Here is a 56,215-nt window from a genome sequence, read left to right as displayed (position 1 = left end):
GCGGTGACCCCGATCGAGGACGACGACAAGCGGATCGTCGGCCTGGTCAGCGCGGGCATCAAGGTCGAGGCGATCAGCCGGCGGGTGTCGGACCAGGTCACGGCCCTCTTCGGCGTCGCGGCCGGCGCCCTCGCCCTCGGCGCGGTCGGCACGTACGTCATCAACGCCCGGCTGCGCCGCCACACCCACGGCATGAACGCGGCCGAGCTCAGCCGTATGCACGACTACCACCAGGCGGCCCTGCACGCGGTCCGCGAGGGCCTGCTGATGCTGGACGGCCAGTACCGGGTGGCGCTGATCAACGACGGCGGCCGGGAGCTGCTGGGCGTGGGCGGGGACGTCGTGGGCGCCTCGGTCGCGGACCTCGGTCTGCCGGCTCCCCTGACGGGCACGCTGCTGTCCTCCGAGCCGCGGGTGGACGAGGTGCACCTGACGGCGGACCGGGTGCTGGTGGTGAACACGTCCCCGGTGTCGGGCGGAGAGCGGCGCGGCACGGTGGTGACGCTGCGGGACGTCACCGAACTCCAGTCGCTGATGGGCGAGCTGGACTCGGAACGGGGTTTCACCCAGGCCCTGCGCTCGCAGGCCCACGAGGCGGCGAACCGTCTCCACACGGTGGTCTCGCTCATCGAACTGGGCCGCGCGGAGGAGGCCGTCGACTTCGCGACCGCCGAACTGGAACTGGCCCAGGCCCTGACCGACCAGGTGGTGGCGGCGGTGAGCGAGCCGGTGCTGGCGGCCCTGCTCCTGGGCAAGACGGCCCAGGCGAACGAACGGGGCGTGGAGCTGGTGGTGTCGCGGGAGAGCGGCCTGGACGACGGGCTCCTGCCGGAGTCCCTGCCCGCCCGGGACCTGGTCACCATTCTCGGCAACCTCATCGACAACGCGGTGGACGCGGCGCAGGGCAGTGCGCGGGCGCGGGTGACGGTGACGGCGTCGACGGACGGCTCCTCCGGCGGCGCCGACGACGGCGGTGAACTGGTCCTGCGGGTGGCGGACACGGGGTCGGGAGTCGATCCCGCGTACGCCTCGCAGGTCTTCGAGCGGGGCTTCACGACCAAGCCGGCGGGCCCCGGCGGCCGGGGCCTCGGCCTGGCCCTGGTACGGCAGGCCGTACACCGCCACGAGGGCACGCTGTCGGTCGCGGAGGCCGAGGGGGGCGGGGCGGAGTTCACGGTGCGGTTGCCACTGCGGTCGGCGGCCGCGCCAGTGTCGGGAGGCAGTGCGTGACGAGTGACGAGCCGATTCGCGTCCTGGTCGTCGAGGACGACCCCGTGGCCGCCGACGCGCATGTGATGTACGTCGGGCGGGTGCCGGGGTTCGTCGCGGTCGGGAAGGCGCACACGGGCGCGGAGGCGCGGCGCCTGCTCGACCGCACGCCGGTCGACCTGCTGCTGCTCGACCTGCACCTGCCGGACGGGCACGGACTGCAGCTGGCGCGTTCGCTGCGGGCGGCGGGCTACCACGCGGACGTGATAGCGGTGACGTCGGCGCGGGACCTGACGGTGGTGCGGGAGGGCGTGTCGCTGGGCGTCGTCCAGTACGTCCTGAAACCGTTCACTTTCGCGACGCTGCGGGACCGGTTGGTGCGCTACGCGGAGTTCCGGGGAGCGGCCGGGGAGGCGAGCGGCCAGGACGAGGTCGACCGGGCGCTGGCCACGTTGCGGGCCCCGGGTCCTGCGGCCCTGCCGAAGGGGCTGAGCGGGCCGACGCTGGAGCGGGTCGTGGGCGCCGTGCGGGAGGCCGGGGAGGGACTGACCGCGGCGGGGGTGGCCGAGGCGGTGGGCATCTCGCGGATCACCGCACGGCGGTACCTGGAGCACCTGGTGGAGGCCGGGACGGCGGAACGCAGGCCGTTGTACGGGCAGGTGGGCCGACCCGAACTGGTCTACCGGTGGGTGTCCGGGAGCGGGACGGCGAGGTGAGGGTCACTCACCGGCACTGCCGAACGGCACCGCGCACCGCACGACGTACACCCCCAGGCCCGCCACGGCCCCCAGCATCTCCGTCCGCTTGGCCCGCGCCGCGGCGGCGACCACGGCGGCGACGACGGCGAGGGTCACGTTCAGCAGGTTGTCCCGGAACCCGATCCGCGCCTTCTGCGCGTCCTTGACGCTCTGGTACTCGCGGGCGGCGACTGCGCACGCCCCTGCCGCAACCGATCACGCGGCCCTCACTCCGCCCGACTTACCGACCGGTCACGACCGTGCGTTCCTACAATCAGTGACTATGGCCGAACAGCCCGTAGTCACCGCGGGTCGCTCCCCCTACGGTGTCCCCCGTGCCCCGACCCCCGTCCCACACCCACCAGCCCGGACCCCCCTTCGACGCCCGCGCCGCCCGCAAGCTCCGCTCGGCGCTCGGCATGACCCCCCAGCACGTGGCCCACAACCTGCGCACGTCCTACGGCCTCCCCTACGTCACACAGGACCTCGTGGCCGCCTGGGAACGGGGGACGGAAACCCCGACCCATTCCGAACTCACCGCCCTCGCGGGCGCGCTGTGGTGCTCCCCCGCCGACCTGATCGGCCGGCCCCGCACGCTGCGTGAACACCGCATCGCCCGCGGCCTGGCGCCGGAGGACGTGGCCCGTACCGTCGGCCACGAGTTCCTGGCGTACGTCCGCATGGAGGAGAGCGGCCAGTGGCGCGGCACCGACCGCCAGACCGCCGCCCTCGCCGAACTCCTCGGGCTCACGCTCCCCGACCTGATCACCGTCACCGGCCGGGAGGCCGGGCTCGCCGACCTCCTCCGCAGCGCGGCGAGCACCCGCTGGCAGGCGTACGTCAAGCCCGTCGGCAGGATCGTGCCCCTGGACCGGCGCCTGCTGGAGGCCGTCCTCCAGGAACTGCACCAGAGCTACCAGGGGCACATGGTCGCCACCCTGCGCTGGGGCGACGGCAGCGCGGCCGGTGAGGCGGGCGACACCGGCCGGGACTTCCTCGACCGGATCGTCGAGCACTTCTGGACGACCGTCGGGACACGCACGTCCTGAGGACGTGCGCCGCCGTGACCGCCGCCGCAGCGTGGACCAGAGGTCTAGAAGACGGACTCCGCCTCGTCCATCCGGTCCTTCGGCACCGTCTTCAGCTCGGTCACCGCCTCCGCCAGCGGCACCATCACGATGTCCGTCCCGCGCAGCGCCGTCATCCTGCCGAACTCGCCCCGGTGCGCCGCCTCCACCGCGTGCCAGCCGAAGCGGGTGGCGAGGACGCGGTCGTACGCGGTCGGGGTGCCGCCGCGCTGGACGTGGCCGAGGATGACCGGGCGGGCCTCCTTGCCGAGCCGCTTCTCCAGCTCGTAGGCGAGCGCCGTACCGATGCCCTGGAAGCGCTCGTGGCCGAACTTGTCGATCGCGCCCTTGCCGTAGTCCATGGAGCCGTCGGCGGGGTGAGCGCCCTCGGCCACGCAGATCACGGCGAACTTCTTGCCGCGGGCGAAGCGCTCCTCGACCATCTTCACCAGGTCGGCCGGGTCGAAGGGGCGCTCGGGCAGGCAGATGCCGTGCGCGCCGGCCGCCATGCCGGACTCCAGCGCGATCCAGCCCGCGTGCCGGCCCATGACCTCGACGACCATCACGCGCTGGTGGGACTCGGCCGTCGTCTTCAGGCGGTCCATGGCCTCCGTGGCGACGCCGACCGCCGTGTCGAAACCGAAGGTGCGGTCCGTCGAGGAGATGTCGTTGTCGATCGTCTTCGGGACGCCCACCACCGGCAGGCCCGCGTCGCTCAGCATCCGCGCCGCCGTCAGCGTGCCCTCGCCGCCGATCGGGATGAGCGCGTCGATGCCGAAGTCGTGGATCATGTCGCCGGCGCTCTCGCAGGCCTCCCGCAGACGGTCCCGCTCCAGCCGCGACGAGCCGAGGATCGTGCCGCCGAGGGCCAGGATGCCGCTGACCGCGTTCAGGTCGAGGGTGCGGTAGCGGCCGTCCAGCAGTCCTGCGTAGCCGTCCTCGAAGCCGATGACCTCGTCGTCGTAGTTGTCGACCGCTCGGTGCACGACCGACCGGATCACTGCGTTCAGCCCGGGGCAGTCGCCACCTGCGGTGAGAACTCCGATACGCATCGTGCTGTGTCTCCTGCTCGCTGTTGACACCGGTGAGGCACTCCGATTCTTTCATGCCGCCGAGGAGGCTGTCGCTTGACGGGCGCCTTATCCCCGGGCGGGGGTATTGTCAAGAGGGTTCTGCTCACCTTGGTGGGCGATTTTTGTGCACCCGGCGGGCACCCGCGACAGACACCACGACGGACATGACAGTCAGCACGAAGAGCAGGAACGGAGAGCACGCGTGACGCGCAGCGTGTACGTGACCGGGATCGACCGCGGCGACGGCCGCCAGGTCGTCGAGCTGGGGGTCATGGAACTGCTGACCCGGCAGGTCGACCGGGTGGGCGTCTTCCGCCCCCTCGTCCACGACGGGCCGGATCGCCTGTTCGAGCTGCTGCGTGCCCGGTACCGGCTGTCCCAGGACCCGGCGACCGTCTACGGCATGGACTACCACGAGGCGTCCGCCCTCCAGGCGGAGCGGGGGGCGGACGAGCTGGTCTCCACCCTCGTCGACCGGTTCCACCTGGTGGCCCGCGACTACGACGTCGTCCTCGTGCTCGGCACCGACTACGCCGACACCCAGTTCCCGGACGAGCTGTCCCTCAACGCGCGCCTGGCCAACGAGTTCGGCGCCTCCGTGATCCCCGTCGTCGGCGGCCGCAAGCAGACCGCGGAGTCCGTGCTCGCCGAGACCCGCAACGCCTACCGGGCCTACGAGGGGCTGGGCTGCGACGTCCTCGCCATGGTCGCCAACCGGGTCGCCCGCGAGGACCGGGAGAAGATCGCCGAGCAGCTCGCCACCCGGCTGCCCGTGCCCTGCTACGTCCTCCCCGACGAGCCCGCCCTGTCCGCGCCGACCGTCTCCCAGATCTCCCACGCCCTCGGCGCGAAGGTCCTCCTCGGCGACGACTCGGGGCTCGCCCGTGACGCGCTCGGCTTCGTCTTCGGCGGCGCCATGCTGCCCAACTTCCTGAACGCCCTGACCCCGGGCTGCCTGGTCGTGACCCCGGGCGACCGCGCCGACCTGGTCGTCGGCTCGCTGGCCGCGCACAGCGCCGGCACCCCGCCGATCGCCGGCGTGCTGCTCACGCTGAACGAGGTGCCGAGCGAGGAGGTCCTCACCCTCGCCGCCCGCCTCGCTCCCGGCACCCCCGTGCTGTCGGTGTCCGGCACCAGCTTCCCCACGGCCGAGCACCTGTTCTCCCTGGAGGGCAAGCTGAACGCGGCCACTCCACGCAAGGCCGAGACCGCCCTCGGTCTCTTCGAGCGGCACGTCGACACCGCCGAGCTGCTGAAGCGGGTCTCCGCGCCGAGCAGCGACCGCCTCACCCCGATGATGTTCGAGCACCAGCTGCTGGAGCAGGCCCGATCCGAGAAGCGCCGGGTGGTGCTCCCGGAGGGGACGGAGGAGCGGGTGCTGCACGCCGCCGAGGTGCTGCTGCGCCGTGGCGTCTGCGACCTCACCCTCCTCGGGCCGGTGGACCAGATCCGCAAGAAGGCCGCCGACCTCGGCATCGACCTCGCCGACGCCCAGCTCATCGACCCCGCCACCAGCGAGCTGCGCGACTCCTTCGCCGAGCTGTACGCCGGCTTCCGCGCCCACAAGGGCGTGACGGTCGAGCTGGCGTACGACGTGGTCTCCGACGTCAACTACTTCGGCACGCTCATGGTCCAGGAGGGGCTCGCCGACGGCATGGTCTCCGGGTCCGTGCACTCCACGGCCGCGACCATCCGGCCCGCCTTCGAGATCATCAAGACCAAGCCGGACGCCGACATCGTCTCGTCCGTCTTCTTCATGTGCCTGGCCGACAAGGTCCTCGTCTACGGCGACTGCGCCGTGAACCCCGACCCGAACGCCGAGCAGCTCGCCGACATCGCCATCCAGTCGGCGGCGACCGCCGCCCGGTTCGGCGTGGAGCCGCGGATCGCGATGCTGTCGTACTCCACGGGCACGTCGGGTTCCGGCGCCGACGTCGACAAGGTCCGGGAGGCGACCGAGCTGGTGCGCTCGCGCCGTCCCGACCTCGCGATCGAGGGGCCGATCCAGTACGACGCCGCCGTGGAGCCGTCGGTGGCGGCGACCAAGCTGCCGGGCTCCGAAGTGGCGGGCCAGGCCAGCGTGTTGATCTTCCCGGACCTGAACACCGGCAACAACACCTACAAGGCCGTGCAGCGTTCGGCCGGCGCGATCGCGGTCGGCCCGGTGCTCCAGGGCCTGCGCAAGCCGGTCAACGACCTGTCGAGGGGAGCCCTCGTGCAGGACATCGTCAACACCGTCGCCATCACGGCGATCCAGGCCCAGAACCCCAGCGAGAAGGCAGCCCAGCAGTGACCTCCCCCACCCGTGTCCTCGTCCTCAACTCCGGCTCCTCGTCGGTGAAGTACCAGCTGCTGGACATGCGGGACAGCAGTCGGCTGGCGGTGGGTCTGGTCGAGCGCATCGGCGAGCAGACCTCACGGCTGAAGCACACCTGCCTCACCTCCGGCGAGACCCGGGAGCAGAGCGGGCCGATCGCCGACCACGACGCCGCCCTCAAGGCCGTCGCCGAGGAGCTGGCCCGGGACGGTCTGGGCCTGGACTCCCCGGAGCTGGCCGCGGTCGGTCACCGGGTGGTGCACGGCGGGATGTTCTTCACCGAGCCCACGGTGATCGACGACACCGTGCTCACCGAAATCGAGCGGCTGATCCCGGTCGCCCCGCTGCACAACCCGGCCAACCTCACCGGCATCCGCACGGCGCGGGCGCTGCGCCCCGACCTGCCGCAGGTGGCGGTCTTCGACACGGCGTTCCACACGACCATGCCGGAGTCGGCCGCGCGCTACGCGATCGACCCGAAGATCGCCGACCGGTACCGCATCCGCCGCTACGGCTTCCACGGCACCTCGCACGCGTACGTCTCCCGTGAGACCGCGCGGCTGCTGGGCAAGGACCCGTCGCAGGTCAACGTCATCGTGCTGCACCTCGGCAACGGCGCCTCGGCCTCGGCGGTCGCGCAGGGCCGGTGCGTGGAGACCTCCATGGGGCTGACGCCTTTGGAGGGGCTCGTGATGGGTACGCGCTCCGGTGATCTGGATCCGGCCGTCATCTTCCATTTGCAGCGTGTTGGCGGAATGTCCATGGAAGAGATCGACACTCTTCTCAACAAGAGGAGCGGTCTGTTCGCTCTGTGCGGCGACAACGACATGCGGGAGATCCGGCGCCGGATCGACGAGGGCGACGAACAGGCGAAGCTCGCCTTCGACATCTACATTCACCGTCTGAAGAAGTACATCGGCGCCTATTACGCCGTCCTCGGCCGAGTGGACGCCATCGCGTTCACGGCGGGGGTCGGCGAGAACGCGGCGCCGGTGCGCGAGGCGGCCGTCGCGGGCCTGGAGACCCTGGGCGTCGCGGTGGACGGCGGGCTGAACGCCGTACGGAGTGACGAGGCGCGACTGATCTCGCCCGAGGACGCGCGGGTGAAGGTCGCCGTGGTGCCGACGGACGAGGAGTTGGAGATCGCGACACAGACGTACGCATTGGTCGGGCAGTAGCGGATACGCGACTCCGCCGCGTGGTGACTGAGCAGGAAAGCAACTGAGCGCCGGCCACCTCATTTGTATCTTCCGCCAGACGGAATATTCCGCAGCGAAACAAACCGATAGGATCGCCCCATGCGCCGTTCGAAAATCGTCTGTACTCTCGGCCCCGCGGTCGACTCCCACGAAATGCTCGTGTCGCTGATCGAGGCCGGTATGAACGTGGCCCGGTTCAACTTCAGCCACGGCACGCACGCCGAGCACCAGGGCCGGTACGACCGGGTCCGGGCCGCCGCCAAGGAGACCGGTCGGGCCATCGGCGTCCTCGCCGACCTCCAGGGCCCCAAGATCCGTCTCGAGACCTTCGCGGAGGGGCCGGTCGAGCTGGTGCGCGGTGACGAGTTCACCATCACCACCGAGGACGTCCCCGGCGACAAGACGATCTGCGGCACGACCTACAAGGGCCTGCCCGGCGACGTCTCGCGCGGCGACCAGGTCCTCATCAACGACGGCAACGTCGAGCTGAAGGTCCTGGACGTCGAGGGCCCGCGGGTGCGGACGATCGTCATCGAGGGCGGTGTCATCTCCGACCACAAGGGCATCAACCTGCCCGGCGCGGCCGTCAACGTGCCCGCGCTGAGCGAGAAGGACGTCGAGGACCTGCGGTTCGCGCTGCGCATGGGCGCCGACCTGGTCGCGCTGTCCTTCGTCCGGGACGCCAAGGACGTCGCCGACGTCCACCGGGTCATGGACGAGGAGGGCCGCCGTGTCCCCGTCATCGCCAAGGTGGAGAAGCCGCAGGCGGTGGAGAACATGGAGGACGTCGTGATGGCGTTCGACGGCGTGATGGTCGCCCGTGGCGACCTGGCCGTCGAGTACCCGCTCGAGAAGGTCCCCATGGTGCAGAAGCGCCTGATCGAGCTGTGCCGGCGCAACGCCAAGCCGGTGATCGTGGCGACCCAGATGATGGAGTCGATGATCACCAACTCCCGTCCGACCCGCGCCGAGGCCTCCGACGTGGCCAACGCGATCCTGGACGGCGCCGACGCGGTCATGCTGTCCGCCGAGTCGAGCGTGGGCGCCTACCCGATCGAGACCGTGAAGACGATGTCGAAGATCGTCACCGCGGCCGAGCAGGAGCTGCTCTCCAAGGGCCTCCAGCCGCTGGTGCCGGGCAAGAAGCCGCGCACGCAGGGCGGTTCGGTGGCCCGTGCCGCCTGTGAGATCGCGGACTTCCTCGGCGGTCGCGGCCTGGTCGCCTTCACCCAGTCCGGCGACACCGCCCGCCGTCTGTCCCGCTACCGCGCGACCCAGCCGATCATCGCGTTCACCACGGACGAGGGCACCCGCAACCAGCTGGCGCTCAGCTGGGGTGTGGAGTCGCACGTCGTGCCGTTCGTGAACAGCACCGACGAGATGGTCGACCTGGTGGACCAGGAGATCACCCGGCTGGGCCGCTTCGAGCAGGGCGAGACCGTCATCATCACCGCCGGGTCCCCGCCCGGCGTGCCCGGCACCACCAACATGGTCCGCGTCCACCACCTGGGCGAGGGCTCTTCCCGCGGCTGAGCCCGCGGCCCCGCGAGGGACCCGGAACGGCGCCGAGGGCGCCCCCTGCGGCAGGGGGCGCCCTCGGCGTGTGTGCGGCTCCCGAACTGGTCTGTGGCGTGTGCTACTTGGTGTTGTAGACGTGCATCCCCGGGATGTGCAGGTCACCGCCGAACTGGCCGGCCTGGACGACCTTCACCTTGGTGAAGTAGATCAGCGGGATGTTCAGCGGAGGCGGGCTCTCCGGGCTGAACGTCACCGGGATCAGACCGAACAGGTTCCCCGAGATGCTCTCGGTGTACATGATCGTGTCGCCGTTGCGGATCGTGGACGTGGTGCCCGCGCCCGCCTGGACGTGGTAAGTGACGCCGGACTGCTTGTCCTTGACCGTCTGGTGCAGGTCACCGATGTCGGTGCCGTCGGAGATGACGTACTTCAGGACCTTCTTCTTGGTCCCGTTGGCCGTCTGCACCTCGACGATGCCCTGGTAGTCGGCGCCCTTGAGCAGCAGCGAACTGGCGTCCAGGTACCAGGGGTCGTCCGCCAGCGGCACCTTGTTGTCGACACCGCTCTCCTCGTCGGTGGCGACCGGGCAGTCGTCCGCGTCGGTGGTGGCGCTCGCCGACGGGGTCGGCGAAGCCGTGTCGTCCGCCGCGTCGGAGGCCGTGTCCTCCGCCTTCTCCTCGGTGTCCCCGGCCGCGTCCTCCGCCTTCTCGGCGCCGTCCTTCACCGGGTCGGTGACGGCGTCGGTGGTGTCCTTGGAGGTGTCCGTCCCGTCCTTGCCGGAGTCGGACGAGCCGGAGCCCGAACCGGAGTCCGTCGAGGTGTCGCCGCCGGTGCCCGTGGAGGGGGACCCGGAGGCCGACGGCGACGGGCTCGCACCGGCCGTCGCCTCGGAGTCCTTGCCGTCGAAGATTCCGGTGATCGCGTCGCCGATGGTCTCCAGGACGTTCTTGTCGGTCTCCGACGGCGAGGGGCTCGCCGTGGCGGTCTCGCCGCCGGACGAGGACGCCGACTTCTCCGGCGTGGACGCCGAGGCGGACGGTGACGGCGCGGGCGCGGCCCCGTCGTCGGAACCTGAATCCGACGAAGAGTCGCCCGAGCCGTCCTTGCCGTCGTCGGAGCCGGCGGAGCCGCCCGAACCGCCGGGCGACCCGTCCTCGGAGTCGTCCTTCGCGTCGTCCTTGCCCTCGTCCGCCGAGTCGCCCGTGCTCTTCGAGGGGGACGGCGACGGCGACGCGGAGGCCTCTTCCTGGTCCTCCAGGGCCTCGACGCAGTCCTTGTACTCGTCGATGGTGAGGTTCTTGGAGGACGGCTGGTCCTCCGCGTTGGCGAGGGTCGGCGTGAACCCCATCCCCATGAGGACCGCCGTCGGCATGGCCGCCAGGGCTATCGCCTTGCCGGCCGGCATGTGGAGCCGGGTGAACAGCGGCTTCTTGGGTGCCGCATGGCGCGGCCCGGTTCTCACACGGGCAGCGTCCACATCGCTCCCGGTGGTCACCTCGTCAGCCGGCACTGTGCCTCCCGTTCGCCCCGTTGGCCGGGCTCGTTCCTGACAGATCGTTCGGCTCGTCCGCACCACCGGCGTCCTTGGTGAGGTCCGGGCCCGTGCTGTACGGGTTCACCGTGGGCTCTCCGGCCGGGGCGCCGCCCTCGGGGACCACACCCGCGGGGGTGCTTCCCGGGGCCGGGGCCGCCTCCGGCGCCGGCTCCGCCACGGGCGGCGCGCCCGGGGCCCACGACACGGCCATCGCTCCGCCGATCAGCGCAAACAGGAAGCCGATGAGGAAGCCGCCGAGGTTGGACACCGGGATGGACACCAGACCCAGCAGGATCGCCGCGACACCCGCGAAGACCCGTACGTGCTTCTGGAACCACAGACTGATGCCCAGGACGCCCAGCAGCACGCCGATGATCAGGGACCCGGCGCCCGCGGTGGTCGCCATCGCCAGTGTCAGGTGGCCGATCTGCAGGTGGGCGTACGGGAAATACGCGATGGGGAATCCGCCGAGGAGTACGAACAGACCGGCCCAGAAAGGCCTCGTGCCCCGCCATGCGCGGAACTGCTCCCTCCGGCGGGTGAACTGGCCGGTGGCGGCAGGAGTCTCGGCGCTCATGGAAAACAGCTCCCTGGTGCGGCGTTGCTGTGGTGGAGATGTGGGCCGCGAGTGAAGCCGCGGCGCTCCAGACTGGACGGGCGGGGGCGCCAGTGGCTCCCCCGCCCGTCAGAGAGTGCTTAGTAGCACTCCTTGACGCCCGTCGACAGCGACATCTTCAGGCCGCTGAGCTTGAAGGTTCCGGCGGTGGTCGCCCACGCCGTCTGCTTCACGTCGGTCAGCACGGCCGACTCGGCCTGCTGGGCGAACCCGTAGGGGTTGGCCTGCTCGCTGCCGCCCTTCATGCCCGGACCCTTGTTGAGGTCCTTGGCGGCAACACCGATGTCGATGTTCCTGAACGTGGCGTCGGCGGCCAGGTCCTCGACGTCGATGTAGAGGTTCTCCGCCTCGACCGGCGTGCCGTTGCCGCCCGCCTTCAGGGTCAGGCTGACCGACCCCAGCAGCGGGATGTTCGGGGTGACCACGGACTGGCACATGTTCGTGATCGAGGCGTTCTTGAACGCCGAGACGGCGACGGGGTGAGCCGTCTTCTTGCCGTCGAGGGTGTACCCCGAGTCCAGCGCGCCGTACTGCGAGAAGCCCGTGCCGACGAGCTTGTCGGCCGTGACCTTGAACGACTGACCGGACACGCTGAACGACGCCGCGAGCGCGCCCTGGGCCAGGGCGATGCCTATACACGCCGTGGCGGCCACGCTGGGCACCATGACCACAGCGAACCGCTTCCATCTGGTCCCGCCACGCACCTGGGACTCCATATTTCCTCCTTCTCGGACGTACATCGCCTGACTCCGGCTCGCCCCCGAAAGCGGCGGCTCGGCCGGGCAGGGATGGGAGAAGTGCTACGTCCTCGGGAAGGAGAGCGCCCGTACTCGGAGGCGCCCAATCGCGCCCGAATCACCGGCGATCACCCCCGAGCGACAACCACTGGTCGCGCCTGACACGCATCACGCACAACCTTGCTGGACAGGCTTCGCCGTGACGAAGACCCCCCTGCCCAAGAGCCGGCGCCACTGCCGTCGGCTCTGCTCGGTGGGGACCCAGGAAAATCCGTCGACCCAACCGGCTGTCGGGGTACGGGAATGGACCGAGCGTGGCCGATCGTGGTGCATTCTCGCCGCACGCACAAGGGGGTTCGTTACTCGCTAGTAACGGCCGGATAACCGAACAACGACCCATAGGTCTCGGCCGACGACGGTGGGTGGCAATCATGCCCAGGACAAAACTATTGATCGCTGGACGAAACCAGACAGTACGACGCCTCTGACTTACTGGCAGTAACAGCGGCCGCGATTACCAAGATTTGGTAAAGCGCGGCCGCAGAGGGACTGCACGGGCAGAACTTTCACTCGGGCATCACGTGCCCGGGCGTTTAGCGACTGGTCAGAAACGGGCCCCCGCCCGGCTCAGAACAGCGCGCGCGCCAGCGCCCGCCGCGCCGCCGCCACGCGGGGGTCCTCGGGCCCGACCACCTCGAACAGCTCCAGCAGCCGCAGCCGTACGGCGTCCCGCTCGTCGCCGGCCGTGCGCTGCACGGTGTCGATGAGCCGTCCGAACGCGTCCTCGACGTGACCGCCCACCAGATCGAGGTCCGCGGCGGCGATCTGCGCCTGCGCGTCCTGCGGCTTCTCGGCGGCGTCCTTGCGCACCTGCTGCGGGTCCATACCCTGCACGCGCTGGAGCAACTCGGCCTGCGCGAGGCCGAGTTTGGCCTCGGTGTTGCCCGGATCGTCGACGAGCACGTTCTGGTAGGCGCGGACGGCGCCGGCCAGGTCGCCCGCGTCCAGCGCCTGCACGGCGGCCTCGAGCAGGGCGTCGTGCGGTCCGGCCTGCGCCTCGGGGGCCGCCGTACGGCCGCCGGGCTCGGCGTCGGGGTCGACGGTCAGGCCGGTCAGGCCGAAGCGCTGCTCGGCGACGGCCACCAACTGGTCGAGGGTCTGCCGGATCTGCGCCTCGCCGGCGGCCCCCTGGAAGAGGGGGAGCGCCTGCCCGGCGACGACGGCGAACACCGCCGGGATGCCCTGCACCCCGAACTGCTGCATCAGCATCTGGTTGGCGTCGACGTCGATCTTGGCGAGCAGGAAACGGCCGTCGTACTCGACGGCGAGCCGCTCCAGGACCGGGCTCAGCTGCTTGCAGGGCTGGCACCACTCGGCCCAGAAGTCGATGACGACGGGCACCTCGGCGGAACGCTGCAGGACGTCCCGCTCGAAACCGGCCTCATCGACGTCGATGACGAGATCGGCGGGCGACACGGCCCCCGCACCGCCCTGCCGGGCGGCTTCGGCCCGCGCCTGCTCCGCCTTCGCCTTGGCCTCCTGGGCCGCCTTCACCGCGGCGAGGTCGACGACTCCGCTCATGGACATGTTCCGTGGCTGCATGCGTCTATCCTCCCCCGTTCCCGCGCGTGCGCGAAAAGCGATCCGGAAAGTGCGCCGGGTCCCCACCCCGCGCCGACCGACCGCAAGCCCGTGTACGTCCGCCACGCGCTTTCGCTACGGGTCGTAGCGTAATGCCATCGGAGGCCCCCGCGGGGCCGTACCCGGGTGATCTCCCTCACGGCGGGCGACACGGAAACCGCCGGTTATGGTCGGGGCATGCAGAGCCGCACCCCCGCCAGGCGTTCCGGACGTCCGCGCAGCGCCGCCGCGGACGCCGCGATCCTGGCCGCTACGCGGGCGGCGCTGGTGGAGCTGGGCTGGTCGAGACTCACCCTCGGAGACGTGGCGACACGCGCCGGGGTTGCGAAGACGACGCTCTACCGCCGCTGGGCCGGCAAGAACGAACTCGTCGTCGACGCGGTCGCCGAACTCTTCGACGAACTGGAACTCCCCGACCGCGGCAGTCTGGCCGCCGACATCGAGGGCGTGGTCCTGCAGTTCGCGGCGCTCCTCGCCCGCCCGGAGGCCAAGAGCGGTCTGATGGCCGTCGTCGCCGAGTCCACCCGCGACGACGCCCTGCGCGAACGCATCCGCTCCTCCATCGTCGACCCCCAGAAGGACCTGGTCCTGGAGGGCCGCGCCCGCGCCCAGGCGCGCGGTGAACTCCCCCCGGAGTCCGGCCCCGAGGAGGCCGCCCGCACGGCCGACCTCATCTTCGACGTGGTCGCGGGCGCGGTGGTCCACCGCACGCTGGTGAGCGCGGAGCCCGCGGACGAGGAGTGGGTGCGCAGTTTCACGCGGGTGCTGCTGCTGGGCCTGGCGGGAGCCTCCGCGGACCCCGCCGGAGACTGAGGGGAGCCGGAGCCGACCGGGACGTCAGCGGGCCAGGAGCACTCCGTCCGCCGGGCTCTCCACGGCGACGCCGGAGGAACGCGGCGAGGACCTCTTCCACGGGAATCGGTCACGCAGGTCATCAGGCCGATCCGGTGCGAGTGGACGAACCGCTCCGGCCGTGCCGCGTCCGGAAGCCGCGGCCAGGAATCCGGCGTCTCCTCCTCGTCGTCCCCGGCCGGCCCGTGCCGGTCCCGCAGGCCGGGTGCAGGGCCGCCGGCCGGCTCAGGGACTCATGAGCCGGCCGGCGCACGCGGACGCGGACCCGGCCCCGCCCCCGGCGGGACACGAGAGGGAACGCGTCCGTCAGGCCGCCCTTCCCGGACGTCAGAAGCCCGCGGGCTCCGTGTACACCCCCCACTCGTCCCGCAGCACCCCGCAGATCTCGCCGAGGGTCGCCTCGGCGCGAACGGCGTCCAGCATCGGCTCGATCATGTTGGCGCCGCTGCGGGCGGCGGTCAGCATGGCGTCGAGCGCGGCCCGCACCGCCGACTCGTCCCGCGCCGCCCGCCGCTCGGCGAGCACCCGGACCTGCTCCCGCTCCACCTCGTGGCTGACCCGCAGGATCTCCAGGTCACCGGTGACGGAACCGGTGTGCGCGTTGACGCCGACGACCTTCTTGTCGCCCTTCTCGAGGGCCTGCTGGTACCGGAACGCCGACTCGGCGATCTCCCCGGTGAACCAACCGTCCTCGATGCCCCGCAGGATGCCGGAGGTGACCGGCCCGATCGGGTGCCGCCCGTCGGGGTGCGCGCGCAGCCCCCGCTCCTTGATCTGCTCGAAGATCTTCTCTGCGTCGGCCTCGATGCGGTCGGTGAGCTGCTCCACGTACCAGGAACCGCCCAGCGGATCGGCGACGTTGGCGACGCCGGTCTCCTCCATCAGCACCTGCTGGGTGCGCAGCGCGATCTCCGCGGCCTGCTCGCTCGGCAGCGCCAGCGTCTCGTCCAGCGCGTTGGTGTGCAGCGAGTTGGTGCCGCCGAGCACCGCCGCGAGCGCCTCCACCGCCGTGCGCACCACGTTGTTGTAGGGCTGCTGGGCCGTCAGCGAGACGCCGGCGGTCTGGGTGTGGAAGCGCAGCCACTGCGCCTTCTCGGTCTTCGCGCCGTAGACGTCCCGCATCCACCGGGCCCAGATGCGGCGCGCGGCGCGGAACTTGGCGATCTCCTCGAAGAAGTCGACGTGCGCGTCGAAGAAGAAGGAGAGACCGGGTGCGAAGACGTCCACGTCGAGCCCGCGGCTCAACCCCAGCTCCACGTACCCGAACCCGTCCGCCAGCGTGTACGCCAGCTCCTGCGCGGCCGTCGCGCCGGCCTCGCGGATGTGGTAGCCGGAGACGGAGAGCGGCTTGTAGGCGGGAATGCCGGCCGCGCAGTACTCCATCAGGTCGCCGATGAGGCGCAGGTGCGGCTCGGGCTGGAAGAGCCACTCCTTCTGCGCGATGTACTCCTTGAAGATGTCGGTCTGGAGCGTGCCGTTCAGGACGGCCGGGTCGACACCCTGACGCTCGGCGGCGACGAGGTACATGCAGAAGACGGGCACGGCAGGGCCGCTGATCGTCATCGAGGTGGTGACGTCCCCGAGCGGGATGTCCTTGAACAGCACCTCCATGTCCGCCGCCGAGTCGATGGCGACGCCGCAGTGACCGACCTCGCCGAGCGAGCGCCGGTCGTCGGAGTCGCGCCCCATCAGCGTCGGCATGTCGAAGGCCACGGACAGGCCCCCGCCGCCGTTGGCGAGGATCATCTTGTAGCGCTCGTTGGTCTGCTCGGCGTTGCCGAAGCCCGCGAACTGCCGGATGGTCCACGTCCGCCCGCGGTAGCCGGTCGGATACAGCCCGCGCGTGAAGGGATACTCCCCCGGCCAGCCGATCCGCTCGAAGCCCTCGTACGTGTCACCGGGCCGGGGCCCGTACACCGGCTCCACGGGGTCGCCGGAGAGCGTGGTGAAGTCAGCGTCGCGCTTGCGCGCGGCGTCGTACCGGGCCTGCCAGCGTCGGCGGCCCTCCTCGATGGCGTCAGCGTCCATGCTTCGAATTTACTAGGACGTCCTAGTAAATGTCGATGGGAGACCGCCGCACGCGTGCGTACGGCGGTGCCGGGCCGCCCCCGCTACGCCTTGGCGACGGCCGTCGCGTCCTCGGAGACCTTGGCCTCCAGCTCCCGCGAGACGCTCCGCTCCACGAAGAAGGCGGCGGTGGGGACGGTGCCGGCCAGCAGCACCCACAGCTGCTTGCTCACCGGCCACTTCGCCTTGGAGCCCAGGTCGAAGGCGAAGACGAGGTACACGACGTAGAGCCAGCCGTGGGCGATGGAGACGACCCGCGTGGCGTCCGCGGCACCGTTCAGGTCCAGTCCGTACTTGCCGATCATGCACAGGCACAGCAGGACCAACAGCACACCGGTGACGTAGGCCATGACGCGGTAGCGGGTCAGCACGCTCTTCTTCATGCCGTCGAGCGTAACCACCCGTTCCGGGAGATCTTGTGCCGGGTCGGTCTTCGCCGACGCGCCGGGCCGCCCCCCTTCCCCCCGCCGGGTCACTCCTCGTCGAAGTCGTGCGCCGCGATCCGCAGGGGCCGCAGCATCGCGAAGATCTCCGCGCACTCCTCAGCGTCGTACACCCCGAGCCCGAAGTCCATCGCCATCAGGTCACGGGTGGCGGCGTCCACGACCTCGCGCCCCTTGGCGGTGATGCTGGCGAGGGTGCCCCGGCCGTCGTTGGGGTTGGGGCGCTTGGCGACCAGACCCGACTTCACCAGGCGGTCGACGGTGTTCGTCACGGACGTGGGGTGCACCATGAGCCGCTCGCCGATCTTCGACATGGTCAGCTCGCCCTCCTTGGAGAAGGTGAGCAGCACCAGCGCCTCGTACCGCGCGAACGTCAGCCCGTACGGCTTGACCACCGCGTCCACCTCGGCGAGCAGGATCTGGTGGGCGCGCATGATCGAGGTGATCGCGGCCATGGACGGCACGTTTCCCCAGCGCTGCTTCCAGAGCTCGTCGGCGCGGGCGATGGGGTCGAAGGGAAGGCTGAGCGGCTTCGGCACGGCACCAGACCCTACCCGTCGGTCATATCGTGGTCAGCCCCGTCTCGGCTTTCGGTCAGCGGGGCCCACGCCCACCGACCTCACAGAGAACACAGGGCCCACCCCGCCCCAGCGGCACCGGCCCGTCAGTAGATGCTGCGCAGCCCGAGGACGTCGCCACGCCCCAGGGTGCGGGCGCCCGTGGTGCACGCGAAGGAGTTGGTGAACATCGTCTGGCCCTCGTGGCCGGAGCCGACGTGGGCCAGGCCGAAGACGTGGCCCGCCTCGTGGGTGGCGACGCTGCGGATGTCGTACGCGTTCTTGCAGTCGCCGGTGGGGTTGTTCGTGAAGGTGTAGTCGCGGGTGTTGAAGCGGACGTCGGCCTCCTTCAGCCAGTCGGGACCGCCGGACTTCACCGAGCGGCTCCAGGAACAGGTCGTGGCGACGACCCCGGGGCTGAGGATCCCGGCGTCCCAGACGCTCACGTGGTCCCGGGCGGTACAGCGGGCCTGCTGGTCGATGTCCGCCTCGTGGTAGGTCCGCCCGTGGTACTTGGACCGCGCTCCGACCGCGTCGCCGTACCCGCAGTCGTTCCGGGTGCCGGTGATGGTCCCGATGGCGTCCTCGAAGGCGCGGCGGGCCTGCGCGACGGAGACGTTGCCCGGCAGGGCGTCGTCGCCGAGCCACCAGTCGTAGGTGCCGTACTCCTTGTGGTCGGCGACGGCGTAGGCGCTGTCGGCGCAGGCGGCGCGGGCGGCACGGGCGGCACGGGCGGCGGCCGGGGCGGCCGCCTGGTGGTGCTCCTCGGCGTGGGCGTCGGCCGCCAGGTCGTAGGAGACCGTGCCGTCGGCGGCGACCTCGAGGGTGAAGCCGTGCCGGGAGCCGTCCACGGACAGGGAGTCGACGGTGACCTTCATGCCCGGCTCCGGCACCGTGACGCCGGCGCCCTCGTGGGTGAGGAGGCGTCCCACGGCCGCGCAGTCGAGCACGGAGGCTCCGGGGGGCAGGTCGTCCACGGTGAGCGCACCGCGCCCGGACGCGCAGCCGACTCCGCCCGCACGCGTGGGCGCGTCGCCGCCGCCCGTCGCTGCCACCGACGCCGCCAATACCACCGCCGCGACGACCCTGCCCGCCAGTACCGGTCCGTGACGACCTGCCACTTCGCCTCCGCCCGAAGGTCCGCCCTCGGGGCGGAACTTGATCGATTCCCGGAGAGGTTAGCCAGCGCACGCAGGATGAAAACCATGTGAACGTCACCCGTTTGAGCGAGCGCTCAAACGGGTGTACCGTCCTATCAGAGTATTTGAGCAATCGCTCAAAAGGCGCTCCGACCTGGGGGAATCACATGGGGCTGTACATCGAGGCGCGCATCCGCGCCGATCTCGACGACCTGTGGGCACGAACGCAGCACCCGGCCCAGCACCAACGCTGGGACCTGCGCTTCAGCGAGATCGACTACCTCCCAAGAGTGGCCGGCGAACCGCAGCGCTTCCGTTACGCCACGCGTGTGCTCCCGTTCCTCACGATCGCCGGTACGGGCGTCTCCGCGGGTGAACGGGAGCGCCCCGACGGCACCCGCACCTCCGCCCTGCGCTTCGCCTCCCCGCACCCCCTCTCCCTGCTCGCCGAGGGCAGCGGCTACTGGCGCTACGTCCCCGACGGCGACGGGATCCGCTTCCTCACCGGATACGACTACCGGCCCCGCTGGGGCGCCTTCGGCGCGCTCGCCGACCGGCTCGTCCTCCGCCCGCTGATGGGGTGGGCCACGGCCTGGTCCTTCGACCGGCTGCGGCTGTGGCTGGAGCGGGGCATCACCCCCGAGCGCGCGCTGCGGAACTGGCTCGCGGAGCTCGCCGTACGCGCCCTCGTCGTCACCGCCGCCTGCACCGGGCTCGGCCTGGAGTCCCTGCTGCGGCTGCTCGGCCCGTTCGCGGCGTCGACGGCCTACCTGTGCCCGCTGCTGCTGAGCGTGCTCGTGTGCCTCGCGCTGTTCAAGGCGCCGCTCGCCTCCACCCCGGCCGCCCGCCGCTGCCTGCGCACGCCCCCGGCACGCGCGCGTGCGCCCCGCGTCCTGCGCTCCCTGGAGAACCCGCGATGACCTCCATCTTCCGCACGGTGATGGGCGCCGACTTCGACCGTCTGCACCCGCAGTTGCGGCGCCGCTTCTCGGTGGGTCTGGCGAGCGGCGAGGCGTGTACGGGGCGGGGCGTGATGGACCGCGTCTGGCACGGTCCGGCGTTCGTGAAGCCGTTCCTGGCGCTGGGCGCGACGCGCAACATCCTCGTCCCGCGCGCGGGACGCGCGGTCCCCTTCGTCATCGAGAACGTGCCGTACACCGACGCCTTCGGCCGTGAGACGGTGACCTTCGTGCGTACCTTCGACCTGCCCGGCCGTGCCCGCCGGTTCGACGCCCAGATGGTGCTCAGCCCGAAGGGCGACCGCATCCTCGACTACCTCGGCACCCACCAGCACCTCGCCACCGACCTGTACTTCCACGCCGAACCGGACGGCTCCCTGCTGATCCGCTCCGGCGAGCACCGGTTCCGGGAGGGCGTGGTGGACGCGCGCGTGCCCGAACTGATCGGGGCCACCGCGGAGGTACGGGAGTCGTACGACGACACGGCCGGCCGGTTCCGGATCCGCGTCAGCGTGGTGAACCGGTACTTCGGCCCGCTGTTCGGCTACGAGGGCTCCTTCACCGCCTCCTACACGGACGTCCGCGCCCGCGGTGTGCGCCCGGGACTGCGGCCCGTGCGCGAGGAGGCCCGAGCGTGAGCCCGGAGACCGCGAAGTCCCTGGAGACGAAGACCAAACTGCTCGAAGGCGCGCTGCGCACCCTCACCGAGCAGGGCATCGCCAAGACGTCGGCCCGTACGGTCGCGGCGACCGCCGGGGTCAACCAGGCGCTGGTCTTCTACCACTTCGGCTCGGTCGACGAACTGCTCGCGGCGGCCTGCCGGTACGGCGCGGAGCGAACGGTGGCCCGCTACCGCGCGCGCTTCGACACCGTCACCTCGCTGTCCGAGCTGCTCGCCCTCGGCCGGGAGATCCACGAACAGGAGCGGACCGGCGGCCACGTCATGCTCCTCGGCCAGCTCCTGGCCGGCGCGCAGACCCACGAGGCCCTGGGCCCGGCCACGGCCGCCGGGCTCGACCTGTGGATCGCGGAGATCCAGCAGGTCCTCGACCGGGTGCTCACCGGCACGCCGTTCGGGGAGTTCACGGACCCCGCGGGGCTGGCCCGCGCGATAGCGGCCTCGTTCGTCGGGATCGAGCTCTACGAGGGCGTCGACGGGGCGGGCGCCACGGCGGCGCTGGACGCGCTGGCCCAGCTGGGGCTCCTGGTGAGCGCCCTGGAGGAGCTCGGTCCGGTGGCCCAGCGGGCGGTGCGGCAGTACTTGCGGCGGGCCACCGCAAAGGGCTGAGGGCGCGGGAGGCGGGACCCGGAGCGCGCCCGGCCTGCCGCCGGCCCCTCCGACGGCGACCGGGGGCACCGGTCCCGGACCCGTGCACCGGCATCGCCGTCGCCGTCCCGTCGCCGTCACCTCTGCACCGGGCACCTCGCGGCCGCCTCCGCCGAGGCGGCCCGCCGCCAGGCCCGCACCACTCACGGCGTGCGTCCCGGTTCCGGCAGCGCTGGCGAAGGCCGGGAAGCGGCGAGGCGGCCCGCTGTCCACCGGAAGGTCGCTCGCTACGGCCCCGGTTGCCTACCTGGAGGGTCGCTACGGCCCCGGCTGCCTACCCGCAGGCCGCTCGCTACGGCTGTTCGCCACGGCCCGCCCGCTGCTCCCCCGGCGTCGCCAGATGACGCTCCACCGTCTCGACCTTCGACGTCAGTCCGTCGGTCACCCCCGGGCGGATGTCCGCCTTGAGGACCAGGGACACGCGCGGCGCGCGTTCCTCGACGACGGCGACGGCGCGCCTGACCACGTCCATGACCTCGTCCCACTCGCCCTCGATGGACGTGAACATGGCGTCGGTGCGGTTCGGCAGCCCGGATTCGCGGACCACGCGGACGGCCTCGGCGACGTACTCGCCGACATCCTCGCCGACGCCCAGGGGCGTGACGGAGAAGGCGACGATCACGCGCCCACGATCCCTTCCTTGCGGGCGCGGGAGGCGATGACCGCGTCCTCGGCCTCGCGGCGGAGCTTGCGCTCGGCGAAGAAGCCGCCGGCCGGCAGGACCGACAGGACGAAGTAGAGGGCCGCGGTCCCGAGCGGCCACTTCGCGCGGTTCCAGGCGTCCGCCCAGAAGATCACGTACAGGACGAACAGCACGCCGTGGACCATGCCCATCACGGGGACCGCGTTGAAGTCCGTGGTTCGCTTCAGCACCGAGCAGACGAGCAGCAGGAGGAAGGAGATGGCCTCCGGGGCGGAGACCAGGCGCAGGCGGCGGAGGGCGGAAGCTGTCTTGAGGTCCACGGGTCACCTTCGGGTGTTCGATGAGCTGGGCCGTTTGTGAACGCACGCACAAGGGTTCGTCCATTGTGGCAAACGGGCGCGACGGGGCACGGAGCGGGGGGCGTCTGTGCTCCCCTAGGGGGACGATCAGGGGTGATGTCCACCCGTGGGCTCTGTCGGCGGAGCCCCTCGGCGGCTACCTTCGCTGCGTGGCGATGTTCCGACTCCAAGGCAGCAAGGTGCTCGCCGTCGACATGACCGGGGACGCCGTGAAGGCGAAGAACGGCTCGATGGTCGCGTACGACGGTCAGATGGCCTTCAAGAAGCTCAGTGGCGGCGGTGAGGGCCTGCGCGGGATGGTGACGCGGCGGCTCACCGGCGAGCAGATGACCGTGATGGAGGTGAAAGGGCAGGGGACGTGCTGGTTCGCGGACCGCGCCTCCGAGATCAACCTCGTCAGTCTCCAGGGGGACACGCTGTACGTGGAGTCGAGCAACCTGCTCGCGACGGACGCGGGCCTGCGGACGGGCACGAGTTTCACCGGCCTGCGCGGCGCCTCCCAGGGCAACGGGCTGTTCACGACGACCGTCGAGGGCCACGGCCAGGCCGCGATCACCTCGGACGGACCGGCGGTGGTGCTCCGGGTCAGCCCGCAGTACCCCCTGACCGTGGATCCGGGCGCCTACATCGCGCACCAGGGGAACGTCAGGCAGTCCTTCCAGTCCGGTGTGACGTTCCGCACGTTCATGGGAGAGGGCGGCGGCGAGGCCTTCCAGATCCGGTTCGAGGGAGACGGCCTGGTGTACGTGCAGCCCAGCGAGCGGAACACGATCGCGGGGGACGTCTGAGATGCCCTTCCGTGAGATCAACTCGAAAATGGTCGAAGCGACCGTCCTGCCCGGTCAGCGCCTGTTCAGTCAGCGCGGCGCGATGCTCGCGTACAGGGGAGAGGTGTCCTTCACGCCCAACACGCAGGGCGGCCAGGGCGGCGTGATGTCGATGATCGGCCGGCGGCTGGCCAACGAGGACACGCCCCTGATGACGGTCGAGGGCAGCGGCACGGTGCTCTTCGGGCACGGCGGCCACCACGTCCAGGTCATCCAGCTCACCGGCGACACCCTGTACGTCGAGGCGGACCGCCTCCTCGCCTTCGAGGGCACGCTCGAGCAGGGCACGATGTTCCTGGGCTCCCAGGGCGGCGTCATGGGCATGGTCCGGGGCCAGATCAGCGGCCAGGGTCTCTTCACCACCACCCTGAAGGGCCACGGCGCGGTGGCCGTGATGGCCCACGGCGGCGTCTTCGAGATCCCGATCACCCCCCAGCGCCCGGTCCACGTGGACCCCCAGGCCTACGTCGCCCACCACGGCGACGTCCGCAACAAGCTGTCGACCGCCCTCGGGTGGCGGGACATGGTGGGCCGCGGCTCCGGTGAGGCGTTCCAGCTGGAACTCAGCGGCAGCGGTGCGGTGTACGTCCAGGCGTCGGAGGAGAAGCTGTGACCACCTACCCGGGCACCGGCCCCACCGTCTTCGACCCGATGACCCTTCCGGTCGACGACAACGTGAACGCGTACACCTTCTGCGTGGAGCTCAAGGGGAGCCAGTGGTTCCTGCAGAAGGGGAAGATGATCGCCTACTACGGCTCGATCGACTTCAACGGCATCGGGAACGGCCGGCTGGACCGGCTCGTCCGCACGTCGTTCCATTCGCCTCTGCACGCGAGCGACTGGGTCGTGGCGGAGGGCTCGGGCAAGATGCTCCTCGCCGACCGGGCCTTCGACGTGAACTCCTACGACCTGGAGAACGGCAATCTGACCATTCGCTCGGGCAATCTGCTCGCTTTTCAGCCAAGTCTGTCGCTGAAGCAGTCGATCGTCCCGGGTTTTCTCACGCTGATCGGAACCGGGAAGTTCGTGGCCGCATCTAACGGCCCGGTGGTGTTCATGGAGCCTCCCCTCCGCGTCGACCCGCAGGCGCTCGTCGGCTGGGCCGACTGCCCGTCCCCGTGCCATCACTACGACCACGGGTACATGACGGGCGTGATGGGCGGTCTACGTGCGCTGACGGGCCTGGGCGGTGCTTCCGGCGAGGAGCACCAGTTCGAGTTCGTGGGGGCCGGCACGGTGCTGCTCCAGTCGACCGAGACCCTCATGGCCGAGCAGGCCACAGGAGGGGTTCCGCACGAGCCGGGGGTACCCGGTGGCGGCGCCCCGCCGGGCGGGCACGGCGGACAGGGCGGCACACCGCGCCTTCCCGGACAGCTGGGAGACCTCCAGCGTCGCTTCGGGCTGTGAGCGGTAGTCTGCGGAGTGTGACATCGAACGCGTGCGCACCGTCACACCACCCACACTAGTTCGCCTTTCAACATTTTAGGTAGACTTCATTCATGGAGACCGAAACGGCCACGCGCTGGCTGACCGATGCGGAGCAGTGCGCCTGGCGCACCCACCTGGAGGTCAACAGGCTGTTGACGTATCAGCTCGAGAAGGACCTGCAGCCGTTCGGACTGACGATGAACGACTACGAGATTCTGGTGAACCTCTCCGAGTCGCCGGACGTCCGGATGCGGATGAGCGATCTCGCGTCCGCCACCCTCCAGTCCAAGAGTCGCCTCTCGCACCAGATCACCCGCATGGAGAACGCGCACCTCGTGCGCCGTGAGAACTGCGAGTCCGACCGCCGCGGTCTGTACGCGGTCCTCACCGAGCACGGCATGGAGACCATGAGGAAGGTGGCGCCCCATCACGTGGCGTCCGTGCGGCGGCACTTCATCGACCTTCTCTCCCCCGAGGCCCTGACCGAGCTCGACAAGGCCCTCAAGCCGATCGCGGATCACCTCCGCGGACAGCGGGGACGCCCCTAGCCGCTCAGACGATCAGTACCGCTCAGGCGACTCCTGGGCGACCGGCAGGCGAAGCTCGAACAGGGCTCCGCCTGCCGGCGTCTCCCCGACCGTGAGCGTGCCGCCGTGCCGTACGGCCACGTCACGGGCGATGGCCAGGCCCAGCCCCGCGCCGCCCTCGTCACGGCTGCGCGCGGCGTCGAGCCGGACGAACCGCTCGAAGACGCGCTCCCGGTCCGCCTCGGGGACGCCGTCGCCGTCGTCGGCGACCTCGACGACGGCCCGCTCCCCCTCCCTCCGTACGGCCACCGTGACCGCCGAACGGGCGTGCCGCTGCGCGTTGTCGAGCAGGTTGGCGAGCACCCGCCCCAGTTGCCCCCGCGATCCGGCCACTTCCACGGACTCCGCGTCCACGGTCACGCTCGCCCGGCCGGCCGCCTCCTCGCGCGCGAGCGCCGCCAGGTCAACCCGCGCGTCCGCCGGTCGCTCCCCCGCGTCCAGCCGGGCGAGCAGCAGCAGGTCGGCGGCGAGGTGCTGCAGCCGTACGGTGTCCTCGACGGCGCCCGCCACGTCCAGCAGCTCGGGGTGCGCGGCGCCCACCTCCAGCTGGGTGCGCAGGGACGCGATGGGGCTGCGCAGTTCGTGGGAGGCGTCGGCGACGAAGCGGCGCTGCCGCTCCACGGCGGTCTCCAGCGCGGTCAGCGTCTCGTTCGTCGTCCGGGCCAGCCGGGCGACCTCGTCGTGGGTGTCCGGTTCGGGGACCCGCCGGGCCAGGTCCGCCGAGGCGGTGATCGCGGCCATCTCGCGCCGGATGCCCTCCACCGGGCGCAGCGCCCGCCGGGTGACCAGCCAGGTGACGGCCGCGACGACGGCGAGCAGCAGCGGGAAGCCGATCAGCATGACGGTGAGGGCGGTCCGCACGGCGCTGCGCTCGGTCGACAGGGGGGCGCCGGCGTGGACGGTGAGGGTGCCGCGGTCCTCCGTCTCGACCGGGACGGAGGCGAAGCGGTAGTCGGCGGTCTCGCCGTCGATCGTGGCGGAGCCGTCGCTGTACGAAGGGTCCTCGCCGATCTCGCCGGGCCGGAGCGCGGAGTCCGCGGCGGAGTCGTCGTCGGCTCCGTCGTCCGCGTCGGTGTCGGTCTCGCTGTCGTCGTCCGAGGTGCCCCCGGGCGGCACCGGGGCCGCCGTGGGCGCCGCCGCCGGCCGGACCGCGTCCGTCCCCGTCCCGCTGATCCGCTGCAGGTCCTCGCCGGCCGCGACCAGTGTCCCGTCCTCGGTGACGACCTGGACGGGGCGGTCGTCGTCCAGGGAGAGCCGGTCGTAGGGCTGCCCGGCGGCCAGTTCGGCGGCGACCTCCCGTGCGGTGCGCTCCGCCTCGGCGCTCGCCCGGCCGCTCAGGGTGGACCACAGCGACAGCAGGACGGCCGTCCCGGCGGCGACCAGCGCGACGGCGACGACCAGCGTGGCACCCAGGGTGGCCCGGGAGCGGACGGAACCCAGGAGGCGTCGTCTCATCACTCCGCCTCCAGCCGGTACCCGGCCCCGCGGACCGTGCGGATGAGCCCGGCGCCCAGCTTGCGGCGCAGCGCGCTGACGTACACCTCGACGATGTTGGGGTCGCCGTCGTAGGCGAAGTCCCACACCTGGTCGAGGATCTCGGACTTGGACACCACCTCGCCGGCCCGCACCACGAGCTGCTCCAGGACGGCGAACTCCTTGGCGGTGAGCGCGGCCTCCTCCTCCGCGAGGAAGACCCGGCGGGCGGCGGTGTCGACCCTCAGCTCGCCGACGACGTGCACGGGCGAGGCCCCGGCGCCCTGTCCGCGCCGCAGCAGGGCCTTCACGCGGGCGACGAGGACGACGTAGGAGAACGGCTTGGTCAGTCGTCCGCCCCCGTGTCCAGGCCCTCCGCCTCGTCGTACTCGCCGTCCTTGGCGGTGAGCATGAGGATCGGCACGTCGTTCCCCGCGGCGCGCAGGGCGGAGCAGACGCGGTAGCCGTTCATGCCGGGCAGCATGATGTCGAGGACGAGCAGGTCGTACGGCGACTCGCTCGCCCGGTGCAGGCCTTCCCCGCCGTCGTGGACGACGTCCACGGCGTACCCCTCGGCGGTGAGGCCCTTGGCCAGGGACAGGGCGAGGCGCTTCTCGTCCTCCACGATCAGGAGGCGAGAGGGGCGGTGCGCGGAGCCTCGAGCAGGGTGGTGGGTGACCGGCGGGCGCATGCCCACCAGGGTCCCAAACCGAAGCTGAAGTGATCTTCAGGTGGCTTCAGGTTCCCCTCAGCGTCCGTTCGCGACAGTGGTTCCCGTCGCACGGAACGACGCGAACGACCTGACACGGGAGGAACCCTCATGAAGCGCAAGCTCGTCATCGCCGCCGTCGCCGCGACCGCCGTGATCGGCGGAGGCGCGGCCGTCGCCTTCGCGGACGGCGACGCGCGGGGCGGCACACAGGCCGAAGTGAGCGACACGCGGGCTCAGGGCGACGCCGGGAAGACCCCGGCGGACGGCACGAAGGCACAGGGCGACGCCACGGGGCCGACCGCCGCCGAGGCGATCGCGGCGGCGCTGAAGGAACGGCCCGGCACGGTCGTCTCCGCCGACCTCGACGACGACCGTGACGACGACGGCGGCGACGACCTCGGCTGGGAGATCGACATCCTGGGCAAGGGCGCCACCTCGTACACCGTTCTGGTGGACCCGTCGAACGGCCGGATCCTCGGCACGGAGACCGACCGCGACGACGACGCCGACGAGCGCCGCGTCCTGAAGGGCGCCGACGTCACCGCGGCCCGGGCCGCCGAGGCCGCCGCCGCGACGGGCGTCGTCACCTCCGTCGACCTGGACGACGACGGCGACGGCGGCTGGGACGTGGAGACCACGGACGCGGCGGGCAAGGAGCACGACTGGACCGTCGGCCTCGAGGACGCCAAGGTCACCGTGGACCGCCACGACGACCGGGGCACCGACGAGACGGACACCGACGACAGCACGGACGACGGCGACGACGACTGACGCCGAGCCCCGGTGCCCGCCCGGCCGCACAGGTCGACCGTGACCGCCGCGAGCACAGCCCGTCGCGGAACCGGCGGGACGGGTGCGGTGCGCCCTGACGTCCCGCCCGGCGGGGTTCACCCCTGGGTGAGCCCCGCCACCAGTTCGTCCGCGGCGCGGTAGGGGTCCAGTTCCCCGCCGACGATCTTCTCCGCCAGGGCGTCGAGCCGCCGGTCGCCGTGCAGGTCCCCGATCCGCTCGCGCAACGCCGTCACCGCGATCGTCTCCACCTCGCGGGCGGCGCGGGCGCGGCGGCGCTCCGCGAGGACGCCGTGCTCCTCCATCCACGCGCGGTGCTTCTCCAGCGCCTCGACGACCTCGTCGACGCCCTCCGCACGGGAAGCGACCGTCTTGACGATCGGCGGGCGCCAGTCGCCGGGGCCGCGGGCCTCGCCGAGGCCCAGCATGTGGTTGAGCTCGCGGGCGGTGGCGTCGGCGCCGTCGCGGTCGGCCTTGTTGACCACGTACACGTCGCCGATCTCCAGGATCCCGGCCTTGGCGGCCTGGATGCCGTCGCCCATGCCCGGGGCCAGCAGCACGACGGAGGTGTCCGCCTGGGAGGCGATCTCGACCTCCGACTGGCCGACGCCGACCGTCTCGACCAGGATCACGTCGCAGCCGGCCGCGTCGAGGACGCGGATCGCCTGCGGGGCGGCCCAGGCGAGGCCGCCGAGGTGGCCGCGGGTGGCCATCGAGCGGATGTAGACGCCGGGGTCGGAGGCGTGCTCGGACATCCGGACGCGGTCACCGAGCAGGGCCCCGCCGGAGAACGGGGACGACGGGTCGACGGCCAGGACGCCGACCCGCCTGCCCTGCTTGCGGTACGCGGTCACCAGCGCCGAGGTGGACGTCGACTTGCCCACGCCGGGCGAGCCGGTCAGGCCGACCACGTAGGCGTTGCCGGTCAGCGGGGCCAGGGCCGCCATGACCTCCCTGAGCTGCGGGGACGCCCCCTCCACCAGGGAGATCAGCCGGGCCACGGCCCGCGGCCGGCCTTCCCTGGCCTGGGCGACCAGCGAGGAGACGTCCTGCATCACAGCTCCGTTCACGCGTGCACGGGAAGAGGTCGAACCGGGGACTCAGGCCTTGGGTACCCGCACGATCAGCGCGTCACCCTGACCGCCGCCGCCGCACAGCGCGGCCGCGCCGACGCCGCCGCCGCGCCGCTTCAGCTCCAGGGCCAGGTGCAGCACCAGCCGCGCACCGGACATGCCGATCGGGTGGCCCAGGGCGATGGCGCCGCCGTTGACGTTCACCTTTTCCGTGGAAACCCCGAGGTCCTTCATTGACTGGACCGCGACGGCCGCGAAGGCCTCGTTGATCTCGATCAGGTCCAGGTCCGCGACCTCCATGCCCTCCTTCTTCAGGGCGTGCAGGATGGCGTTGGACGGCTGCGACTGCAGGGAGTTGTCCGGGCCGGCCACGTTGCCGTGTGCGCCGATCTCGGCGATCCACTCCAGGCCCAGCTCCTGCGCCTTGGCCTTGCTCATCACGACCACGGCGGCCGCGCCGTCGGAGATCTGCGAGGCCGAGCCCGCGGTGATCGTGCCGTCCTTCGCGAAGGCCGGACGGAGCTTGCCGAGCGACTCGGCGGTGGTCTCCGGGCGGATGCCCTCGTCCTTGCTGAAGACGACCGGCTCGCCCTTGCGCTGCGGGATCTCCACGGGGGTGATCTCGGCCTCGAAGATGCCGTTCTTCTGGGCCGCGGCGGCCCGCTGGTGGGACAGGGCGGCGATCTCGTCCTGCACGTCGCGCGCGATGCCGAGCCGCGTGTTGTGCTTCTCGGTGGACTCGCCCATGGCGATTCCCTCGAAGGAGTCGGTGAGCCCGTCGTGCGCCATCGCGTCGAGCATCTCGATCGCCCCGTACTTGAAGCCCTCGCGGGACTTCGGCAGCAGGTGCGGGGCGTTGGTCATGGACTCCTGGCCACCCGCGACGATCACGTCGAACTCACCCGCTCGGATCAGCTGGTCGGCCAGCGCGATCGCGTCGAGGCCCGAGAGACAGACCTTGTTGATGGTGAGCGCCGGGACGTTCATCGGGATGCCGGCCTTGACCGCCGCCTGGCGGGCCGGGATCTGCCCCGCGCCGGCCTGGAGCACCTGGCCCATGATCACGTACTGCACCTGGTCGCCGCCGATCCCCGCACGGTCGAGGGCGGCCTTGATCGCGAAGCCGCCGAGGTCGGCTCCGGAGAAGGATTTCAGCGAGCCCAGCAGACGCCCCATGGGCGTACGCGCGCCCGCGACGATCACCGAGGTCGTGCTGTTCGTTCCAGTCATGAGCTGCGATCCCCTTACCGGCCTGCACGGGCCGAGGAGTGAACGAGGGTTTACTTCGAATGTACTGAGTGGCACTCCGTGCCGTCATCGGGCCGTCGGTGTGATCGCGCGCACGTTGCGTAACCACCTCCTAGGCGCTGCACTGAATCCATGCTGACGCGAATCGACCACATCGGGATCGCCTGCCACGACCTCGACGCGACCGTCGAGTTCTACCGCTCCACCTACGGATTCGAGGTGTTCCACTCCGAGGTCAACGAGGAGCAGGGCGTGCGCGAGGCCATGCTCAAGATCAACGATACGTCCGACGGCGGCGCCTCGTACCTCCAGCTGCTGGAACCGACCCGCGAGGACTCCACCGTCGCGAAGTGGCTCGCCAAGAACGGCGAGGGCGTCCACCACATCGCTTTCGGTACGGCGGACGTCGACGCCGAGGCCGCCGACATCCGCGGCAAGGGCGTACGCGTTCTGTACGAAGAGCCGCGACGCGGCTCCATGGGGTCACGAATCACCTTCCTGCACCCCAAGGATTGCCACGGCGTACTGACAGAACTGGTCACATCGGCCCCAGTTGAGTCACCTGAGCACTGACCCACGTACATAGGGGCCGGTAGGGTTGGGGTCGGTCGCCGCTCTTGACGGGCGACCGACGTCCTGCCGTCCCGGCGGCAGGACCAGCCGGGGTCCGGGTTTCGGGGGACGAGCGTCGGGGCAGCAGCCCGTGCTCCGCCGTTGATCTGACACCATTCCCCGGGGGCCCCGTTCGGCGGATGGACGGAGCTCGTTGGAGAAGCTTGCGACCAGGGGACGGATGGGACCGCGCAGTGCGGGGCTACGAGAGCCAGGAGCGGGAGCCGGCGGCTGACGTCGACCACCTCACTCGGTTCGAAGCCGAGATGAAACGGCTGAAGACCGAGCGGGAAAAGGCGATCCAGCACGCCGAGGACCTCGGCTACCAGGTCGAGGTGCTGCGCGCCAAGCTGCACGAGGCGCGGCGCACCATCATGTCCCGGCCCGCCTTCGACGGCGGCGACATCGGCTACCAGGCCGAGCAGCTGCTGCGCCAGGCGCAGTTGCAGGCGGACCAGATCCGCGCCGACGCCGAGCGCGAGCTGAGCCAGGCGCGGGCGCAGACCCAGCGCATCCTCCAGGAGCACGCCGAGCAGGCGGCCCGCCTCCAGGCGGAGCTGCACGCGGAGGCCGTGGCCCGCCGGCAGCAGCTCGACCAGGAGCTGGCGGAGCGCCGGCAGACCGTCGAGTCGCACGTCAACGAGAACGTGGCGTGGGCCGAGCAGCTGCGCGCCCGCACCGAGTCCCAGGCCCGCCGCCTCCTCGACGAGTCGCGCGCCGAGGCCGAGCAGGCGATGGCCGCCGCGCGTGCCGAGGCCGAGCGGCTCGCGGCGGAGGCCCGGCAGCGGCTGCAGAGCGAGGCGGAGTCCGCCCGCGCCGAGGCCGAGCAGATCCTGCGCCGCGCCCGCACGGACGCCGAGCGCCTGCTGAACGCCGCCTCCACCCAGGCCCAGGAGGCCACCGACCACGCCGAGGCGCTGCGCACCTCCACGGCCACCGAGTCGGACGCGGCCCGCCGCCAGGCGAGTGAGCTGAGCCGCGCCGCCGAGCAGCGGATGACCGAGGCCGAGGCCGCGCTGCGCGAGGCCCGCGCGGAGGCGGAGAAGCTCGTCGCCGAGGCCAAGGCGGCCGCCGAGAAGGCGCTCGCGAGCGCCGAGTCGGCCAACGAGCAGCGCACCCGTACGGCGAAGGAGCAGGTCGCCCGGCTGGTCAGCGAGGCCACCAAGGAGGCCGAGACCACCAAGGCGGACGCCGAGCAGCTCGTCGCGGACGCCCGTGCCGAGGCGGAGAAGCTCCTCGCCGAGGCCGCCGAGAAGGCCCGCACGCTCACCGCCGAGGAGAGCGCGACCCAGCTGTCGAAGGCGGCCAAGACCGCCGAGGACGTCCTCAACAAGGCGCAGGAGGACGCGCAGCGCACCACCAGGGCCGCCGCCGAGGAGGCCGAGCGCATCCGCCGGGAGGCCGAGGCCGAGGCGGACCGGCTGCGCGCCGAGGCGCACGACATCGCCGAGCAGCTCAAGGGCGCGGCGAAGGACGACACCAAGGAGTACCGCGCCAAGACGGTCGAGCTGCAGGAGGAGGCCCGCCGGCTGCGCGGCGAGGCCGAGCAGCTGCGCGCCGACGCGGTCGCCGAGGGCGAGAAGATCCGCGCGGAGGCCCGCAAGGAGGCCGTCCAGCAGATCGAGGAGGCGGCCAAGACCGCCGAGGAGCTGCTGTCCAAGGCGAAGGCCGACGCGGACGAACTGCGCCAGAAGGCCACCGCGGACAGCGAGAAGGTCCGTACGGAGGCCATCGAGCGGGCGACGACCCTGCGCCGGCAGGCCGAGGAGACCCTCCAGCGCACCCGCCAGGAAGCCGAACGGCACCGCGAGGAGGCCGTCGAGCAGGCCGAGTCCCTCAAGGCGGACGCCGAGCGGGCCGCGCGCGAGCTGCGCGAGGAGGCGGAGCGGGCGGTCGAGGCGCGGCAGGCGGAGGCCGCCGAGGAACTGACCCGGCTGCACGCGGAGGCCGAGCAGCGGCTCGCCGCCGCGGAGCAGGCCCTCACCGACGCCCGGGAGGAGGCCGCGCGGATCCGCCGCGAGGCCGCCGAGGAGACCGACCGGCTGCGCACGGAGGCCGCCGAGCGGATCCGTTCGCTCCAGCAGCAGGCCGAGACGGAGGCCGAGCGGCTGCGCACCGAGGCCGCCGCCGACGCGTCCGCCTCGCGCGCCGAGGGCGAGGCCGTCGCCGTACGGCTGCGGTCGGAGGCGGCCGCCGAGGCGGAGCGGCTGAAGACGGAGGCGCAGGACACCGCCGACCGGGTGCGCGCGGAGGCGCAGGCCGCCGCCGAGCGACTGGCCGCCGAGGCGTCCGAGACCCTGGCCGCCGCCCAGGAGGAGGCCGCCCGGCGCCGCCGCGAGGCCGAGGAGTACCTCGGTGCGGCCCGCCAGGAGGCCGACCAGGAGCGTGAGCGGGCCCGCGAGCAGAGCGAGGAGCTGCTGGCGTCGGCGCGCAAGCGCGTGGAGGACGCCCAGGCCGAGGCCGTACGCCTGGTGGAGGAGGCCGACCGGCGCGCCGGCGAGATGGTCGCGGCGGCCGAACAGCACGCCCAGCAGGTGCGGGACTCGGTGGCCGGGCTGCACGAGCAGGCCCAGGAGGAGATCACCGGGCTGCGCAGCGCCGCCGAGCACGCGGCGGACCGTACCCGGCGGGAGGCCGAGGAGGAGGCGGACCGGGTCCGCGCCGACGCCTACGCCGAGCGGGAGCGGGCCGCCGAGGACGCGAGCCGCCTGAGGCGTGAGGCGAACGAGGAGTCGGAGGCCGCGCGGGCCCTGGCCGAGCGGACCGTCGGCGAGGCGATCGCGGAGGCCGACCGGCTGCGCTCGGAGGCGTCCGCGCACGCCCAGCGGGTACGCACGGAGGCGTCCGACGCCCTCGCCGAGGCCGACCAGGCCGCGGCGCGCACCCGGGCGGACGCCCGCGAGGACGCCAACCGCATCCGGTCGGACGCCGCGACGCAGGCGGACACCCTCATCACGGAGGCGCGCGCCGAGGCGGAGCGCCTGCAGACGGAGACCATCGCCGAGGCCGAGCGCCTGCAGTCCGACACGGCCGCGGAGGCCGAGCGGGTGCGCACCGAGGCGATCGAGGAGGCCGAGCGGCTGCGCGCCGAGTCGGTCGCCAAGGCGGAGAAGCTGATCGGCGACGCCTCCGGCGACGCGGAGCGGCTGCGCGCCGAGGCCGCCGAGACGGTCGGTTCCGCGCGGCAGCACGCCGAGCGGATCCGGGTGCAGTCCGAGCGGGTCAAGGCGGAGGCGGAGGCGGAGGCCGACCGCATGCTGAGCGTGGCGCGCGAGGAGGCTGACCGGACGCTGGACGAGGCCCGCAAGGAGGCCAACAAGCGGCGCTCGGAGGCGGCCGAGCAGGTCGACACGCTCATCACGGAGACCGCCGCCGAGGCGGACAAGCTGCTCACCGAGGCGCAGCAGCAGGCGCTGAAGACCACCGCGGAGGCGGAGGCACAGGCCGACACGATGGTCGGCGCGGCCCGCAAGGAGGCCGACCGGCTCGTCTCCGAGGCGACGGTCGAGGGCAACGCGCGCGTGGAGAAGGCCCGTACGGACGCGGACGAGCTGCTCGTCGGCGCCCGCCGGGACGCGACCGCCATCCGGGAGCGGGCGGAGGAGCTGCGCGACCGCATCACCTCGGAGATCGAGGAGCTGCACGAGCGGGCCCGCCGTGAGGCCGCCGAGACGATGAAGTCGACCGGCGACCGGTGCGACGCGCTCATCAAGGCCGCCGAGGAGCAGCTCGCCAAGGCGCAGGCCAAGGCCAAGGAGCTGGTGTCGGAGGCCAATTCGGAGGCGGGCAAGGTCCGGATCGCCGCGGTGAAGAAGGCCGAGGGGCTGCTCAAGGAGGCCGAGCAGAAGAAGGCCGCGCTCGTCAAGGAGGCCGAGGAGCTCAAGGCCGAGGCGATCCGCGAGGCCCGGCGCACGGTCGAGGAGGGCAAGCGCGAACTGGAGGTGCTGGTCCGCCGCCGCGAGGACATCAACGCGGAGATCTCCCGCGTCCAGGACGTGTTGGAGGCCCTGGAGTCCTTCGAGGCGCCGTCGTCGAACAAGGACGGGGGCGTCAAGGCCGGCGCGACGGTGGGAGCCCCTCGATCGGGTGGCAAGTCCACGGAGAGCTAGCCAAGCGGGGGCATTCCGTTGAAGTCTGGGGCCTTTGACCAACTCTTTGGCAAGCCGTCCGCCGCTCAGCCACCCAAATGGGGTGTCATTCTCCAGATCAAACACGCATCCGCTCGATGACACAGCGCTTCGGCCCCTAGGATTCCACCTATCACCTCACCGGTCTCATTCGACAGGAACCCCATGAGCGACACTTCCCCCTACGGCTTCGAGCTTGTGCGGCGTGGATACGACCGCGCTCAGGTGGACGAACGGATCTCGAAGCTCGTCTCCGACCGTGACAGCGCTCTCGCCCGCATCACCGCCCTCGAAAAGCGCATCGAGGAGCTCCACCTCGAGACGCAGAACGCCCAGGCCCAGGTAAGCGACGCCGAGCCGTCGTACGCCGGTCTCGGCGCGCGTGTCGAGAAGATCCTCCGCCTCGCCGAGGAGGAGGCCAAGGATCTGCGCGAGGAGGCCCGTCGGGCGGCCGAGCAGCACCGCGAGCTCGCCGAGTCGGCGGCCCAGCAGGTCCGCAACGACGCAGAATCGTTCGCTGCGGAGCGCAAGGCCAAGGCCGAGGACGAGGGCGTCCGGATCGTCGAGAAGGCCAAGAGTGACGCCTCGCAGCTGCGCGCCGAGGCCCAGAAGGACGCGCAGTCCAAGCGTGAGGAGGCCGACGCCCTCTTCGAGGAGACCCGCGCCAAGGCCGCGCAGGCCGCCGCCGACTTCGAGACGAACCTCGCCAAGCGCCGCGAGCAGTCCGAGCGCGACCTGGCGTCCCGTCAGGCCAAGGCCGAGAAGCGGCTCGCGGAGATCGAGCACCGCGCGGAGCAGCTCCGTCTGGAGGCGGAGAAGCTGCGCACGGACGCCGAGCGCCGCGCCCGCCAGACCGTCGAGACGGCGCAGCGTCAGGCGGAGGACATCGTGGCCGACGCCAACGCCAAGGCCGACCGTATCCGTTCGGAATCCGAGCGCGAGCTCGCGGCCCTCACCAACCGCCGCGACTCGATCAACGCCCAGCTGACGAACGTCCGCGAGATGCTCGCCACCCTCACGGGCGCCGCGGTGGCCGCGGCCGGCACGCCGGCCGACGACGAGCCGATCTCCCGGGGTGTCCCGGCTCAGCAGTCCCGGTAACGACCGGTCGTACTACGGCTGAAAACCTACGGAGCCCTCTGCCACTGAGGTGGCAGAGGGCTTTGCCGCGTTCTAGCGTGGGCCGCATGATCGAGCTCGAGGGGCTGACCAAGCGATACGGCGAGAAGGTGGCGGTCAACAACCTCACCTTCACCGTCAGACCGGGCATCGTCACGGGCTTCCTCGGTCCCAACGGGGCCGGCAAGTCCACCACCATGCGGATGATCCTCGGTCTGGACCGGCCCACCGCCGGGGACGTGCGGATCGACGGCAAGCACTACGACCAGCTGAAGGACCCGCTCACGTACATCGGCGCCCTGCTGGAGGCCAAGGGCGTGCACCCGGGCCGCAGTGCCCACAACCACCTGCTGTGCCTGGCGCAGAGCAACGGCATCCCCACGAGCCGGGTGCGGGAGGTGCTGGACACCGTGGGGCTGACCGCCGTGGCGAGGAAGAAGGCCAAGGGATTCTCGCTGGGCATGGGGCAGCGGCTCGGCATCGCCGCCGCGCTCCTCGGCGACCCGCGGATCCTGATGTTCGACGAGCCGGTCAACGGCCTCGACCCCGAGGGCATCCACTGGATCCGCAACCTGATGAAGTCCCTGGCGGCGCAGGGGCGGACGGTGTTCGTCTCCTCCCACCTCATGAGCGAGATGGCCCTGACCGCCGACCACCTCGTCGTCATCGGCCAGGGGCGGCTGCTCGCCGACACGTCCATGGCCGACTTCATCGCCCGCAACTCGCGGTCGTACGTGCGGATCCGGACCCCGCAGCGCGAGCGGCTGCTCGACGTGCTGCACGGCGCCGGCATCACCGTCGTGGAGACCGGCGGCGGCACCCTCGAGGTCGACGGCAACAAGTCCGAGACCATCGGTGAACTGGCCGCGCAGCACCAGATCGTGCTGCACGAGCTGAGCCCCCAACAGGCCTCTCTGGAGGAGGCGTTCATGCAGCTGACCGCCGAGTCGGTCGAGTACCACGCACACACTCAGCCGGCTCCCGCCCAGCAGTGGGGCGACGGCTGGAGGAAGGGCTGAGCATGGCGGCGACCCAGGTCATCCGGTCCGAGTGGACGAAGATCCGCTCCGTCGCGTCCACCGTGTGGACGCTCTCCCTCGCCGTGGTCGTCACCATCGCCCTGGGCATGTTGATCTCGGCGCTGTCGAAGAGCGAGTTCGACTCCATGGGCCGCGACGAGCGGCTCTCCTTCGATCCGACGTTCATCAGCTTCGCCGGGATGAGCCTCGGCCAGCTCGCGATGATCGTGTTCGGGGTGCTGGTCGTCTCGAACGAGTACAGCACCGGCATGATCCGCACCTCGCTGGCGGCCGTGCCGCAGCGCGGCACCTTCCTGTTCAGCAAGATCGCGGTGGCCACCGGGCTCGCCCTGGCCGTCTCCCTGGCGACCAGCTTCGTCGCGTTCTTCCTGGGCCAGGCGATGCTCGGTTCCCACAAGGCCTCGATCGGCGACTCGGGCGTGCTGCGGGCGGTGATCGGCGGGGGCCTCTACATGACGCTCATCGCGGTGTTCTCCATGGGCGTGGCCACGATGCTGCGCTCACCGATGCTGTCGCTGGGCATCCTGATGCCGTTCTTCTTCCTGATCTCCAACATCCTCGGCAACGTCGACGCGACGGAGAAGCTGGGCCGGTACCTGCCCGACCAGGCCGGAAGCAAGATCATGCAGGTGGTCACCCCGGTCGACGACGACACCCCGTACGGGCCGTGGGGCGGCCTGGCGATCATGGTGGTCTGGGTGGTGGCGGCCCTTGCGGGCGGATACCTGCTGCTGAGGAAACGCGATGCGTGAAGCTTTGGTCTTTACTTTGTTTTGAGCGGAACCGTCAGCGCCTCGATATCCTCCTAACCCTTACGGGGGGCGTGCGCCCCGCTGTCCTGAACCTGTCGATGGGTGCGGAGCATGATCGAAGCAGTCGGCCTGACCAAGCGCTACGGCGACAAGACCGCTGTGTACAACCTTTCCTTCCAGGTACGGCCCGGTGCCGTCACGGGCTTCCTCGGGCCGAACGGCTCGGGCAAGTCGACGACGATGCGGATGATCCTCGGTCTGGACAACCCGACCTCGGGGACGGTGACGATCGGCGGTTATCCGTACCGCAAGCTGCCGAACGCGCCCCGCCAGGTCGGCGCCCTGCTGGATGCCAAGGCCGTCCACGGCGGCCGGCACGCCCGCAACCACCTGCTGTGCCTCGCCCAGCTCTCGGGCATCCCGGCCCGGCGGGTGGACGAGGTGCTCGGCGTGGTGGGCCTCCAGGACGTGGCCAGGAAGCGCTCCAAGGGCTTCTCGCTCGGCATGGGGCAGCGGCTCGGCATCGCCGCCGCGCTCCTCGGCGACCCCCAGGTCCTGCTCTTCGACGAGCCGGTCAACGGTCTCGACCCCGAGGGCATCCTCTGGGTCCGCAACCTGATGAAGTCCCTCGCGGCGGAGGGACGGACCGTGTTCGTCTCCTCCCACCTCATGAGCGAGATGGCCCTGACCGCCGACCACCTGATCGTCATCGGCCGCGGACAGCTCCTCGCCGACATGAGTGTGAAGGACTTCATCTCGGCCAACTCCGCCGACTTCGCTCGCGTGCGCACCCCGGCCACCGAGCCGCAGCTGCGCGAGAAGCTGGCCGGCGCCCTCACCGAGGCGGGCGGTCACGTCCTGCCCGAGCAGGACGGCGCGCTGCGCGTCATGGGACTGCCCCTCCCCCGCATCAGCGACATCGCCCACGACACCGACGTACGCCTGTGGGAGCTGTCGCCGCACCAGGCCTCGCTGGAGGAGGCGTACATGCGGATGACGCAGGGAGCCGTCGACTACCGGTCGACCATCGACCAGAAGGCCGGCCTCCAGCAGCCGCTGCCGCCCGGCGCGCTGCCGCCCATGCCGGTGCCGGGCCAGGGCCAGCCGGGCTGGTACGCGCCGCCGCCCCCGCAGCCGGGCTACACGCCGCCGCAGCCCGCCCAGGGCGCCGCTCCGGGGCCGTACGGCGCTCCGGGCGCCCCTGTGGCGCCCCCGGCTCCCGTGGGGCCGGGCGGGGCCAACCCGTACGCCCAGGCTCCCGCGCAGGCGCAGCCCGCGGCTCCGGCTCCCGCGCCGCAGGACCAGGCCCCGGCCGCCGCGTCCGCGCCGCAGGCTCAGCCCGCCGCGGCCCCGGCGCCCGCCGCAGCCCCCGCTCCCGCACCGACCACGACCGAGGACGCCCGATGAGCACGCCGCAGCCCCCGTCTCCGCAGGCCGCGCCCGCCTGGCAGGCGGCGCCCGGGTCCGCGTTCCCCACGTACACCTCGCCGATCCCCGTCGTGCGCACCCACCTCGGGAACGCCGTCGCCTCGGAGTGGACCAAGATCCGGTCGGTGCGCTCCACGATGTGGACGCTGGGCGTGTTCGTGCTGCTCGTCGTCGGCATCGGGCTGTCCGCCGCCGCGCTGGTCGCCGCCAACGCGAACGACGGCGAACTGTCCGGCGAGAACCCGCTGTCCTTCGGCTTCTTCGGACTGCTCCTGGGCAGCATGTGCATCATCACGCTCGGCGTGCTGACCACGGCCTCGGAGTACGGCACGGGCATGATCCGGACCACGATGGTGGCCTGTCCGTCGCGCGGCCGGGTGCTCGCGGCGAAGGCGGTCGTCTTCTTCCTGGTGGCCTTCGTGGTGACGCTGGTGTCGGCGGTCCTCGTCGCGATGGTGGACGTGGCGCTGCTGCCGGACGCCCGCGAGCCCTCCGGCGGCGAATGGCTCAAGGGCACGGTGGGCGTGTCCCTCTACGTCGCCCTGCTCGGTCTGCTGTCGCTGGCCGTCGGCTCGGTCATCCGGCACTCGGCGGGCGCCATCACCATCATGATCGGCCTGGTGCTGGCCCCGCTGGTGATCGCGCTGTTCATGTTCTCGTCGTCCCTGGAGGATCTGCGCCAGGCGCTGTTCGAGTACTCGATCCCCAACCAGATGAGCGTCTTCTACTCCACTTCGCTGACCGACTCCGGCCCGTCCGGCTGGGACCCGCTGTGGATCGCGCTGGGCGTGACGGCCGCCGCCTTCGCCGGCGCCTTCGCGCTGCTGGAGAAGCGGGACGTGTGAGCCTGCCGGCTCCGGTCTAGAACTTCGGCGCGTTACGGGACCGCCGCACCCCGGGGGTGCGGCGGTCCCGCGCGTTCCAGCACGCCTTGTGCCAGTGGCGGCGGTCGTCCACGCCCGCGTGCTCCGGCCAGGCGACGACGTGCGGCACCCCGTCGGGGATCATCTGGTCGCATCCGGGACAGCGGTACGTCTTGCCCTGCGCGCTCGCGCCGGCCACGTGCCGCACGCTCCACTCCTCCCCCTGCCAGCGCACGCTGGACTGCCAGCCGCCGTAACGGCTCGCGCGATCGTCCTCGGCGCTCCGGCCGAACGAGCCGTCACCCTTGGGTCGGTTGCGACGCGGGGACACGGGACACCTCACGGGGCTATACAGGAAGCAGGATGCGCGTCCAGCCTACGCGGAGCCCTCGGGGGTACCCGTAGGGCACCAATCCCCACAAGTCTCCCTCCGGGGCGCCCGATTCTGCAGACAATCCGCAAATCTCCCCACCAGGCCGTGTCCTCGGCACGTGTCAGACGGTTATGCCGGGTGGGGGAGCTCCGTGTCGGGGCCAAGGAAGCAGGAAAGTCCCATGCGTGTTGGAAGTTTCGTGTTGGCGGCCCAGTTCCCGGGACAGGGCCAGGGGGAGGCACTGCATCGCGCGGTCCGCTCCGCAGAGGTCGCCGAGGAGGCGGGCCTGGACTCGGTCTGGCTGGCCGAGCACCACTTCGTGCCGTACGGCACATGCCCGTCCGCGGTCACCCTGGCCGCTTTACTGCTGGGCCGCACCCGGCGCATCCGGGTCGGCACGGCGGTCAGCGTGCTGCCCACCGTCCACCCCGTCGCCCTCGGCGAGCAGACCGCGCTGCTGCACCTGACGAGCGGCGGCCGCTTCACCCTGGGGGTGGGGCGCGGCGGCCCGTGGGTCGACCTGGAGGTGTTCGGCTCGGGCCTGGAGGCGTACGAGAAGGGGTTCCCCGAATCACTCGATCTGCTGGTGCGCTGGCTGCGCGAGCCGTCCGTGGGCGCCGACGGCGAGCGGTTCCGCTTCCGCGAAGTCCCCGTCGTGCCCCGGCCGTCGGAGGCCCTGACGGAGACGCCGGGCCCGGAGGTCGTCGTCGCCTGCACCTCCCCCGCGAGCGTACGGCTGGCCGCCGAGCGCGGGCTGCCGATGCTGCTCGGCATGCACGTCGGGGACGAGGAGAAGGCCGAGATGGTCGCCCTGTGGCGGCAGCACGCGCGCGCGGCCGGGCGGCCGGGGGACGAGATCCGGGCCGCCGCCCATGTCTCGGCGGGCGTCTGCCAGATCGCGGACCGGCGCACCGACGCGGTGGAGACCCTGGTGAAGGCGATGCCGGGCTGGCTGAAGCAGGGCCTCGACGCCCACGTGACGGTGGACGGCCGCGCCCGCAGCATGCGGGACCCGGTGGCGTACACCGAACTGCTCTGCGGGCTGCACCCGGTGGGCACCCCGCGGCTGTGCGTCGACCGCCTCGCGGCGACCAGCGAACGGACCGGCATCTCACGCTTCGCCCTGCTCGTCGAGGGCTCCGGCGATCTGGCCGCCACGGAGGAGAACGTACGGCGGCTGGGCTCGGAGGTCCTCCCCCACCTCCGATGAACGGCCCCGCCGGCCGGGGCGCTTGCCGCTCCAGTACTTGAAGGCACCTCCCGCGTAAGGGAGCGGCAAGCAAGGCTCACGTTGCCTCAGCAGTCCCGGAACTCCGGAGACTGGTTCAGCACCTGACTGCGAACCGAGGTGAAACGGGCCAGCGTCTCGTCGACGGATGTGTCCAACGGGAACACCGCCACCCGGTGGCAGTTCTGGAAGGCCAGCCGCACACCGAAGTGCCGCTGCAGCGCACCGCGAATCGCGTCACTCGCCAGCGCTCGCAGCAACTGCCCGCGTGCCTGCTCGTCCGGCGGAGGCGTCTGGTTGTCGGCGAACTGGCCGCCGTCCACCTTCAGCTGGGCCACCAGGGAGCTGATCATCTCCCATGCGTAGGGCAGGGAGGTCCGGACGCAGTCGACGAATTCTGCTTCGTCGACCTCGCCTCGCTCGGCCTGTTCGAGTAGGGCCGGTGAGACGTCGAGCGACATGGGTTCTCCTCTCGCACCCCCGAAGCGCAGGGGTTGCCGGACAGATAATGGGAGCTCGCCAAGCACAGACACCGAGATGCACAGACACCGAGCACGCTGAGTACACGCATCACGACCTCCCGTTCTCTACGGTAGGCAACCGACCGTGACCGCACCAGGAGAATGGGCACATAGGGAGCGACGGTTGGGCGCAGTATCGGCCACTGTTGAACTGCGGTGTACCGGAGCAAAAGGTGTGGCCCGGGGGACCTCCCCGCCGTCCCGTTGCGGGTGGTGGTGGGAGACGGGTGGGCGAATCGCGTGGCGGCCCGGGCTTCGAGTAGCGTTGCCGACCATGCGTCTCGTCATCGCCCGGTGCTCCGTGGACTACGCGGGCCGGCTCACCGCCCACCTCCCTTCCGCCCCCCGTCTCATCCTGGTGAAGGCGGACGGCAGCGTCTCCATCCACGCCGACGACCGGGCCTACAAGCCCCTGAACTGGATGTCGCCGCCCTGCACGCTGAAGGAGGGCACCGGCGAGGAGGAAGGCGTCTGGACCGTCGTCAACAAGGCGGGCGAGAAACTGATCATCACGATGGAGGAGATCCTCCACGACTCCTCGCACGAACTCGGCGTCGACCCCGGCCTGATCAAGGACGGCGTGGAAGCGCACCTCCAGGAACTGCTCGCCGACCGCATCGAGACGCTCGGCGACGGCTACACGCTGATCCGCCGCGAGTACATGACGGCCATCGGTCCGGTCGACATCCTCTGCCGGGACGCCGAGGGCCGGACCGTCGCGGTCGAGATCAAGCGGCGCGGCGAGATCGACGGTGTGGAGCAGCTCACCCGCTACCTCGAGCTGTTGAACCGCGATCCCCATCTGGCACCGGTGCGGGGCATCTTCGCCGCGCAGGAGATCAAGCCCCAGGCCCGTGTCCTGGCCACGGACCGCGGCATCGGCTGCCAGGTCCTGGACTACGACGCCCTGCGCGGCATCGACGACGACAAGCTGCGGTTGTTCTGACCGACGGGCGTGCACGACGGGCCGGGTTCCTGGAAGGGAACCCGGCCCCTCTGCTGTCCGGGGTGTCTCAGATCACGGAGCCGGGCGAGGCGGAGGAGGACGACGCGGACGAGGACGCGGAGTCCGCCGTGCTCGGCGAGACGGGTGCGCCGGAGGTGGTGCCGCTCGCCGAGGTGCCGGTGGACGGGTCGTCGGTGGACGGTGTGCCGGTGGGGGTCGAGGGCCCGTCCGTCGGCGTCGACGGGTTGTCCGTCGGGGTCGAGGGGTCGCCCGTCGGCGTCGACGGATCGTCCGTCGGCGTCGACGGCGGCCTGGACGTCGAGCTGGACGCCGACGGCCTCGGGGTGGCGGTCGACCCCCCGCTCCCCGACCCCTGCGAACCACTCGCGTCCTCCGAAGGACGCGCCTCACCCGTCGGCGTCGGATCGTCCGACGTCCCCATCGTCCCGTCCGGTCCCGGGTCCGTGGGCCGGCTGGTCGCCTCGCCGGTGTCCCCGGAGCCGGTGTCGCCGCCCGGGGTGTCCGCGTCGAGGTCGCCGTCGCCCAGGCCCGTGCCGGCGGTGGGGTTGACGCCACCCCGGTCGGAGGGATCGGTGGCGTCGTTGTTGGAGGTCGCGCCGAGCGTGACGACCGTGCCGAGCACGGCCACGAGCAGGGCGCCCGCGCCGGCCGCCACGAGGTTGCGCTTGGCCAGGCCCTTCAGGCCGCCCCGGCCGCGGTGGGCCGCCGGGGCGGGGGGCCGGGCGGTGACGACGGTGGGGCCGGTGGGCGTGGGCGGCGTCGACGGGAGGGCCGCGGGGATGCCGCGCGGCGGGGACGCCGACTCCTCGCGACGGGCGTCGGGCACCTCGTCGGCGGCCGTCAGGGCCGCCAGGCCCGGTATGTCACCGGAGCGGTCGGCGACCAGGGCGAGGGCGCGGCGGCCGGCGACGGTTCCCCGCTTGTCGGCGAGGGCGCCGCGCAGGCCGAGGGACGCCTCCAGTTCGGAGCGGGCCCGGTCGAGTTGTCCGGCGCAGAGCGCCAGGACGCCGAGTTCGTGGTGGAAGTAGGCGCGGTCGGCGGACTGCCCGGCGAGGCGGGCGGCCTCGGCGCCCTCGTGCAGGGTCTGTTCCCAGGCGCTCCAGTGCAGTCCGGCGGCGAACGCGGGCGCGGCCGTGCGGGCCAGCGCGACCGCGGTCGCCTCCTCGCCGTCGGCGGGCGGCCCGGTGACCGGGACGGTCACGGCGAGGGCGGCGAGGACGGCGTCGGCCTCCGCGCAGACCCGCTCGGGCGTGACGGAGGGGTGTCCGGTCCACCAGGCGTAGTGCTGGGCGGCGGCCTCGGCGCGGGCGGTGACGTCGTCGGCGTATCCGGCGGCCTCGAGCTGGGCCTGGACGCCCGCGGCGAGCCGGTAGCGGACGCCGACCGGGGAGACGAGTCCGCAGGCGGCGAGTTCGCCGAGGGCGGCGTCGGCGTGGGTGTCGCCGACCAGGGCGGGCAGGTGGGCCTGGTGCGGGACCTCGCCGCCGAGGGCGACGGCGAAGCGCAGGGTGGCGCGGGCCGAGGCGCTGAGGCGGGCGGCGAGCAGCGGGGCGGGCGCGGCGGCCTCGCCGAGGGAGGGCAGGGGTATGTCCTCGGCCTCGCCGGGGTCGCCGTCGACGGGTGCGGCGAGCGGGCGGGCGTCCTCGAAGACGCCGAGCTCGTCGACGGCGCCGGCGGTGGCCCGCAGCCGGTCGCGCTGGAGCAGCAGGGCGCCGGCCTGGACGAACCTCAGCGGCAGGCCTTCGGACTCGAACCAGAGGTCGCCGGCCCAGTTGGCCTCCTCCTCGGTGAGGGGGCGGCCGACGGCGCGCTCGATCACCTCGACGCCGCCCGCCCGGCCGAGGCCGGTGAGGGCGACCTCCTCGACGGCGGAGCCGGCGGAGGGCGCCGGGATGTCGGGGGTCGCGCCGAACAGGAAGGCGCACTCGGGGGTGGCGTCCAGCAGTTCGTCGAGGGCGGCGCCGCCGAACTCGAGGTCGTCGACCACCACGACGGCGCCGATCTCGCCGACGAGGGCGCGCAGTTCGTCGTCCTCGGGGCGGTGGAGGGGGGCGTCGTAGACGGTGTGGAAGAGGTCGTGCAGCAGGTCGTCCGTGGTGCGGTGGTAGCCGGTGAGGCGGACGACGCCGTCGGGGGCGAGATCGGCGCAGTCCTCGGCGACGAGGTCGAGCAGGCTGGTGCGGCCGGAGCCCGGGGGGCCGGTGAGGCGGACGGAGCGGCCGCGGGCGAGCAGCCGGACCAGCTCCTCGCGCTCGTCCTGACGGCCGAGAAGCAGGTGCGCGGGCTGGGCGGGACCGGCCGGCACGGGGGGCCTGGCCGCGCGGTCGGCCTCGGCGCGCGCCTCGGGGGTGCGCTTGGCGGGCCGCTCGGGGCGTTCCGTGGGCGGGCACAGCTCGATCTCGCTGCCGTCGACGGGGTTGACGGTGAGGAGGTGGTCCCCGGAGACGAGGCGCACGGTGCGGGCGAGGGCCGGCGCGTGCTGGCCGAAGTCGGGTGTCAGGGGGTCCCTGGAGGGGCGCGGGCGCGGCGTGTGGCCGTCGCCGTCAGGGCCGTACTCCTCGGGTCCCCGGGTCGTCGGATCCATAGGTCAAGCCCCCCAAAAGCGTCGTGTGGCGGTAGCCCCTCCCGGCCTTGCTGCACACTGCGCTGTCGCTTCTGGTCCGGTGCCCGCTCGAGGGTTGCGGGCGGCGGGCAGACGAACCGTAAACCTTCGCACAGTATCTACGACAGCCCGGGGTACCACGCGGCCCGAGACGTCACGGTCTCGTGAGGATTGCGTGCGGCACGGCTTTCGCCGTGGGACGCCTGCCGGACGCCGTGTGGTGGCGGGTGCCCGTCTCCCGGATCCTGCACGCGCGGGCCCCGTACCTTCACGAATCTCACACCCTGGGGAGCGACTCCACGCCGATGCCGCCCTCGATGGCGAGGATGCGGTGCAGGCGGGTGGCCACCAGCAGGCGCTGCATCTGGGGTGGAACGCCACGCAGGACCATGCGGCGGCCGCAGCGGCCGGCCCGGCGGTGGACGCCCATGATGACGCCGAGTCCGGTGGCGTCCCAGGAGTCCAGTTCGGACAGGTCGAGCACGAGGTCGCCTACGCCGTCGTCCACCGCCGCGTGCAGGACCGTACGGGCGTCCGCCGCGCTGCGGACGTCGAGGCGGCCCCCGACGACCAGCTCGGTGTGGTCGCCCCTGATGTACATAGCGCTCCCCTAAGCGTGCGTCTCGTGCTCCGCGGTGTGATGTCCGGTGTTGCCTCCTCTGACTGCGTGAAGCGGCCGGAGGTTGCCGTCTGTGAGCGAACCGATACCGAATTCACCCGCAAGGGTGAGGACCCTGGGGCCTGTGCGGATTCAGTGCCTGGAGAAGCCCTGCCCGCTGGCGCGTGCGATCTCACCGGCATCAGCCATCCGGCGGCATCGGTCGCCCTCCCCACGGCTCTGGGCCGGACATTAGCGGGCGCGAGGGGCTGTGTGACCAGTTAGTAACGCGTTTCACGCATCAGCGGGTGAGACACCGGTCACGTCGTCAATTCATGTCTGACTCGCGCCGATTGGCACCGAACTGCGCAGCAGTGACGAACCGAACGGAACGGATCCGGAAGGACGGTCTAGATTGGCCGCATGGTCAATCTGACGCGCATCTACACCAGGACCGGAGACCGGGGCACCACGGCCCTCGGCGACATGAGCCGGGTCGCCAAGACCGACCTGCGCATCGCCGCGTACGCGGACGCGAACGAGGCGAACGCCGTGATCGGCACGGCGATCGCCCTGGGCCGCCTGGACGAGGAGATCGTCAAGGTCCTCACCCGCGTGCAGAACGACCTCTTCGACGTGGGTGCGGACCTGTCGACGCCGGTGGCGGAGAAGCCGGAGTTCCCGCCCCTGCGGGTGGAGCAGTTCTACGTCGACCGGCTGGAGGCCGACTGCGACCGCTTCAACGCGGAGCTGGAGAAGCTGCGGTCCTTCATCCTCCCCGGAGGCACGCCCGGCGCGGCCCTGCTGCACCAGGCGTGCACGGTGGTCCGCCGCGCCGAGCGCTCCACGTGGGCCGCGCTGGAGGTGCACGGCGAGGTGATGAACCCCCTGACCGCGACCTACCTCAACCGGCTGTCGGACCTGCTGTTCATCCTCGCCCGGACGGCCAACAAGGAGGTCGGGGACGTTCTGTGGGTGCCGGGCGGGGAGCGCTGAACGCTCCCGGCGGCTGCCGGCCTGGGTGCGCGCCGGGTCACCCGACTCATCGCCCGGCGCCTTCCCTCTCCTTCCCGGTCACGGCCCCCTCCGCCCCGGCGGCTGCCGGAGCCTTGCGGGGCCAGACCGTGTACGACAGGGCGATCAGGCCGTAGATGCCGACCGTGCGCAGGGCCACCCACTGGAACGTGCGCAGCGAACTGACGTCGCCGGAGTCGCCGACGTACCACACGGCGAGCTGGAGCAGGGCCAGGGCGACGGCTCCGCCGTACACGGCCCGCAGCCACAGCTTCGCCTCGTGGCGGGCGCGGGCCCGCCCGTAGCGGGGCGGCTTCGGCGGGGGCGGGGCGCCGCCCAGGCGGTGGGCGGCGTGGCCGTCGAGCCAGCGGATCGTGTAGTGGCCGAAGGCCACGGTGTAGCCGATGTACAGCGCCGCCAGGCCGTGTTCCCAGCCGGGCTCGGCGCCGTTCCTGAGGTCGACGGCCGTCGCCGCGAACAGGACCAGCTCCAGTACCGGCTCGCACAGCAGCAGCACGACACTCGTGCGGCGCCACTTCAGCAGGTAGCGGACGGCCAGCCCCAGCGCCAGCAGCACCCAGAAGCCGATCTCACAGGCGGCGATCAACCAGACGATCACGGTTCGCTCCTCTCGCTCACCGTTCCAGGCTCACGGCGGGACGGGCGGCACGCGTCGTCGGCGGTGACGAACCCGCGGTACATCGAAAGATGCAGTTCGGAACCGTCCGCGGGCATCAGGCGGCCGAGGCGGACCCCGTGTTGGATGGGGGCATGGCCGTACGACCGCCCCGACCGCACCGCTTCGACGTCTGCGCCGCGCTGGCCGGACTGCTCGGCGGACTGCTGCTGTGGGGCATCGGGCTGGCCACCCGCCCGGCGGACGAACCGATCGTGCTCCTCGACGGCCGCTGGCCGATCCTGCTGCCGCTGACGCTGATGGCGGGCTGCGAGGTGCTGCGCCGGACCGCCCCGCGCAGCGCCCTGCTGATCGGCACGGCCGCGCTGACCCTGGACACCGTCACCCAGGGCAGCGTCGCCACACTGATCATGTTCACCGACCTCGTGTACGCGGCCGTGCTGTACGGCACACCCGCCTCGGCCCGCCGCATCACGTGGATCACGGGGCTGCTCACGGTGGCGGCGACGGTGGTGCCGTTCGCGGTCTGGCGCGTGCCCGAGGCCCTGCTGCTGGGTGTGGCCGTCGGCGTCGTGTCGTTCACGCCCGCGTCGACCGGCCTGATCGTCCGCAACCACCGCGACGCCGCCGAGGCCGCCCGGCTGCGCGCCGAACAGACCGCGCTGCTCGCCGAGATGGACCGCACGCAGGCGGTCGTCGCCGAACGCGCACGGATGGCACGGGAGTTGCACGACATGGTCGCCAACCACCTGTCGGCGATCGCGATCCACTCCACGGCCGCGCTGTCCCTCGACGACCCGGACACCTCGAAGGAGGCGCTGTCGGTCATCCGGGAGAACAGCGTGGAGGGACTGGCCGAGATGCGGCGGCTGATCGGGATCCTGCGGGACAACAGCGGGGACCGCGAGCCGGCCGCCGCACCGACCCTCGACGGCCTCGGCGCCCTGGTCGAGAGCGCCCGCGCCAACGGCCTGGACGTCGCCCTCGACGCCGGCCACGACCAGGTCCCCGCCCCGGTCGAGCTCGCGGCGTACCGGATCGTGCAGGAGTCGCTCACCAACGCCCTCAAGCACGCCCGTCCCGGCCGTGTCACCGTGCGCCTGGCCCGGCGGGACGGCTCGCTCACCGTCGAGGTGAGCAGCCCGTACGGCGACCGGGACGGGCCGCGCGCCCCCGGCTCGGGTGCCGGGCTCATCGGGATGAGGGAGCGCGCGGCACTGCTGGGCGGGCACTTCGAGGCCGGTCCCGTCCAGGACCCGGCCTCGGCGGACGGCAGGATGTGGACCGTACGCGCCACCCTGCCCCTGAGCGAAGGAGACTCCGCGTGATCCGCGTCCTCGTCGCGGAGGACCAGTCCGCCGTCCGCGCCGGGCTGGTCCTCATCCTGCGCAGCGCGCCCGACCTCACGGTGGTCGGTGAGGCGGTGGACGGGGAGCAGGCGGTGGCGCTGGCCCGGGAGCTGCGGCCGGACGTGGTGCTGATGGACGTGCAGATGCCGCGGATGGACGGGGTGTCGGCGACCCGGGTGATCGTCCAGGAGGGCCTCGCGGACGTCCTCGTCCTGACCACCTTCGACCTCGACGAGTACGTGTTCGGGGCGCTGCGCGCCGGGGCCGCCGGCTTCCTGCTGAAGAACACCGAGGCGAGGGACCTCCTCACGGCGGTGCGGACGGTGGCGCGCGGCGAGGGCGTCGTGGCCCCGGCCGTGACCCGCCGGCTCATCGCGGAGTTCGCGGGCCGGCCGGCGCGGGGGTCCAAGGCCGACCCGGCGGTCCTGGAGACGCTGACCCGGCGGGAGCGCGAGGTGCTGTCGTGTCTCGGCGAGGGCCTGTCCAACGCGGGGATCGCCGAGCGGCTGGACATGGCGGAGGCGACGGTGAAGACGCACGTCAGCCGCCTGCTGGCCAAGCTGGAGCTGCGCAGCCGGGTCCAAGCGGCCGTACTGGCGCAAGAGTTGGGTGTCTAGCGCCGCACGCCCCGAGGTGGTCCAGACCTATTGACCCGTGGTCCAGACCTTTCTATTCTCGCGGCACCGTGGGCGTGAAGGCTCAGTCATGCCCCCCAACTCCCCCCGAGGAGGCGCAGCATGCGCTTCAGACACAGAGCCGCGGCAGGGTTCGCGACCCTGTTGCTCCCCTTCGCCGGGCTGGTCGGCCTCGCGAGCCCCGCCCAGGCCGCGACCTCCGCCACCGCCACCTACTCCAAGCCGCAGGACTGGGGCACGGGCTTCGAGGGCAAGTGGACGGTGAAGAACACCGGCACCACCACCCTCACCTCCTGGACCGTCGAGTGGGACTTCCCCTCCGGAACCTCCGTCGGCTCCGCCTGGGACGCCGACGTCACCTCCTCCGGCACCCACTGGACCGCGAAGAACAAGTCCTGGAACGGCACCCTGGCCCCCGGCGCCTCCGTCTCCTTCGGCTTCAACGGCACCGGCTCCGGCTCCCCGTCCAACTGCAAGCTCAACGGCGGCAGCTGCGACGGCACCTCCGTCCCGGGCGACGCCGCACCGTCCGCACCGGGCACCCCCACCGCCTCCGACATCACCAACACCTCGGTGAAGCTGGCCTGGAGCGCCGCCACCGACGACAAGGGCGTCAAGAACTACGACGTGCTGCGCGACGGCGCCAAGGTCGCCACCGTGACCACCACCTCGTACACGGACACCGGTCTGACCGCCGGGACCGACTACTCCTACACCGTCCAGGCCCGTGACACCGCCGACCAGACCGGACCGGTCAGCGGAGCGCGCGCCGTGCGCACCACCGGCGGCACCACGGAACCCCCGCCCCCCGGCAACAAGGTCAAGCTCGGCTACTTCACCGAGTGGGGCGTCTACGGCCGCAACTACCACGTCAAGAACCTGGTGACGTCCGGCTCGGCCTCGAAGATCACGCACATCAACTACGCGTTCGGCAACGTCAAGAACGGTCAGTGCACCGTCGACGACACCTACGCCGCCTACGACAAGGCCTACACCGCCGACCAGTCCGTCAGCGGCACCGCCGACACCTGGGACCAGCCACTGCGCGGCAACTTCAACCAGCTGCGCCAGCTGAAGGCCAAGTACCCGCACATCAAGGTGCTGTACTCCTTCGGCGGCTGGACCTACTCGGGCGGCTTCGGCCAGGCCGCGGCCAACGCCGCCGCGTTCGCCAAGTCCTGCAAGGCCGTCGTGGAGGACCCGCGCTGGGCCGACGTCTTCGACGGCATCGACATCGACTGGGAGTACCCGAACGCCTGCGGCCTGACCTGCGACACCTCCGGTCCGGCGGCGTTCAGGACCCTCATGCAGGCCCTGCGCGCCGAGTTCGGCTCGAACTACCTGGTCACCGCGGCCATCACCGCCGACGGCTCCTCCGGCGGCAAGATCGACGCGGCCGACTACGGCGGCGCCGCCCAGTACCTCGACTGGTACAACGTGATGACGTACGACTACTTCGGCGCCTTCGACAAGGACGGCCCGACCGCCCCGCACTCCCCGCTCACCTCGTACCCGGGGATCCCGGCCGCCGGCTTCAACTCCGCCGACGCCATCGCCAAGCTGAAGGCGAAGGGAGTCCCGTCCGCCAAGCTGCTCCTCGGCATCGGCTTCTACGGCCGCGGCTGGACCGGCGTCACCCAGTCCGCCCCCGGCGGCACGGCGACCGGCGCCGCGCCCGGCACGTACGAGGCGGGCATCGAGGACTACAAGGTCCTGAAGAACTCCTGCCCCGTCACCGGCACCATCGCCGGCACCGCGTACGCCCACTGCGGCACCAACTGGTGGTCGTACGACACCCCGTCGACGATCGCCGGGAAGATGACCTGGGCCAAGAACCAGGGCCTCGGCGGCGCGTTCTTCTGGGAGTTCAGCGGTGACACCGGCAACGGCGAACTGGTGAGCGCGATCAACAGCGGGCTGTCATAGGAACATCACCCGCGGGAGGTACCCGTGGGATCTGAGCGTCGTTGACGCAGCCCCCGGACCTCGTCCGGGGGACCCCACCCAGCGAGTGAGTGTGGCTCTACGCCACATTCACTCGCTGTCCTGGTGGGGCCGCCTCGAGCCACGCGAGGAAACCGGTCAGCGCGTCCTCGCTCATCGCGAGTTCCAGGCGCGTGCCCCGGTGCAGACAGGCGAGGATCACCGCGTCGGAGAGCAGCGCCAGCTCCTCCTCGCCCTCGGGGAGGCGACGGCCGGCCACCTCGATCGAGGCACGCTCCAGTACGCGGCGCGGGCGGGGGGCGTAGGAGAAGACGCGGTACCACTCGATGCGGTCGCCGTTGTAGCGGGCGACGCCGTAGCTCCAGCCCTTGCCGCTGGGGTCCGGTTTCTCGGGGACGTCCCAGCGCAGGGAACAGTCGAAGGTGCCGCCGGAGCGCTGGATGAGTCTGCGACGCAGACCGAAGACGAACAGCCCCAGCACCACCAGGGCCACGACGATTCCGCACACAGTCAGAGCGAGGACCATCGACACCGACCTCCTCGTCTCCTAGGTACCTTCAACACAGGTAACGGAACGGAAAAAACATCCAGATCTGCCTCAGCCGCGACCGGCTCCGGATCGCTCCGGTGCCGGCCGCGGCTGAGTGACGTCATCACACGGCGCGCTGGATCAGCGTGCCGCCGCAGCACGCAGTCGTACGTCCGCACGGCGCTCGGCGGTGGCATCGCCCTCCGCCTTCGCGCGCTCGAGCTCCCGCTCCGCGCGCTGGACGTCGATCTCGTCGGACAGCTCGGCGATCTCGGCCAGCAGCGACAGCTTGTTGTCCGCGAACGAGACGAAACCGCCGTGCACCGCGGCGACGACCGTCCCACCGTCACTCGTACGGATGGTCACCGGGCCCGACTCCAGCACACCGAGCAGCGGCTGGTGACCGGGCATGACGCCGATGTCGCCGGACGTGGTGCGCGCGACGACCAGGGTGGCCTCGCCGGACCAGACCTCTCGGTCGGCCGCGACCAGCGCGACGTGCAGCTCAGCAGCCAAGGTGGCTCCTCGGGTCACCACCCGGCGGGTCTGCCGGGTGTTGGTTACAAGTCTAATGGGCGTGGAAGAGGGGGCGGGACGACCCCGCCCCCTCACACGAGCTCAGAGCGCGTGGCTCAGGAGACGCCCAGCTCCTTCGCGTTCTTCTTCAGGTCCTCGAGACCACCGCACATGAAGAACGCCTGCTCCGGGAAGTGGTCGTACTCGCCGTCGCAGATCGCGTTGAAGGCCGCGATCGACTCGTCCAGCGGGACGTCCGACCCGTCGACGCCGGTGAACTGCTTGGCGACGTGGGTGTTCTGGGACAGGAAGCGCTCCACGCGACGGGCACGGTGGACGACGAGCTTGTCCTCCTCGCCCAGCTCGTCGATACCGAGGATCGCGATGATGTCCTGGAGGTCCTTGTACTTCTGCAGGATCGTCTTGACGCGCATGGCGGCGTCGTAGTGCTCCTGCGCGATGTAGCGCGGGTCCAGGATGCGGGACGTGGAGTCCAGCGGGTCCACGGCCGGGTAGATGCCCTTCTCGGAGATCGGACGGGAGAGAACCGTCGTCGCGTCGAGGTGGGCGAAGGTGGTGGCCGGGGCCGGGTCGGTCAGGTCGTCCGCGGGGACGTAGATCGCCTGCATCGAGGTGATCGAGTGACCACGGGTCGAGGTGATGCGCTCCTGGAGGAGACCCATCTCGTCGGCCAGGTTCGGCTGGTAACCCACCGCGGAGGGCATACGGCCGAGCAGGGTCGACACCTCGGAACCGGCCTGCGTGAAGCGGAAGATGTTGTCGATGAAGAACAGCACGTCCTGCTTCTGGACGTCACGGAAGTACTCGGCCATGGTGAGGCCGGCCAGCGCGACGCGCAGACGGGTGCCCGGGGGCTCGTCCATCTGACCGAAGACCAGCGCGGTCTTGTCGATGACGCCCGAGTCGGTCATCTCCTCGATGAGGTCGTTGCCCTCACGGGTGCGCTCACCGACACCGGCGAACACGGAGACACCGTCGTGGTTGTTGGCGACGCGGTAGATCATCTCCTGGATGAGCACCGTCTTGCCGACGCCGGCACCACCGAACAGACCGATCTTGCCGCCCTTGACGTACGGGGTCAGCAGGTCGATGACCTTGACGCCGGTCTCGAACATCTCGGTCTTCGACTCGAGCTCGTCGAAGTTCGGCGCCTTGCGGTGGATGGACCAGCGCTCGCCGTCGTAGGACTCGTCGACGTTCAGCACCTCACCGAGGGTGTTGAACACCTTGCCCTTGGTGAAGTCGCCGACCGGGACGGTGATGCCGTCGCCGGTGTCGACGACCGGGGCCTGGCGGACCAGACCGTCGGTCGGCTGCATGGAGATGGTGCGGACCAGGCCGTCACCCAGGTGCTGGGCGACCTCCAGGGTCAGCGTCTTCTTCTCGCCCGCGTTCGCCGGGTCGGAGACCTCGACGTGAAGGGCGTTGTAGATGTCCGGCATCGCGTCGACGGGGAACTCCACGTCGACGACCGGGCCGATGACCCGGGCGACGCGGCCCGTAGCCGTCGCGGTCTCAACAGTGGTGGTCATTAGCGGTCACTCCCCGCGGTCGCGTCGGCCAGGGCGCTCGCGCCACCGACGATCTCGCTGATTTCCTGGGTGATTTCGGCCTGGCGGGCCGCGTTGGCAAGCCGGGACAGCGTCTCGATGAGCTCTCCGGCGTTGTCGGTGGCCGACTTCATCGCGCGCCGCGTGGCGGCGTGCTTGGAGGCGGCCGACTGGAGCAGCGCGTTGTAGACGCGGCTCTCCACATAGCGCGGCAGCAGGGCGTCGAGGACGTCCTCCGCCGAGGGCTCGAAGTCGTAGAGCGGAAGGATCTCGCCCTGCGGCTTCGCCTCCTTCGCGACCTCGTCGAGGCTGAGCGGCAGCAGGCGGTCGTCGAGCGCCGTCTGCGTCATCATCGAGACGAACTCGGTGAAGACGATGTGGATCTCGTCCACACCGCCGTCGGCCGTGTCCTTCTCGATGGCCTCGATCAGGGGGGCCGCGACCTTCTTGGCGTCCGCGTACGACGGCTCGTCGGTGAAGCCCGACCACGACTCCGCGATCTTGCGCTCACGGAAGTTGTAGTGGGCGACCCCGCGCCGGCCGACGATGTACGTGTCGACCTGCTTGCCCTCGCGCTCCAGCCGCTCGGTGAGCTGCTCCGCCTGCTTGATGGCGTTGGAGTTGAAGGCACCGGCGAGACCACGGTCGCTCGTCAGGAGCAGCACCGCGGACCGCGTGACCCTCTCGGCCTGCGTGGTCAGCGGGTGCTTGGTGTTCGAACCGGTACCGACCGCCGTGACCGCGCGGGTGAGCTCGGTCGCGTACGGCGTGGAGGCCGCCACCTTGCGCTGCGCCTTGACGACGCGCGAGGCGGCGATCATCTCCATCGCCTTCGTGATCTTCTTGGTCGCGGTGACGGATCGGATGCGACGCTTGTAGACCCGGAGCTGGGCTCCCATGAGTCAGGTCCCTTCCTTACGTCACTTGGCGGCGGACGCGGCGTCCTCGCCGAGCAGCTTGCCGTCCGAGGTCTCGAACTGCTTCTTGAACTCGGCGACGGCGTCGTCGATCGCCTGGATGGTGTCGTCCGACATCTTCGCGCCCTCCTTGATGGAGGTCATCAGGCCCTGCTCCTTGCGGTGCAGGTAGTCCAGCAGCTCCCGCTCGAAGCGGCGGATGTCGGCGACCGGGACCTCGTCCATCTTGCCGTTGGTGCCGGCCCAGATGGAGACGACCTGGTCCTCGGTGGCCATCGGCTGGTACTGGGCCTGCTTCAGCAGCTCGACCATGCGCGAACCGCGCTCCAGCTGCGCCTTCGACGCGGCGTCCAGGTCGGAACCGAAGGCGGCGAACGCCTCCAGCTCACGGAACTGGGCGAGGTCGACGCGGAGACGGCCGGAGACCTGGCGCATCGCCTTGTGCTGCGCGGAACCACCGACTCGGGAGACGGAGATACCGACGTTCAGCGCGGGACGCTGACCGGCGTTGAACAGGTCCGACTCCAGGAAGCACTGGCCGTCGGTGATGGAGATGACGTTGGTCGGGATGAACGCCGAGACGTCGTTGGCCTTGGTCTCGACGATCGGCAGACCGGTCATCGAACCGGCACCCATGTCGTCGGAGAGCTTGGCGCAGCGCTCCAGCAGACGGGAGTGCAGGTAGAAGACGTCACCCGGGTAGGCCTCGCGGCCCGGCGGGCGACGCAGCAGCAGCGACACG

53 protein-coding genes and 1 pseudogene (2 of these 54 only partly in view) are annotated in these 56,215 nt (G+C 71.4%); 28 read left to right on the top strand and 26 right to left on the bottom strand.

The features are described from left to right. Together ACIHAR_RS33565 and ACIHAR_RS33560 are read left to right on the top strand one after the other, a co-directional pair. Positions 1-1,230 carry the 3' portion of an ATP-binding protein gene (locus ACIHAR_RS33565; RefSeq protein ID WP_400023009.1) on the top strand. Its footprint begins 420 nt before the window's first position, so 1,230 of the gene's 1,650 nt are visible here — the last part of the coding sequence; its start codon lies beyond the left edge, outside the window; its stop codon occupies positions 1,228-1,230. Continuing rightward, on the top strand, positions 1,227-1,925 hold the full coding sequence (locus ACIHAR_RS33560; protein ID WP_365463961.1) for a response regulator: 699 nt from the start codon (positions 1,227-1,229) through the stop codon (positions 1,923-1,925). Before ACIHAR_RS33565 ends, ACIHAR_RS33560 begins: the two co-directional genes overlap by 4 nt. Positions 1,926-1,928: 3 nt before the next feature. Here ACIHAR_RS33560 and ACIHAR_RS33555 read toward each other — a convergent pair whose 3' ends face one another. Further along, complete coding sequence (locus ACIHAR_RS33555; protein WP_400023008.1) at positions 1,929-2,063, bottom strand: hypothetical protein; 135 nt, start codon at positions 2,061-2,063, stop codon at positions 1,929-1,931. Positions 2,064-2,272: 209 nt separating this feature from the next. Between ACIHAR_RS33555 and ACIHAR_RS33550 the strand changes: the two genes are divergently transcribed. Next, positions 2,273-2,995, top strand: a complete 723-nt coding sequence (locus tag ACIHAR_RS33550; RefSeq protein ID WP_365463966.1) for a helix-turn-helix transcriptional regulator — start codon at positions 2,273-2,275, stop codon at positions 2,993-2,995. A 44-nt stretch (positions 2,996-3,039) separates the two neighbouring features. On the opposite strand, the gene ACIHAR_RS33545 is transcribed toward ACIHAR_RS33550, so the two are convergent. Continuing rightward, complete coding sequence (locus ACIHAR_RS33545) at positions 3,040-4,065, bottom strand: ATP-dependent 6-phosphofructokinase (RefSeq protein WP_365463969.1); 1,026 nt, start codon at positions 4,063-4,065, stop codon at positions 3,040-3,042. 223 nt (positions 4,066-4,288) lie between these two features. On the opposite strand from ACIHAR_RS33545, the gene pta reads away from it, so the two are divergent. From pta to pyk, 3 genes are all read left to right on the top strand, one after another. Beyond that, complete coding sequence (gene pta / locus ACIHAR_RS33540) at positions 4,289-6,379, top strand: phosphate acetyltransferase (protein ID WP_365463972.1); 2,091 nt, start codon at positions 4,289-4,291, stop codon at positions 6,377-6,379. After that, the gene (locus ACIHAR_RS33535; RefSeq protein ID WP_365463975.1) at positions 6,376-7,581 is read left to right on the top strand and encodes an acetate kinase; all 1,206 of its coding nucleotides are present in this window, start codon (positions 6,376-6,378) and stop codon (positions 7,579-7,581) included. The genes pta and ACIHAR_RS33535 overlap by 4 nt, the downstream gene beginning before the upstream one ends. Before the next feature lie 120 nt (positions 7,582-7,701). Continuing rightward, positions 7,702-9,135 carry a pyruvate kinase gene (gene pyk / locus ACIHAR_RS33530; protein ID WP_365463978.1) on the top strand — a complete coding sequence of 478 codons (1,434 nt, stop codon included), beginning with the start codon at positions 7,702-7,704 and terminating at the stop codon, positions 9,133-9,135. A gap of 103 nt (positions 9,136-9,238) precedes the next feature. Here the strand turns inward: pyk and ACIHAR_RS33525 are convergent, their stop codons facing one another. The 4 genes from ACIHAR_RS33525 to ACIHAR_RS33510 all read right to left on the bottom strand — a co-directional run bounded on the left by ACIHAR_RS33525 (position 9,239) and on the right by ACIHAR_RS33510 (position 13,609). Then, a complete protein-coding gene (locus ACIHAR_RS33525) occupies positions 9,239-10,630 on the bottom strand; it encodes a hypothetical protein (RefSeq protein ID WP_365463981.1) in 1,392 nt (463 codons plus the stop codon). Continuing rightward, positions 10,620-11,231 (bottom strand): DUF6114 domain-containing protein, encoded by a 612-nt coding sequence (locus ACIHAR_RS33520; protein WP_365463984.1) that lies wholly within the window; start codon positions 11,229-11,231, stop codon positions 10,620-10,622. The genes ACIHAR_RS33525 and ACIHAR_RS33520 overlap by 11 nt, the downstream gene beginning before the upstream one ends. A gap of 119 nt (positions 11,232-11,350) precedes the next feature. Then, positions 11,351-11,986 (bottom strand): DUF6230 family protein, encoded by a 636-nt coding sequence (locus tag ACIHAR_RS33515; RefSeq protein WP_365463986.1) that lies wholly within the window; start codon positions 11,984-11,986, stop codon positions 11,351-11,353. Positions 11,987-12,634: 648 nt separating this feature from the next. Then, positions 12,635-13,609: a tetratricopeptide repeat protein gene (locus ACIHAR_RS33510; protein WP_365463989.1), complete on the bottom strand. Its 975-nt coding sequence runs from the start codon at positions 13,607-13,609 to the stop codon at positions 12,635-12,637. Positions 13,610-13,825: 216 nt separating this feature from the next. On the opposite strand from ACIHAR_RS33510, the gene ACIHAR_RS33505 reads away from it, so the two are divergent. Beyond that, complete coding sequence (locus tag ACIHAR_RS33505) at positions 13,826-14,461, top strand: TetR/AcrR family transcriptional regulator (protein WP_400023007.1); 636 nt, start codon at positions 13,826-13,828, stop codon at positions 14,459-14,461. 366 nt (positions 14,462-14,827) lie between these two features. On the opposite strand, the gene ACIHAR_RS33500 is transcribed toward ACIHAR_RS33505, so the two are convergent. The 4 genes from ACIHAR_RS33500 to ACIHAR_RS33485 all read right to left on the bottom strand — a co-directional run bounded on the left by ACIHAR_RS33500 (position 14,828) and on the right by ACIHAR_RS33485 (position 18,688). Beyond that, entirely contained in the window at positions 14,828-16,528 is a 1,701-nt protein-coding gene (locus ACIHAR_RS33500) for a methylmalonyl-CoA mutase family protein (RefSeq protein ID WP_365463995.1), read from the bottom strand. Between the two features lie 83 nt (positions 16,529-16,611). Next, positions 16,612-16,950: a DUF3817 domain-containing protein gene (locus ACIHAR_RS33495; RefSeq protein ID WP_365463998.1), complete on the bottom strand. Its 339-nt coding sequence runs from the start codon at positions 16,948-16,950 to the stop codon at positions 16,612-16,614. Between the two features lie 89 nt (positions 16,951-17,039). Beyond that, positions 17,040-17,549 carry a MarR family transcriptional regulator gene (locus ACIHAR_RS33490; protein ID WP_365464001.1) on the bottom strand — a complete coding sequence of 170 codons (510 nt, stop codon included), beginning with the start codon at positions 17,547-17,549 and terminating at the stop codon, positions 17,040-17,042. 125 nt (positions 17,550-17,674) lie between these two features. After that, positions 17,675-18,688 (bottom strand): matrixin family metalloprotease, encoded by a 1,014-nt coding sequence (locus tag ACIHAR_RS33485; protein WP_400023006.1) that lies wholly within the window; start codon positions 18,686-18,688, stop codon positions 17,675-17,677. A 185-nt stretch (positions 18,689-18,873) separates the two neighbouring features. On the opposite strand from ACIHAR_RS33485, the gene ACIHAR_RS33480 reads away from it, so the two are divergent. From ACIHAR_RS33480 to ACIHAR_RS33470, 3 genes are read left to right on the top strand one after another with little or no spacing between them, the layout of a single operon-like run. After that, positions 18,874-19,626, top strand: a complete 753-nt coding sequence (locus ACIHAR_RS33480; protein WP_400023005.1) for a hypothetical protein — start codon at positions 18,874-18,876, stop codon at positions 19,624-19,626. Further along, positions 19,623-20,303: a DUF4166 domain-containing protein gene (locus ACIHAR_RS33475; protein WP_400023004.1), complete on the top strand. Its 681-nt coding sequence runs from the start codon at positions 19,623-19,625 to the stop codon at positions 20,301-20,303. The genes ACIHAR_RS33480 and ACIHAR_RS33475 overlap by 4 nt, the downstream gene beginning before the upstream one ends. Beyond that, positions 20,300-20,953, top strand: coding sequence for a TetR/AcrR family transcriptional regulator (locus ACIHAR_RS33470; protein WP_400023003.1), 654 nt, complete (start codon positions 20,300-20,302; stop codon positions 20,951-20,953). The genes ACIHAR_RS33475 and ACIHAR_RS33470 overlap by 4 nt, the downstream gene beginning before the upstream one ends. A 331-nt stretch (positions 20,954-21,284) precedes the next feature. Here the strand turns inward: ACIHAR_RS33470 and ACIHAR_RS33465 are convergent, their stop codons facing one another. Next, complete coding sequence (locus tag ACIHAR_RS33465; protein ID WP_400023002.1) at positions 21,285-21,614, bottom strand: MTH1187 family thiamine-binding protein; 330 nt, start codon at positions 21,612-21,614, stop codon at positions 21,285-21,287. Then, a complete protein-coding gene (locus tag ACIHAR_RS33460) occupies positions 21,611-21,955 on the bottom strand; it encodes a DUF3817 domain-containing protein (protein ID WP_365464019.1) in 345 nt (114 codons plus the stop codon). The genes ACIHAR_RS33465 and ACIHAR_RS33460 overlap by 4 nt, the downstream gene beginning before the upstream one ends. A 194-nt stretch (positions 21,956-22,149) precedes the next feature. Here ACIHAR_RS33460 and ACIHAR_RS33455 point away from each other — a divergent pair, with 194 nt between their 5' ends. The 4 genes from ACIHAR_RS33455 to ACIHAR_RS33440 all read left to right on the top strand — a co-directional run bounded on the left by ACIHAR_RS33455 (position 22,150) and on the right by ACIHAR_RS33440 (position 24,797). Beyond that, positions 22,150-22,782, top strand: coding sequence for an AIM24 family protein (locus ACIHAR_RS33455; protein ID WP_365464189.1), 633 nt, complete (start codon positions 22,150-22,152; stop codon positions 22,780-22,782). A gap of 1 nt (position 22,783) precedes the next feature. Next, on the top strand, positions 22,784-23,434 hold the full coding sequence (locus ACIHAR_RS33450) for an AIM24 family protein (protein ID WP_365464022.1): 651 nt from the start codon (positions 22,784-22,786) through the stop codon (positions 23,432-23,434). Positions 23,435-23,472: 38 nt separating this feature from the next. After that, positions 23,473-24,228 (top strand): AIM24 family protein, encoded by a 756-nt coding sequence (locus tag ACIHAR_RS33445; RefSeq protein WP_400023023.1) that lies wholly within the window; start codon positions 23,473-23,475, stop codon positions 24,226-24,228. Positions 24,229-24,320: 92 nt separating this feature from the next. Beyond that, positions 24,321-24,797: a MarR family transcriptional regulator gene (locus ACIHAR_RS33440; RefSeq protein ID WP_365464027.1), complete on the top strand. Its 477-nt coding sequence runs from the start codon at positions 24,321-24,323 to the stop codon at positions 24,795-24,797. A gap of 12 nt (positions 24,798-24,809) precedes the next feature. Here the strand turns inward: ACIHAR_RS33440 and ACIHAR_RS33435 are convergent, their stop codons facing one another. Together ACIHAR_RS33435 and ACIHAR_RS33430 are read right to left on the bottom strand one after the other, a co-directional pair. Next, complete coding sequence (locus ACIHAR_RS33435) at positions 24,810-26,291, bottom strand: HAMP domain-containing sensor histidine kinase (protein ID WP_365464030.1); 1,482 nt, start codon at positions 26,289-26,291, stop codon at positions 24,810-24,812. Beyond that, positions 26,291-27,000: pseudogene (locus ACIHAR_RS33430) on the bottom strand (response regulator transcription factor). Before ACIHAR_RS33430 ends, ACIHAR_RS33435 begins: the two are co-directional and overlap by 1 nt. Positions 27,001-27,129: 129 nt before the next feature. Here ACIHAR_RS33430 and ACIHAR_RS33425 point away from each other — a divergent pair. Further along, positions 27,130-27,792 carry a PepSY domain-containing protein gene (locus ACIHAR_RS33425; RefSeq protein WP_400023001.1) on the top strand — a complete coding sequence of 221 codons (663 nt, stop codon included), beginning with the start codon at positions 27,130-27,132 and terminating at the stop codon, positions 27,790-27,792. 116 nt (positions 27,793-27,908) lie between these two features. Here ACIHAR_RS33425 and meaB read toward each other — a convergent pair whose 3' ends face one another. Then, positions 27,909-28,865 (bottom strand): methylmalonyl Co-A mutase-associated GTPase MeaB, encoded by a 957-nt coding sequence (gene meaB, locus ACIHAR_RS33420; RefSeq protein WP_365464191.1) that lies wholly within the window; start codon positions 28,863-28,865, stop codon positions 27,909-27,911. A gap of 45 nt (positions 28,866-28,910) precedes the next feature. Further along, positions 28,911-30,113 (bottom strand): acetyl-CoA C-acetyltransferase, encoded by a 1,203-nt coding sequence (locus ACIHAR_RS33415; RefSeq protein ID WP_365464038.1) that lies wholly within the window; start codon positions 30,111-30,113, stop codon positions 28,911-28,913. A gap of 150 nt (positions 30,114-30,263) precedes the next feature. Between ACIHAR_RS33415 and mce the strand changes: the two genes are divergently transcribed. From mce to ACIHAR_RS33380, 7 genes are all read left to right on the top strand, one after another. Further along, positions 30,264-30,704, top strand: a complete 441-nt coding sequence (gene mce, locus ACIHAR_RS33410; protein ID WP_365464041.1) for a methylmalonyl-CoA epimerase — start codon at positions 30,264-30,266, stop codon at positions 30,702-30,704. A 233-nt stretch (positions 30,705-30,937) separates the two neighbouring features. After that, a complete protein-coding gene (gene scy, locus ACIHAR_RS33405; protein ID WP_400023000.1) occupies positions 30,938-34,852 on the top strand; it encodes a polarized growth protein Scy in 3,915 nt (1,304 codons plus the stop codon). A gap of 183 nt (positions 34,853-35,035) precedes the next feature. Next, entirely contained in the window at positions 35,036-35,971 is a 936-nt protein-coding gene (locus ACIHAR_RS33400) for a cellulose-binding protein (RefSeq protein ID WP_365464047.1), read from the top strand. Between the two features lie 86 nt (positions 35,972-36,057). After that, positions 36,058-37,008, top strand: a complete 951-nt coding sequence (locus ACIHAR_RS33395) for an ABC transporter ATP-binding protein (RefSeq protein ID WP_365464050.1) — start codon at positions 36,058-36,060, stop codon at positions 37,006-37,008. Between the two features lie 2 nt (positions 37,009-37,010). Beyond that, the gene (locus tag ACIHAR_RS33390) at positions 37,011-37,781 is read left to right on the top strand and encodes an ABC transporter permease (protein ID WP_365464053.1); all 771 of its coding nucleotides are present in this window, start codon (positions 37,011-37,013) and stop codon (positions 37,779-37,781) included. A gap of 111 nt (positions 37,782-37,892) precedes the next feature. Next, positions 37,893-39,188, top strand: coding sequence for an ABC transporter ATP-binding protein (locus ACIHAR_RS33385; RefSeq protein ID WP_365464056.1), 1,296 nt, complete (start codon positions 37,893-37,895; stop codon positions 39,186-39,188). Next, positions 39,185-40,054 (top strand): ABC transporter permease, encoded by an 870-nt coding sequence (locus tag ACIHAR_RS33380; protein WP_388755075.1) that lies wholly within the window; start codon positions 39,185-39,187, stop codon positions 40,052-40,054. Before ACIHAR_RS33385 ends, ACIHAR_RS33380 begins: the two co-directional genes overlap by 4 nt. 16 nt (positions 40,055-40,070) lie before the next feature. Here ACIHAR_RS33380 and ACIHAR_RS33375 read toward each other — a convergent pair whose 3' ends face one another. After that, positions 40,071-40,403: an ATP/GTP-binding protein gene (locus tag ACIHAR_RS33375; RefSeq protein ID WP_365464061.1), complete on the bottom strand. Its 333-nt coding sequence runs from the start codon at positions 40,401-40,403 to the stop codon at positions 40,071-40,073. Between the two features lie 223 nt (positions 40,404-40,626). Between ACIHAR_RS33375 and ACIHAR_RS33370 the strand changes: the two genes are divergently transcribed. Next, a complete protein-coding gene (locus ACIHAR_RS33370) occupies positions 40,627-41,655 on the top strand; it encodes an LLM class flavin-dependent oxidoreductase (protein ID WP_400022999.1) in 1,029 nt (342 codons plus the stop codon). An 86-nt stretch (positions 41,656-41,741) separates the two neighbouring features. On the opposite strand, the gene ACIHAR_RS33365 is transcribed toward ACIHAR_RS33370, so the two are convergent. Beyond that, entirely contained in the window at positions 41,742-42,134 is a 393-nt protein-coding gene (locus tag ACIHAR_RS33365) for an SCO5389 family protein (protein WP_365464067.1), read from the bottom strand. A gap of 334 nt (positions 42,135-42,468) precedes the next feature. Between ACIHAR_RS33365 and nucS the strand changes: the two genes are divergently transcribed. Next, a complete protein-coding gene (gene nucS, locus ACIHAR_RS33360) occupies positions 42,469-43,140 on the top strand; it encodes an endonuclease NucS (protein ID WP_365464070.1) in 672 nt (223 codons plus the stop codon). A 67-nt stretch (positions 43,141-43,207) separates the two neighbouring features. On the opposite strand, the gene ACIHAR_RS33355 is transcribed toward nucS, so the two are convergent. Next, positions 43,208-45,745: an ATP-binding protein gene (locus ACIHAR_RS33355; RefSeq protein WP_400022998.1), complete on the bottom strand. Its 2,538-nt coding sequence runs from the start codon at positions 45,743-45,745 to the stop codon at positions 43,208-43,210. Between the two features lie 295 nt (positions 45,746-46,040). Then, positions 46,041-46,364, bottom strand: coding sequence for an STAS domain-containing protein (locus tag ACIHAR_RS33350; protein ID WP_400022997.1), 324 nt, complete (start codon positions 46,362-46,364; stop codon positions 46,041-46,043). 420 nt (positions 46,365-46,784) lie between these two features. Between ACIHAR_RS33350 and ACIHAR_RS33345 the strand changes: the two genes are divergently transcribed. Beyond that, positions 46,785-47,357: a cob(I)yrinic acid a,c-diamide adenosyltransferase gene (locus ACIHAR_RS33345; protein WP_365464078.1), complete on the top strand. Its 573-nt coding sequence runs from the start codon at positions 46,785-46,787 to the stop codon at positions 47,355-47,357. 46 nt (positions 47,358-47,403) lie between these two features. Here the strand turns inward: ACIHAR_RS33345 and ACIHAR_RS33340 are convergent, their stop codons facing one another. Then, on the bottom strand, positions 47,404-47,994 hold the full coding sequence (locus tag ACIHAR_RS33340) for a hypothetical protein (RefSeq protein ID WP_400022996.1): 591 nt from the start codon (positions 47,992-47,994) through the stop codon (positions 47,404-47,406). A gap of 152 nt (positions 47,995-48,146) precedes the next feature. Between ACIHAR_RS33340 and ACIHAR_RS33335 the strand changes: the two genes are divergently transcribed. The 3 genes from ACIHAR_RS33335 (at position 48,147) to ACIHAR_RS33325 (ending at position 51,922) form a co-directional block, all read left to right on the top strand. After that, positions 48,147-49,340, top strand: coding sequence for a histidine kinase (locus tag ACIHAR_RS33335; RefSeq protein ID WP_365464083.1), 1,194 nt, complete (start codon positions 48,147-48,149; stop codon positions 49,338-49,340). Then, entirely contained in the window at positions 49,337-49,978 is a 642-nt protein-coding gene (locus ACIHAR_RS33330; RefSeq protein ID WP_400022995.1) for a response regulator, read from the top strand. Before ACIHAR_RS33335 ends, ACIHAR_RS33330 begins: the two co-directional genes overlap by 4 nt. 120 nt (positions 49,979-50,098) lie before the next feature. Next, on the top strand, positions 50,099-51,922 hold the full coding sequence (locus tag ACIHAR_RS33325) for a glycoside hydrolase family 18 chitinase (protein ID WP_365464089.1): 1,824 nt from the start codon (positions 50,099-50,101) through the stop codon (positions 51,920-51,922). Positions 51,923-52,019: 97 nt separating this feature from the next. Here ACIHAR_RS33325 and ACIHAR_RS33320 read toward each other — a convergent pair whose 3' ends face one another. From ACIHAR_RS33320 to atpA, 5 genes are all read right to left on the bottom strand, one after another. Continuing rightward, positions 52,020-52,466, bottom strand: coding sequence for a DUF2550 domain-containing protein (locus ACIHAR_RS33320; RefSeq protein WP_365464092.1), 447 nt, complete (start codon positions 52,464-52,466; stop codon positions 52,020-52,022). 144 nt (positions 52,467-52,610) lie between these two features. Continuing rightward, a complete protein-coding gene (locus tag ACIHAR_RS33315) occupies positions 52,611-52,985 on the bottom strand; it encodes a F0F1 ATP synthase subunit epsilon (RefSeq protein ID WP_073940954.1) in 375 nt (124 codons plus the stop codon). Between the two features lie 116 nt (positions 52,986-53,101). Next, positions 53,102-54,538: a F0F1 ATP synthase subunit beta gene (gene atpD / locus ACIHAR_RS33310; RefSeq protein WP_365464095.1), complete on the bottom strand. Its 1,437-nt coding sequence runs from the start codon at positions 54,536-54,538 to the stop codon at positions 53,102-53,104. After that, entirely contained in the window at positions 54,538-55,455 is a 918-nt protein-coding gene (locus tag ACIHAR_RS33305) for a F0F1 ATP synthase subunit gamma (RefSeq protein ID WP_365464098.1), read from the bottom strand. The genes atpD and ACIHAR_RS33305 overlap by 1 nt, the downstream gene beginning before the upstream one ends. A 21-nt stretch (positions 55,456-55,476) precedes the next feature. Next, on the bottom strand, positions 55,477-56,215 hold the 3' end of the coding sequence (gene atpA / locus ACIHAR_RS33300; RefSeq protein ID WP_365464101.1) for a F0F1 ATP synthase subunit alpha. Its footprint extends 851 nt past the window's final position; only the last 739 of its 1,590 coding nucleotides appear in the window; its start codon lies off the right edge, out of view — the gene reads right to left on this strand; the stop codon is at positions 55,477-55,479.

It is taken from the genome of Streptomyces sp. NPDC052016 (assembly GCF_044548445.1).
In the GTDB taxonomy this organism is placed as follows: domain Bacteria; phylum Actinomycetota; class Actinomycetes; order Streptomycetales; family Streptomycetaceae; genus Streptomyces.
This window is presented reverse-complemented; position numbering and strand designations above follow the sequence as displayed.

Coding starts and splice junctions, on each gene's coding strand:
- ACIHAR_RS33545 (WP_365463969.1), bottom strand. CDS start 4,065: ATGCGTATCGGAGTTCTCACCGCAGGTGGCGACTGCCCCGGGCTGAAC.
- pyk (WP_365463978.1), top strand. CDS start 7,702: ATGCGCCGTTCGAAAATCGTCTGTACTCTCGGCCCCGCGGTCGACTCC.
- ACIHAR_RS33520 (WP_365463984.1), bottom strand. CDS start 11,231: ATGAGCGCCGAGACTCCTGCCGCCACCGGCCAGTTCACCCGCCGGAGG.
- ACIHAR_RS33515 (WP_365463986.1), bottom strand. CDS start 11,986: ATGGAGTCCCAGGTGCGTGGCGGGACCAGATGGAAGCGGTTCGCTGTG.
- ACIHAR_RS33510 (WP_365463989.1), bottom strand. CDS start 13,609: ATGCAGCCACGGAACATGTCCATGAGCGGAGTCGTCGACCTCGCCGCG.
- ACIHAR_RS33505 (WP_400023007.1), top strand. CDS start 13,826: ATGCAGAGCCGCACCCCCGCCAGGCGTTCCGGACGTCCGCGCAGCGCC.
- ACIHAR_RS33500 (WP_365463995.1), bottom strand. CDS start 16,528: ATGGACGCTGACGCCATCGAGGAGGGCCGCCGACGCTGGCAGGCCCGG.
- ACIHAR_RS33495 (WP_365463998.1), bottom strand. CDS start 16,950: ATGAAGAAGAGCGTGCTGACCCGCTACCGCGTCATGGCCTACGTCACC.
- ACIHAR_RS33480 (WP_400023005.1), top strand. CDS start 18,874: ATGGGGCTGTACATCGAGGCGCGCATCCGCGCCGATCTCGACGACCTG.
- ACIHAR_RS33475 (WP_400023004.1), top strand. CDS start 19,623: ATGACCTCCATCTTCCGCACGGTGATGGGCGCCGACTTCGACCGTCTG.
- ACIHAR_RS33455 (WP_365464189.1), top strand. CDS start 22,150: ATGTTCCGACTCCAAGGCAGCAAGGTGCTCGCCGTCGACATGACCGGG.
- ACIHAR_RS33450 (WP_365464022.1), top strand. CDS start 22,784: ATGCCCTTCCGTGAGATCAACTCGAAAATGGTCGAAGCGACCGTCCTG.
- ACIHAR_RS33445 (WP_400023023.1), top strand. CDS start 23,473: ATGACCCTTCCGGTCGACGACAACGTGAACGCGTACACCTTCTGCGTG.
- ACIHAR_RS33440 (WP_365464027.1), top strand. CDS start 24,321: ATGGAGACCGAAACGGCCACGCGCTGGCTGACCGATGCGGAGCAGTGC.
- ACIHAR_RS33435 (WP_365464030.1), bottom strand. CDS start 26,291: ATGAGACGACGCCTCCTGGGTTCCGTCCGCTCCCGGGCCACCCTGGGT.
- ACIHAR_RS33425 (WP_400023001.1), top strand. CDS start 27,130: ATGAAGCGCAAGCTCGTCATCGCCGCCGTCGCCGCGACCGCCGTGATC.
- meaB (WP_365464191.1), bottom strand. CDS start 28,865: ATGCAGGACGTCTCCTCGCTGGTCGCCCAGGCCAGGGAAGGCCGGCCG.
- ACIHAR_RS33415 (WP_365464038.1), bottom strand. CDS start 30,113: ATGACTGGAACGAACAGCACGACCTCGGTGATCGTCGCGGGCGCGCGT.
- mce (WP_365464041.1), top strand. CDS start 30,264: ATGCTGACGCGAATCGACCACATCGGGATCGCCTGCCACGACCTCGAC.
- ACIHAR_RS33400 (WP_365464047.1), top strand. CDS start 35,036: ATGAGCGACACTTCCCCCTACGGCTTCGAGCTTGTGCGGCGTGGATAC.
- ACIHAR_RS33395 (WP_365464050.1), top strand. CDS start 36,058: ATGATCGAGCTCGAGGGGCTGACCAAGCGATACGGCGAGAAGGTGGCG.
- ACIHAR_RS33390 (WP_365464053.1), top strand. CDS start 37,011: ATGGCGGCGACCCAGGTCATCCGGTCCGAGTGGACGAAGATCCGCTCC.
- ACIHAR_RS33385 (WP_365464056.1), top strand. CDS start 37,893: ATGATCGAAGCAGTCGGCCTGACCAAGCGCTACGGCGACAAGACCGCT.
- ACIHAR_RS33380 (WP_388755075.1), top strand. CDS start 39,185: ATGAGCACGCCGCAGCCCCCGTCTCCGCAGGCCGCGCCCGCCTGGCAG.
- ACIHAR_RS33370 (WP_400022999.1), top strand. CDS start 40,627: ATGCGTGTTGGAAGTTTCGTGTTGGCGGCCCAGTTCCCGGGACAGGGC.
- ACIHAR_RS33365 (WP_365464067.1), bottom strand. CDS start 42,134: ATGTCGCTCGACGTCTCACCGGCCCTACTCGAACAGGCCGAGCGAGGC.
- nucS (WP_365464070.1), top strand. CDS start 42,469: ATGCGTCTCGTCATCGCCCGGTGCTCCGTGGACTACGCGGGCCGGCTC.
- ACIHAR_RS33355 (WP_400022998.1), bottom strand. CDS start 45,745: ATGGATCCGACGACCCGGGGACCCGAGGAGTACGGCCCTGACGGCGAC.
- ACIHAR_RS33350 (WP_400022997.1), bottom strand. CDS start 46,364: ATGTACATCAGGGGCGACCACACCGAGCTGGTCGTCGGGGGCCGCCTC.
- ACIHAR_RS33345 (WP_365464078.1), top strand. CDS start 46,785: ATGGTCAATCTGACGCGCATCTACACCAGGACCGGAGACCGGGGCACC.
- ACIHAR_RS33335 (WP_365464083.1), top strand. CDS start 48,147: ATGGCCGTACGACCGCCCCGACCGCACCGCTTCGACGTCTGCGCCGCG.
- ACIHAR_RS33325 (WP_365464089.1), top strand. CDS start 50,099: ATGCGCTTCAGACACAGAGCCGCGGCAGGGTTCGCGACCCTGTTGCTC.
- ACIHAR_RS33320 (WP_365464092.1), bottom strand. CDS start 52,466: ATGGTCCTCGCTCTGACTGTGTGCGGAATCGTCGTGGCCCTGGTGGTG.
- atpD (WP_365464095.1), bottom strand. CDS start 54,538: ATGACCACCACTGTTGAGACCGCGACGGCTACGGGCCGCGTCGCCCGG.
- ACIHAR_RS33305 (WP_365464098.1), bottom strand. CDS start 55,455: ATGGGAGCCCAGCTCCGGGTCTACAAGCGTCGCATCCGATCCGTCACC.